We start from the raw sequence: 55757 nt of genomic DNA, 5'->3' as shown, positions 1-55757 counted from the left end.
ATCCGCCGAAATCCTAGAAACCGTACGCATGGTTGCCGACCAGAATTTCGACGTGCGCACGCTCACCATCGGCATCGACCTGCACGACTGCATCTCGCCCGATCTCGACACGCTCAACCAAAACATCTACAACAAAATCACCCGCGTGGGCAAAGACCTGGTCTCCACCGCGCAATTTTTGTCGGCCAAATACGGCGTGCCGATTGTCAACCAGCGCATTTCGGTTACACCCATCGCCCAAATCGCGGCGGCCACGGGTGCGGAAAGCTATGTTTCCATCGCCCAAACGCTGGATAAAGCCGCGAAAGCCATCGGCGTATCCTTTATCGGCGGCTTTTCCGCGCTGGTGCAAAAAGGCATGTCGCCTTCGGCGCAAACCCTAATCCGCTCGATACCCGAAGCGATGCGCACCACCGACATCGTGTGCAGCTCGGTCGCCATCGGCAGCACCCGCGCCGGCATCAATATGGACGCGGTGCGGCTGATGGGCGAAACCATCAAACACACCGCCGACACCACGCCCGAAGGCTTCGGCTGCGCCAAAATCGTGGTGTTTTGCAACGCGGTGGACGACAACCCGTTTATGGCCGGCGCGTTCCACGGCGCGGGCGAAGGCGATGTGATGCTCAACGTGGGCGTATCCGGCCCGGGCGTGGTTCAGGCTGCTTTGGAAAGCTGCCCGGCCGACGCGGATTTGACTGCCATCGCCGAAACGGTGAAAAAAACCGCCTTTAAAATCACCCGCGTGGGCGAACTCATCGGCCAGGAAGCGGCCAAGCGGCTCGGCATTCCCTTCGGCATTTTGGACTTGTCGCTCGCGCCCACGCCCGCCGTGGGCGATTCCGTCGCCCGCATTCTCGAAGCGATGGGCTTGTCCGTATGCGGCACGCACGGCACCACCGCCGCGCTCGCGCTGTTAAACGACGCGGTGAAAAAAGGCGGCATGATGGCCAGCAGCGCGGTGGGCGGCCTCTCCGGCGCGTTTATCCCCGTGTCCGAAGACGAAGGCATGATCGCCGCCGCCGAATCGGGCGCGCTCACGCTGGACAAACTCGAAGCCATGACCGCCGTCTGCTCCGTCGGCCTCGACATGGTCGCCGTACCCGGCCACACCAGCGCCGCCGCCATCAGCGGCATCATCGCCGACGAAGCCGCCATCGGCATGATCAACAGCAAAACCACCGCCGTGCGCATCATCCCCGTGCCCGGCAAAGACGTGGGCGAGTCAGTGGAATTTGGCGGTTTGCTCGGCTACGCCCCCATCATGCCGGTGAAAGACGGCTCGTGCGCAGTGTTCGTCAAACGTGGCGGGCGCATTCCCGCGCCGGTACAGAGTTTGAAAAACTGATTTTCAGATAGTCTTCCCCCGCAAGCGGGAAAGGGCACAAGGTTTCAGACGGCCTTTAAGGCCGTCTGAAAACAAAGCTCCCGACGGCAGCAAACCGCAGCCGCCCGCAAAGCCGTTTTCAGACGGCCTGAAATATAGTAAAAAGCCGCCCTTCCGAAACCCTCCGCGAAAGCCCGCGCCATGAACAGAATCACCGCCGCCTTTGGGCGCCTGAACGGCAAAAAAGCCCTTATCCCCTACATCACCGCCGGCGACCCCTCGCCCGCCGTCACACTCGAACTGATGCACAGCCTCGCCGCCGCCGGTGCGGACATCATCGAGCTGGGCGTACCCTTTTCCGACCCGATGGCCGACGGCCCGGTTATCCAGCGCGCCGCCGAACGCGCCCTTGCGCAGGGCGTGTCGCTCACCGGCGTGCTCGACATCGTGCGCCGCTTCCGCGAAAGCGACAAAAACACACCCGTCGTGCTGATGGGTTATCTCAACCCCGTGCACAAAATGGGTTACGACGAATTTGCCCGCGCCGCCGCCGAAGCGGGTGTCGACGGCGTGCTGACGGTAGACAGCCCCATCGAAACCGTTGCCCCCCTGCAAAGCGCGCTCAAAGCGCAAGGCATGGAAACCATCTTCCTCATCGCCCCCACCACCACCGAAGAGCGCGTGAAAGAAATCGCCAAACTGGCGGGCGGCTTCGTGTATTACGTTTCCCTCAAAGGCGTCACCGGCTCGGCCGCGCTCGACACCGCCGACGTCGCCGAAAAACTCGCCGTCCTGCGCCGCCACATCAGCCTGCCCGTCGGCGTCGGCTTCGGCATTTCCGACGCGCAAAGCGCGAAGCAGATTGCCGCCGTGGCCGACGCCGTTATCGTCGGCAGCCGCATCGTCAGGGAAATCGAAACCAACCCCGGCCGCGAAGCCGAAGCCGTCGGCGCTCTGGTGCGCGAACTGAACGCGGCGGTTAAGGCCGTCTGAACGGCCTTGCCTAACAGGGCGTCTTTGGCTACCATCCGCGCCTTTCCCCAACTGACAAACGGTCTTAAACAGGCCGTCTGAAACGGAGTCCACATGAGCTGGTTAGACAAAATCCTCCCGCCGAAAATCAAACGCGAAGGCAAAAGCGAATCGGCCGTGCCCGAAGGCCTGTGGCACAAATGCCCCGCCTGCGCCGCCACGGTGTACACCACCGATCTGGTGCAGAACGACAAAGTCTGCCCCAAATGCGGCCACCACAACGCCATGGGCGCGCGCGAGCGGCTGAACCTGCTGCTGGACGAAGAAGGCCGCGAGGAAATCGGCGCCGACGTGAAGCCCACCGACATCCTCAAATTCAAAGACAGCAAAAAATACCCCGAACGCCTCAGCGCCGCCAAAAAAACCACCGGCGAAGACGACGCGATAGTGGTGATGAAAGGCCGTCTGAACGGCCTGCCCGTTGTCGTTGCCGCCTTCGAATTCCGCTTTATCGGCGGCTCGATGGGCTCGGTTGTCGGCGAGCGCTTCGTTCAGGGCGTGCGCCGCGCCGCCGCCGACGGCTGCTCCTTTATCTGCGTGTCCGCATCGGGCGGGGCGCGTATGCAGGAAGGCCTAAACTCGCTGATGCAAATGACGAAAACCAGCGCCGCCCTGCACCTGCTCACAGAAAAAGGGCTGCCCTTCATCTCCGTGCTCACCGACCCGACCATGGGCGGCGTGTCGGCCAGCTTCGCCTTTTTGGGCGACATCGTGATGGCCGAACCGGGCGCGCTGATCGGTTTCGCCGGCCCGCGCGTTATCGAACAGACCGTGCGCGAAACCCTGCCCGAAGGCTTCCAGCGCGCCGAATTCCTGCTGGAAAAAGGCGCGATCGACCAAATCACCGACCGCCGCGAAATGAAGACGCGCTTGGCCGATCTCATCACCCTGCTGCGCCGTGAGCCCGCCGCCGCGTAAACGCGCCCGCCGCACGAAAAGGCCGTCTGAAAATTCTTTCAGACGGCCTTTTTCGCCACAGAGCGGTCTATTTGCAGCTTACACCGGCAATTTTGTCGTCGTTCAGCTTGATATTGCAGCGTGTCGCCCCCGCGCCGGAAATCACCACACCGTCGCCGGATTTCTTAATCACCAAAGGCTCTTTCACACCCATGGACACAGCCGTTCCGGCCAGATTCTCAGTGAGCTCGGCAGGCAGTCCGGCGGAGTTTTCCTGAATCTTGATTTCCTTGGCTGCCGCCTGTTGGCCGAAGGCCGCAACAGCAAACGCAAGCAGCAAAGCGGTTTTTTTGTTCATATCGATGTTTCCTTAAAAGCACCTGAAAAACACAGGCCGACGCAGGGTAAAGCAATTCTCCCGTAGGCGCAAGCACCGCCCGTCACACTTGCCCGTCAGCCCAACCCTGCCGCCGCCACATGCACCACATGAAAAAAAGGCCGTCTGAACAGGGATTTCCCCTTTCAGACGGCCTCTGCTGCCGTAGTAGGGTGTGTTGCGCAGCAACGCACGCGGTTTGGAGTTTTGCGGGGAAGCGTGCGGGTAAACAAAGGCCGTCTGAAACTTTCAGACGGCCTTCTTCCCGCAAAGCGGACATTCAAAACCCGTATTGCAGCTTGAAGGTGATTTCGTTGCGTTTGTAGCGGTTGACCCACGAGGTGCTGCGGTTGTCGGTGCGTTTCAGGCTGAGGACGGGGATGAAGCCGCGCAGGGCGGGGCGGTCGTATTTGAGGTCGATCTGGTAGGTGTGCTCCTTGTCTTTGCGCCGCGTGTCGAGCCAGGCATGGAAGTCCTGATAGGCGGTTTTGCGCCAAATGGTTTGGAATGTGGCTTCGATGCCCGAATCAAAGCGTTTGCTGATACCGCCGCGCAGGCCGTGGCGGCGGTAGGAATCGACTTTTTCGCGGCTGTTTTTGCGCAGGAAATCGTAGCCGCCAAAGAGCACCCAATCTTTCGGCAAAACGTACACGCCGGTGGCAAACAGCAACGATTGCGGGCCGTTGAAATGTTCGTAGCCGCTGCGGTAGCGGTCGTATTTGTGCTCTATCTGCACGCCCAGCGAGGCTTTGTCGGCAAAAGTGCGGTTGTAGGACGCGCTGACGCCCGCATTGCTGTCCTGCATTTTTCCGCCGACCCAGTCGTATTGGATTTGTGGGCCGATGCTGAATGAAGTGTCTTTGTTTTGAAAGCTGTATGCCGGACTGAGGCTGACGCTGTGTTCGGTGTAGTCGCGGTTTCCGGGGTAGATTTTGCCCAGCGCGTAGCCGGAAAACTGTATGCCGTGGTGGCCTTTGAGCGAGAGGCGGCGGCTGACGGCGGCTTCGTATGCCCACATGCGGCCGCTTAGCGCATCGGGGGTTTTCATCGGCAGCCATTCGCTGCGGCAGGTGAAATTGCCGTTGGCGTCCAAAATCGGCTGCCCGTTGGAATCGAAGCCGCAGCTTTGCTGTTCGCGCAGCATGGTGGCGGCGGAAGAGCGGTTCAGATTGCTGTCGTGTCCCAAGCCGACGGAGAGCGAGCCGCTCCATGCGTCGCGTTTGGAGAGCGCGTCGGAGAAGCCTTTGATTTTTTCGTTGACGGCGGGGCGTTCGGGAATATCGATGCTGCCGAACAATTCCGCCGACTCCCTGTTCTGCCGGTCGACAAACAGCAAACGCGCCAAATCGAGCTTGGCGCGGACAAACTGCGGATTGCGCGCATACAGCTCCCGATAGCGTGCCAGCGCGCCCGGCAAATCGTCGCGGAACACGGCCAGATTGGCTTCGGCAAACAGCACCATATCGGGATCGGCATCGGGCTGCGCCTTGTAGATTTCGAGCAGGCGCAGCGTTTCGGCTTCATTTTGCGCGTTCACCGCCTTCATCAGCGCGGTCGGCAGATTGTCGTCTTCCTGCGGCGCGGCTGCGCCGAAAGACAAATCACCCACCGTTTCCCCTTCCTGCCGCTGCTGCCGCTCTTCAATGCCGTATCGCAGTTGCAGGCGCGTGTCTTCGTTGTCGGCGCAGACGGGCAAGGACAACAGCAGCAGCGGAAGGAGAAACAGACAGTATTTCATGGGCTTTCCTGTGGTTTGGCGGGGAAACGGGGTTTTCAGACGGCCTCTGCCGCCGCAGTAGCAACTGCGTTCCCTCTCCCGCTCGCGGGGGAGGGCTAGCTTGTGCGGCTACAGAAATTTTTACGGGCTGCAGCGGCAAAAGCAGTTCTGCGAACTGCCACCCCCTCCCCAACCCTCCCCCGCGCTTGGAGCGCAGGAGAGGGAGTTGGGGACACGGGGAATTTTCGGTTTCAGACGGCCTTAGTCAGACGGAGGCCGTTCCCGCCTGCGCGGGAATGATATTTCTGAAAAGACGGGGGCAAAACAGCAGGCGGCCGACAAGGTTTTCAGACGGCCTCAAAGTGCAGCGGGCAGGAAAAACGCATTCCTGCCCGCTTATAATAATCTTTCATGTCAACTTTCAGCGGCACTCAAATTATTTCTTCGCACCACCGAAAGCGGCATTGAGTTTTTTGTTGTTGTCAAACTGGGCGATACCGGCCAAGCTTGCAGCGTTGTTGCCGAAGAAGTGGCCGTTGGTTGTGCCGTTTACCGAACCGTTGGCAATCGCGTTACCGGAGAACGAGGCATCGGAAGGTCTAATGTAGGCATTGATTCCCAAAGTTTTCAGATCCCCGGTCGCCCTGGTCAAAGTACCGGCCAGTGTTTTCCTGCCGAAGTCGGCTTTCAAATCACCCTGCAAGACGGCAGTATTCCACGCAACATGGTTGTTAATGCCCTTGACTGCATAAGTGGCCGTGCCGCTGGTAGGCATATTGGTGGTTCTGCCTGTACCGTTGTAGTACACGGAGCGGTTTGTACCTGCCGTTCCGTCGGCCGCACCTGCTTTCACATCCGCCCATTCGCCAAAATAGACATCGGAATTACCGATTTGGGCAAAAGACATACGACCCAAACCGGAATGGTCGGGCATGGGAATAAAATCCCAACCGCCACCTTTCATTTTGTACATGCGGGCGACGGTTACGCCGTTGCCGTCATTCTCAATGATGCCTTTTACTAGGTGTTTGACAAGTAGTTTGCTTGTCATGCCTTTGATTTTGGCAAAAGTGGCGGGCTTGTTGTTTGCCGTCCAGCCTTTTGCGTCATCATCATTGACCCTAATCGCTGCTTTGCCGTCTTTTTCGGCTATTTGAATAAAACGCTTACCGGAAGCATCAGTATTAGCTGCACCGGCAGAGGCAGCAAAAACGGATGAGGCGGCAAAAGCTGCACCAAGAGCAACAAGGGTTTTAATATGTTTCATAATATTCTCCAAATTAAAAAACAAAAAGAGGAAATACCTGCCGTTCCGGCCGATACTGCAAATACGTTAACAGAATCTTAAATTAAGAGCCGTTCCAAGCAAGGCAGATGCATCATATACTGAAATTCCTACCAATGAAACAGTAATTATTAGTATTCAAGTTTAAATATCGGTTTTTACAGTTCTGCCGTTTGAATCACCATTTCCCCGTAATGCCGATCCGCAGCGTGCGCCCCGGGGCGGGCATATAGGAGCGGCTGAACGGATCCATATAGTAGCGGTTGGTCAGATTGGTGCCGACGATTTCGGCGGTAATATGCTTGTTGATGCGGTAGCGGACATAAGCGTCAACCGTGGCCGTAGCCGCCCAGCGCATATTTTCTTGCGCGTCTCCCGCAATATACCGGCTCATGTCTTCACCGTAGCGTTCAAGCATTTCGCGCTGGAAGTCGCGCCATGAGTCGAGGCGGTTGGTATGTACCTTGTTAAACCAGTTGAAGCGTGTGCCGAGGTCGAGTTTGTTGTTCAGCAGGCGCGTGCCCAGCTCGGCGTTTACCGACCATTGCGGCTGCTGCATGGTGCGCAGATAGCCTGCGACATTCGCACCGCCGGGGAAGCAGTGCGGCACGCGCGTCAGAGACCCGCCGTTTTTGAGCTGTTGGCGGATGGCCCAGTCCTGCCAATGGTCTGAGAAGCCGTAGGCTTTGTCGCACACTTCGTTGCGGATGGCGCGGACGACGCCGAGGCTGCCGTAGAAGCGGCCGCTGTCGAAGCGGGCGGAGAGTTCCGCGCCGGTGCGGGTTTGTTTGTCGTATTGCTCGAATTCCAAGTCTTCGTTACGGTCGATGATGTTTTTGGTTACGTTGTGGAAATAGTTGATGCGGAAATCGGCGCGGCGCATTTTCGGAAACAGGCCGGTAAGGTCGTGGATATAGCCGATTTCCCAGTTTTGCGCCCGCTCCGGCCGCCACTGGTAGCCGAAGCGGGTTTCCAGAGCTGTGGCGTTTCTGGCGGCCAGCGGGATGCCGTAAGTGCCTTCAAACACGCTGGGATAGCGCAGAATCTGCGTATAGCGCAGGTAGGCGCGGGCGTGGTCGGTGAAATTCACCGTAGCGGAGAAGGCGGGCGCCCAGCCGCTGCCGCCCTGCTTGATGCCGCGCCGTTTTTCGGCTTCGGTCAGCGGTGTGCGGTAAAGCCCATCCGGACGGGAATTATCTTGCTGCAAATCATACTTGGGTACCATGCGCGGGCTGGCGGGGTCGTTGGGATCGTAGGCGGGGTTTTCCACCATTTGCCGCACTTCGGGCTGCAAGTTGGGATGGTTTTCGATATGCAGCTTGCCGTAGCGGTCTTTTTCCCAATTCCTTTGGATTTTTTCTTTCAGATAGGCCACGCCGTCTTTGATTTCGACGAGTTGGAAATCCCGTTCAATTTCCGGGGTAGTCCGGCTGCAATCGTTTATTTTAAGACATTCGTCATAGGCTTTTTGCGCTCTCAAATATCTTTCGTATTCGGCTTTGCCGGCAACCTGCGTGCCTCTGAAAACATACCCCCTGTTGGCTTGGATGATGCCGCCGTTGTCGAGGTATTTTTTCAGGCTGTCGTCCTGTAAGGTGAAATGGGTGTAGCGCGCGCCTGCGGTGAGGGTGAGCCAGCGGACGGGGTCGTAGCGGAAATTAAAGCCGAGATTGAACTCGCGCCGTCTGCCGTTACGCGGATAAGCCACTTGGTCGAGCCAGAGATTGGGATAGAGTTTGTTTTCCTTTTGTTCCCTGATATTGCCGTCGTCGAGAAAGAGATCGGAAAACTCGTTGTGCGTACGCAGTTTTTCGTTTTGGAAATCGCCCAGAACGGTAAGTTGCAGCTTGTCGGCAAGCTTCATGCGGTTGGAGAAGGTAAAACCGTTGCGGTTGTTGGTGGCATAAAGTGCCTGCCCCTGTTTGGTGGTGAAGCGGTTGTTGATGTTGGGCAGGCCGTCTTTGGGAAGGGGGCGGGCTCCGCCGCTGCCGCCGTATTTCCAGTAATAGTATTTCTCATTCCATTTTTCATCCGTCCACGCCACATCGCCGGGTACGCCGCCGGCAGAGTTGGTTTTCGAGCGGGTGCGCGTCGTCCAAATAGAAGCCTGCAAATCGATCCAGCGGCTGTTTTCCGGTTTCCATGTGTAGTCGAGGTTGTAGGCACGCTGCTTCACCCACGCCTGCGGCCATTCGGCGATTTTGTTCATTGCGGAATAATTGTTGCCCTGAAAGCCCATACCGCTGAATATGCGCGAGGGCATGATTTCGCCGAAGGTGGAATCGGTATGGCGGATGCCGAGTTTCAGACTTTGGTTGTCCGGCAGGCGGTAGGTGAATTTGCCCAGCCACGATTTGGTTTCCAACGAAGAATTGGCCACTTCGCCGCCCGGATTGTAGAACACGCCCATAATGGGCACGCTGGGTTTGAGCAGGCTGCCGCCCCATTGCTCAATCAGCCGTTTGATATTTTCTTCACTGTTGTTTTGGAAGTAGCCGTAACGTTCGCCGCCTTTTTTGCCCGAGAAATAATTGCCCTTTTTGCGGTAGGCATAGGCAATCATGGCATCGAAATTATCTTGTTTGGTGGCGGCGGCAATGCGGTAGGCGGTGTCTTTAAAGAATTTGTGTTTGCTGCCGAAACGGGGATCGAGGCGGTCGCTGTCGTCTAAAAACAAACGCCACATTCCCAATGCCGAATATTCGGGATTGGGCAGAGTGCGGTAATCGACATTGACGGCATATTTCGCACTGCGTGGGGAAATCGAGTTGTCGCTTGTTTCCATCTTGACCTCAAAGCCGTATTTCTGCCCCTCGGGCACGATGTCGTCGGCGTCTATGGTTTTAAGGGCAACCGAGCCGCCGATGCCGCTTTTCACTTCGCGGTTGAACGAGGGGCCTTTTTCGACATAAACGCTGCTGACGATATTGGGGTCGACGTAGTTGCGGTTGCTCGCGCCCGCCATGCCGCGCCAGACGGTAATCGCCTGCTCGGTGCCGTCGATGGTGACGGGAATGCGCCCCTGTCCCTGCACGCCGCGTACGTTGGGATCAAGCGCGCCGCTGTTGCGGGCGTCGCCGCTGTACACGCCGACCATGCCGCTAAAGAGGTCGGAGACGGTGTTGCCTTTGAAGGTTTCGACTTCTTCTTTGCCTTTGTAGAGGTTCACCACTTCGCGCGTGTAAACGCGGTCGCGGCCGGTTTGGTGTTTGTTTTTGTTGCCTTTGACGATAACGGTTTCGAGAGCGGAGGATTCTGCGGCGTCGGCGGCGGTGTTGTCGGCGAAGGCGGCAGGCGTGCCAAGTACGGCGATGCAGGCGGCGAGGGTTTTGAGACGGGTTTTATTCATGGCGGAAGTCCTTGCAGAATGATTCTGAAATTATGCAAATCAGTTTGATTTTTGTTTGAAGATTAGGATTATACATAATTTAACGCAGTGCAACAGAACAAAACGGTTTCGATAAAGCACGCGCGGCTGTTTGGCGCTTTTTGATGCGGGGAAGCCGTCTGAAAAAACACGGAAGGAAGACGGACAGATGTATTTACAAGTGTATGAGAGGCCGTCTGAAATATTGGTTTTCAGACGGCCTCTCTACGCCTTGCGCACCGCAGGCAGGGAAACCTGTTCGGCAGAACGGAAAGCGGGACGGGTTTGCCCGTCTCTCCGTCAAATCAGGTAAAGGAGGGAAGCGCAAAGGCCGTCTGAAAAGTCGGCGCGGGCGGTTTCCGTTACAATGCGGCCTTTTATTTTGCGGAGTTTAGCGATGGAACAATGCCCTATCTGCACGGCCGAAAACGAAGACGTGCTGTGGCAAAACGACAGGCTGCGGGTGATTGCGGTGCACGGCGAGGCCAATGCGCCGGCGTTCTGCCGCGTGATTTGGCACGATCATGTGGCGGAGATGACCGACCTTGCACCCGCCGAACGCAACGAACTGATGGCGGCCGTGTACCGCGTGGAAGCGGCGATGCGCGAGGTGTTCCGCCCGGCGAAAATCAATTTGGCGAGCCTGGGCAATGTCGTGCCACACCTGCATTGGCATGTGATTGCGCGTTTTGCCGCCGATGCGAATTTTCCCGCGCCGGTTTGGGCGGCGGCGCAGCGCGAAAGCGCCGTTGTGCTGCCCGAAGACTGGCCGCGGCAGGTGCGCGAACGGCTGGCACGCATTGAGGCCGTCTGAAACGCCGCGCCGTTGTTTTGCAAATCCGTTTTTTTTTGATGCCGTCTGAAAGGATAGAAAAATGACTTGGCAGATTTCACGCCGCAGCCTACTGCGCGGTTCGGCCGCCGCAGCGGGCGCTGGCTTGTTGCAGGCCTGCGCGGGTACGCCTGCGGGGCAGAACGCCGCGCAAATGCGGCCGCAGCCGCAGCCCAAACCCCGACAACCGAAAACATCAGGAAACAATGTGTTACGCATTATCGCTTCTTCGGGTTTCGCGCCCGAGCCCGCCCGCGCACAGGCGGGCATCAACCTGCTGCAATATGCGGGTTTCGCCGTTACCAACCAAGAAGCAGCCTTCCGCCGCTTCCAACGCTTCGCGGGCAGCGACGCCGAACGCATCGCCGACGTGCAGGACGTGGCAACAGGCCGCGCGGCCACGCCCAAGGTACTGATGGGCATGCGCGGCGGCTACGGCGCGCACCGCCTGCTGCCGCATATCGACTTCGCCTCGCTGGGCGCGAGAATGCGCGAACACGGCACGCTGTTTTTCGGTTTCAGCGACGTTTGCGCCCTGCAACTGGCGCTGCTGGCGCAGGGCGGCTGGCTGAGCTTCGCCGGCCCGATGGTGTACAGCGAGTTCGGCAAACCCGTGCCGAGCAGCTACACAATGGATTCGTTTATCCGCTGCACCACCAACCCCGGCTACACCGTATCCGTGCCCGCCATGCAGCGGCACGACCTGCACATAGAAGGCATGCTCTGGGGCGGTAATCTCAGTGTTCTGTCCGCACTGGCCGGCAGCCCCTATATGCCCGACATCAAAGGCGGCATCCTGTTTATCGAAGACGTGGGCGAGCAGCCCTACCGCATCGAGCGGATGCTGCAAACCCTGCTGCTGGCGGGCGTTTTGCAAAAACAGCAGGCCGTTGTATTGGGCGATTTCCGCATGGGCTCCATCCGCGACGTGTACGATAGCAGCTACGATTTGAGCGCCGTCACCGCCGCCGTTTCCCGCGCCGCGAAAATCCCCGTGCTCACCGGTTTTCCCTTCGGCCACATCGCCGACAAAACCACCTTCCCGCTCGGCGCGCACGCCCAAATCCGCAGCGACGGCAACGGCGGCTACACCGTCGCCTTCTCCGGCTACCCCACGCTGGACAAAAACAGCCTCAGCCTCGACAACCTGATGCCGCAAACCGCTTTTGATACCGGTATCACACAAAGCGTTATCGAAGAAAAAGCCGATTCGGAATAGCCTGAGGGCATTGTCCGAACGCCAAAGCGGCAGGGAAAACCCTGCCGCTTTTTTAAGGCCGTCTGAAAACAGCCTGTACCGTTTTTCGTCTTCCCGAACAAATCGCCGCAGCAGCGCAAAGTTTCCGCTATACTGCCACCGTTTCCAACAAAACGGGATAACTCAATGAAACAAATTGCCTTTTTACTCGCCACCACCGCCGCACTCTCCGCCTGCTCGGGCACAAACGGCACATCCCTCAGCCTCGGCATCGGCGGCTTCGGCCGCCACCTCGGCCTCGGCACATCGGTAAACATCCCCATCGGCGGCAAAACCGCCCTGCCCTACGCGGCCGATGCGGGAGAAAAAACCGTCGCCCACTTCTCCGCCGACGGCAAACCCGCCGACAGCCCAGTCAAAGGCGGCTACTACCGCCGGCTGATCGGCAAACGCGGCAGCGTCTATCTGGTGCAGGATTTTTACGCCGAAGACCAAAAACGCACCGACCCGATGGAACTCCCCCGCAGCGCCCTGTTTGACGCCGACGCCCATCCCGACAACGGCAGCCGCGCCGTCTATGCCCGCAGCGGCGAACTGCTGAACCAACAGGTTTACCGCAACAGCAAAGCCGTCGAAACAAAATAAGCCGCCGCATCTGCGGCAGACGCAAAACAGCCCGACTGAAAAGTCGGGCTGTTTTAATTTGGTGCCGGCGGCAGGATTCGAACTCGCGACCCCCTGATTACAAGTCAGGTGCTCTACCAACTGAGCTACACCGGCTGAAAGAAGCGTGCATTATCCGGCATCGGCCGCCCGCAGGCAAGCGTTTTCACGCAGGAAAAACGGGGTTTCATATCATCGCAATGTTTTTTCTATTAAAAAACCCGCTCCCGAAGCGCAGCGGCCACAGAGCGGCACGGCATTCGTCCGACAGGCACAAAGGCCGTCTGAAAAAAGCGGCAGCAGGCGGAGGAAATACCGCCGCACACCGTTTCAGACGGCCTTAGGAGTTGTTGGCAATCAGCCTTGCGGTGGACAAATCCGCGATAAAACAAGGCTTCGCCGAGTTGCCCACAAAAGCTGTGGGTAACTTTGTGGGTATTTTGTGGGCGGAAGCGGTTTTTGCCGTCGAATCGGGATTTTCCCTTAAACTGCATAAAAAATAGTCAATTATAAAATTTGTTTAAAATCAACTGATTAAATTATTCAAAGGCTTGTCAAGAGCGGAATTTAAAATTTCTTTACAGCCTGTCCCTTTTCAGACGGCCGTGTGGATAAACGGCGCTTTGCCCGCCTTTTCGGGCTTGACAAAACGGCGGATCGGCGTAAAACCCGCATCCGATTTGGATTTTACGGATACCGCCATGCCCTACCCTGCCGCCAGCTGCCATATTTTCTGCACCGTTATTGACAATTTCGGCGACATCGGCGTCAGCCTGCGGCTGGCGCGCATTCTGCAAAACGAACTATGCTGGCGCGTGACGCTGTGGACGGACGACGAAGCCGCGCTGCGCGCCCTATGCCCCGACCTGCCCGCGCTGCCCTGCGTTTACCGGGGAATGGAAATGCGTTTGTGGCGCGAAGGAGAAGATTTGCCGCAATGGCAGGGCGCGGACGTGGTAATCGAAACCTTCGGCTGCGAGCTGCCCGGGCGCGTCAGACAGGGCATACGGGCGCGTAAATCGTTGTGGCTGAACTGGGAATACCTGAGCGCGGAGGAATGGGCGGCGGCAATGCACGGCAAGCCCTCGCCGCAGGCCGACGGCACGGAAAAATTCTTCTGGCTGATGGGTTTCGACGAACGCAGCGGCGGCCTGCTGCGCGAACAGGACTACGCCGCCCCCGACGCGGCCGCCCTCGCCGCGTTCAGACGCTCTCTCGGTCTGACACCGAAAACCGCGCCCGAGTGGCTGCTGTTCGGCTACCACAGCCCCATTTGGGCAGACTGGCTGCATATGTGGCAGGCGGCGGGCGAACCAATCACCTTGCTGCTGGCGGGCACGCAGATTATCGACAGCCTGAAAGAAGCGGGCGCCCTGCCGCGCGACAGCCTGCCGCATGCAGGCAGCGTTTTTCAGACGGCCTGCGTTACGCTGGTGCGCCTGCCCTTCGTGCCGCAGGACGATTTCGACACGCTGCTGCACCTTGCAGACGGCCTGATCGTGCGCGGCGAAGACAGCTTCGTGCGCGCGCAGCTGTCGGGCAACCCGTTTTTCTGGCACATCTACCCGCAGGACGAAATGGCGCATTTGGACAAACTCGACGCCTTCTGGCGCCTGCCCTACCCGCTATTCCCCGCAGACACCGCCGCCGCCCACCGCGCCCTGTCGGACGAATTGAACGGCAGAGGCCGTCTGAACGACACCGAACGGCTGGCGCACTGGCGGCTTTTGGCCGGGCGCGACAGCGGCTGGACGCAGGCCGCCGAAGTCTGGCGGCAACGCCTGTTTGCCCAAGAAACAGCAGCGGAAAAACTGGCAAACTTCGTCAAACACCGCTAAAATGCGCCGCTTTGATTTTTAAACCTTTACAGAATTGGAAACAGCATGAAAACCGCACAAGAACTGCGCGCAGGCAACGTATTTATGGTCGGCAACGACCCGATGGTGGTACAGAAAACCGAATACATCAAAGGCGGCCGCTCCTCCGCCAAAGTGAGCATGAAGCTGAAAAACCTGCTCACCGGCGCGGCTTCCGAAACCATTTACAAAGCCGACGACAAATTCGACGTGGTCGTCCTCGCCCGCAAAAACTGCACTTACAGCTACTTCGCCGACCCGATGTATGTGTTTATGGACGACGAGTTCAACCAATACGAAATCGAAGCCGAAAACATCGGCGACGCGCTGAAATTCATCGTCGACGGCATGGAAGACGTGTGCGAAGTGACCTTCTACGAAGGCAACCCGATTTCCGTCGAGCTGCCCACCATCATCGTGCGCGAAGTGGAATACACCGAGCCTGCGGTCAAAGGCGACACTTCGGGCAAAGTGATGAAAACCGCACGTCTCGTCGGCGGCACCGAAATCCAGGTGATGTCCTACATCGAAAACGGCGACAAAGTGGAAATCGACACCCGCACCGGCGAATTCCGCAAACGCGCCTAAGCCGCTAGGCAAAACATTAAAAGGCCGTCTGAAAGTGTTTCAGACGGCCCTTCCCTTTTTCAGACGGCCTCCCGACTGCACGCCTGCGGCTGCGCCGCTGCGTCTTCCGAATGCCGTCCGACGCTGCTGCCACGGAGCGGATATTTTGGTTTGCTCCAAACAAACTGCAAAAGGCCGTCTGAAAACGTTTCAGACGGCCTTTTGTTTTGGTTAGGCACTTTCGGCAGGCAGGTTTTCCAGTGCCTGGTAAAAGCGTCCGATGCCTTCTTGGTCGGTGTGCGGCGAGGCGTAGCACGGCATGGCTAGGATGCGCCGGCGGTTTTCTTCCAGGCCGATTTGTCTCCGACAGCAATAAAGCATAAAGCCGTCTGAAAACCGTCTTGACTATTGTCAAGCTGCGTTTTCAGACGGCCTTATTCCTCCCCGTCCGCTTCGCCGCTGTCGGGCACGGGTTTGAACAGGCGGGCGGCCAGCAGGCCGAGTTCGTAGAGCAGCACCATGGGCCCGGCCATCAGCACCTGCGACAGGACGTCGGGCGGGGTAATGACGGCGGCGACGGCAAAGGCGCCGACGATAACGTAGGGCCGCGCGCCGCGCATTTGTTCCAGCGACACCACGCCCATGCGGTGCAGCAGGACGACGACGATGGGCACTTCAAAGGTTGCGCCGAAAGCGACGAACATGCCGAGCACGAAAGACAGGTATTTGTCGATGTCGGTGGCCATGCTCACGCCCTGCGGCGTGACGCCGGCAAGGAATTTGAACACGATGGGGAAAACGGCGAAATAGGCGAAGGCCATGCCGCAGGCGAAAAGGATGAGGCTGGAGAGCACCAGCGGCAGAATCAGGCGTTTTTCGCTGCGGTAGAGGGCGGGGGCGACAAACGCCCAGATTTGGTAGAGCGTGTGCGGCAGGGTGGCGAGGAAAGCGGTCATCAGCGCCACTTTCACCGGCACGAAAAACGGTGCGATCACGTCGGTGGCAATCATCTGCGAGCCCTGCGGCAGGGTGGCCATCAACGGTTGGGCGACGAAGGTGTAAAGCTGCTGGGCGAAGGGCACGGCGGCGAAGAAGGCGGCCAGGAGTGCCAGCATGATCCACATCAGGCGGCGGCGCAGCTCGATCAGGTGTTCCATCAGGGTTTGCGTCTGCGCGCTCATTGTCCTGCTCCTTTCAGACGGCCTCTTTGGCGGCGCACGCGCAACTGCGGCTGCGGGCGGTGGCGCGGGCGCAGGTCGCGGCGGCGGTTCATCGCCTGGCGGCGCAGGGTCACCATATGCACGGGCGCGGCGCAGTCGTAAAAAGCGCCGCCCGCATCAAGCGGACGGCCGTTGCCGTCGAGGCCGAAATCGGCGGGGGTACGCTGCGGCGGCAGACGCTCCCAAGCGGGCAGATCTTCGTCCGCTTCGGGGTTTTCAGACGGCCTGTCGCCGTATTGCGGGCTTTGCAGGCCGTCGCGCACTTCGCGCACCGCCGAGGCAAAATCCTCTTTCACTTCGGCCAGCTCGGCCTGTTCGATTTGGCGGTTGATTTCGCCCTTCATGTCGGCGGCGAAGCGTTGTAGCCTGCCCAGCCAGCGTCCGGCGGTGCGCGCCGCTTTCGGCAGACGTTCGGGCCCGAGGACGACGAGGGCGACGATGCCGGTGAGCAGCAGTTCGCTGAAACCGAGATCGAACATGGTTTAGGCGGATTTGTCGTTGTCGGCGGCGGACTTGGCGGCGGCTTCGTCCTTGCTTTCGCCGTCGGTGCCTTCGTTCAGTCCTTTTTTGAAGTCGTGCACCGCGCCGCCGAGGTCTTTGCCGACGTTGCGCAGTTTTTTCGTACCGAACACCAGCACGACGATGAGTAACAACAAGAGCCAGTGGCTGAGGCTGCTGAATCCGGGCATAAGTTTTTCCTTTTATATAACGTTTGGTTGGGGCTGTTCAGACGGCCTGTGCGGGCGTGCCCATGATATGGATGTGCAGGTGGAACACTTCCTGGCCGCCGCCGCGTCCGGTGTTGATCTGCGTTTTGAAGCCGTTGGAGAGGCCGTGTTCGGCGGCGATTTGCTGCACTTTCAGCATCATTCTGCCCAACAGGGCTTCGTGGCGGCTTTCGGCGTGTGCCAGCGAGTCGAAATGCTCTTTGGGAATCAGCAGCAGGTGCACGGGCGCGGCGGGGCGGATGTCTTTGAAACACAGGGTTTCTTCGTCTTCGTATACCACGGCGGCGGGGATTTGTTTGTCGGCGATTTTGCAGAAAATGCAGTCGGTCATATCGTTCTCCTGTCGGCAGGCGTTTTCAGACGGCCTGATGCCTGCGGCAAAGCGCGGATTGTAATACAAACGACAAAGGCCGTTGCGTCTAAATTAAGGATGAGGCCGTCTGAAACGGGCTTTCAGACGGCCTTTCGTACGGCGGGGCAAGCGGTTGGCCGCCAGATGCGGATGCGGCGGAGGCCGTCTGAAAAACAGCCCGTACCCCTTCGGGGCATAAACGCGGGAATGACGTTCCGAAACAGGCTTTCAGACGGCCTCATGCGTTCAGCTCGAACAGGACAGGACGGGCGGCGGGCTGCCTGCGGGCGGGGCTTCGGCGAAGTCGGCAAATTCGGGCTGTTCGTCGTAAGGATTGGCCAGACAGCGGCGCAGGCGTTCGATGGGGGCGAAGTCGCCCGCTTCTGCCGCCTCGACGGCCTGTTGCGCCAAATGGTTGCGCAGGATGTAGAGCGGGTTGGCGCGGTTCATGCGCACGGCGCGTTCGTCGCGGCGACTGTTTTCCGCACGCAGGCGCTGGCGGTAGCGGCCGATCCACAGGGCAAGGTCGGGCGGCAGGCTGCCGCCGCATAGGCTCAGCAGCTCTGCGGGCACGGGGTCGGCGTGTGCTTCGGTCAGCAGGGACAGGCGGCGGAAGAAGAGTGTGAAATCTATGCCTTTGCCGTGCAGGGCGGCGAAGAGGTCTTCGGCCAAGGCGGCATCGCCTGCGTGTTCGGTTTGCAGGCCGAGTTTGCGCCGCATTACGGCGAGATAGGCCGTCTGAAAGTGCTGCGGCCATTGCTGCGCCAGGGCATCGGCTTCGTTTTCGCTGCCTGCGAGCAGCGGGGCGAAGCAGGCGGCCAAGGCGGCAACGTTCCAGTGAGCGGCGTAGGGCTGGGCGTGGTAGGCGTAGCGTCCGGCTTTGTCGGAGCGGTTGGCGACGTGGCGGCGGTCGTAGGCGTCGAGGAAGGCGAAGGGGCCGTAGTCGATGGTGAGGCCGAGGGCGGACATATTGTCGGTGTTCATCACGCCGTGGCAGAAGCCGACGCCCTGCCAGGCGGCGATAAGGCCGGCGGTGCGGCGGATAACGGCGTCGAGCAGGGCGGCGTAGGGGCTCGCGGCGGCGGCGCAGTCGGGGTAGTGGCGGCGGATGAGGTAGTCGGCGAGTTGTTGCAGTCCTTCGCTGCGGCCGGTGTAAAACAGGTATTCGAAATGGCCGAAGCGCAGAAAGTCGGGGGCGAGGCGGGTGAGGACGGCGGCGTTTTCCTGCTGTTCGCGGTAGACGGGGTCGGCGCTGGCGCACAGGGCGAGGGCGCGGGTGGTGGGGATGCCGAGGCCGTGCATGGCTTCGGAGCACAGGTATTCGCGCACGCTCGAGCGCAACACGGCGCGGCCGTCGGCAAAGCGGGAATACGGGGTTTTGCCCGCGCCTTTGAGCTGCCACTGCCAGAGGCGGCCGTGGCGGTCGGTGGCTTCGCCGATCAGCAGGGCGCGGCCGTCGCCGAGTTTGGAGGTGTAGACGCCGAACTGGTGGCCTGCGTAGGCGGTGGCGACGGGCGGCGGGGCATAGCCGTCGGCGCTACCCGACAGGTAGGCGAGGTTGGCGGCTGTCTGAAAACCCTGCGCCGTCAGGCCGAAATCGGCCAGCAGGTCGGGATTGGCGGCCACCCAATAGGGCTCGTTCAACGGCTCGGGACGCACGGCGGCATACATCACGTCGGGCAGTTCGGCCAGCGGCAGGGGGCGCAGCGGCAGGGTGTGGGACATGGGTTTTCCTTTTGGCGGGGAGGTTGAGGCCGTCTGAAAAGGCTGCGGTGGTGCTTTCAGACGGCCTCCATTCAGGCAAACAACACAGCAATACCGCCCGCAATCAGCGCAAGCTGCACCGCGCCTTTGAGCAGAGCCGTGCGGCTGACGAAGTTATAGTGAAACAAAATAGGAAAGATACAAGGCAGCAAGCCGAAGACAGTATGAGTAATACGGCAAGGCGCAGCAACGCCGTAGATTTTCTATTTTGTTTCACTTATAGATAAACAGCGTGCCCGTCAGCGCCAACATCAGAATAATCTGCCAACCCTGCCAACGGTTCAGATGCTGCGCTTCGCTGAAACAGGTATGCAGGTGCAGCATGAAAACGGTGCAGACCAGCAAAATGAGACCATTTTGTTTTTCTTTCTGTTGTTTAAAGGATTCCGTGTGCAGCCTTTAAGGCCGTCTGAAAACAGAAAAAGGGATTTCAGACGGCCTCAAAGCCCAGTGGCTTTTAAAACAAATGCCCCAGCTTCTCGGCCTTGGTTTGCAGATAACGCTCGTTTTCCGCATTTTCGCCCACATGCAGCGGCACGCGTTCGGCAACGTCGATGCCCGCTTCGCGCAGCGTACTCACCTTGTCGGGATTATTGGTTAAAAGGCGCACACCCTTGATGCCCAGATGGGCGAAAATCTGTTGGGCGAGACGGAAATCGCGGGCGTCGACGGGCAGGCCGAGGGCAAGGTTGGCCTCCACCGTGTCCATGCCCTGATCCTGCAAACGGTAGGCGCGGATTTTGTTGATCAGGCCGATGCCGCGCCCTTCCTGCCGCAGGTAGGCGATGCAGCCGCGCCCTTCACGCTGCACGGCCTGCATGGCCGCCTGCAGCTGCGGCCCGCAGTCGCATTTGCGCGAAAACAGCGCGTCGCCAGTCAGGCATTCGGAGTGCACGCGCGCCAGAACGGGCAGGCCGTCTGAAACGTCGCCCATCGTCAGCGCCACATGTTCTTGGCCGTTTTCATCTTCAAAACCGTGCATGGTGAACACGCCCCACTCCGTCGGCAGGCGGCACGAGGCGACAAATGCCAGCTTAGCCATGGCCGTCCTCCTGTGCTTCGTCTTCGCCCGCCAGCCGCCGCAAAGGTTCGGCCAGCGCCAGCGCCAGGCCGACCCATGCCGTTTGCGCCGCCGCGTCGAAAGCGTTTTTCTCCGCCGCTTCGACATAAACCACGCCCAAAACCATGCCGTTTTCCAGCGTGACGGGCAACGCCATCTGGCTGCCCGAACCGGCATGCGCCGCGCCGCGCAGCTCGTCAAATTCCAGCCATCGCGCCACGTCGTCGGCCAGATTCAGCCAGCCGCTCTGCGCCGAACGGCTCGCCAGATGCCGCCAGCCGGTTTCCTCGTCCAGCAGCAGCAGCCCTTCCGCCGCCTCGCCGCGTTGCGCCAAACCCAGCAGCACGCCCGCTTCCCGCAGCCGCAGATACACCGCCGCCGAACGCGCGCCCGAGCGCTCCCAAGCGGAATCGAGCGCCATAAACACCTGTTTCAACAGTTTTTCCGTCTCTTCATCCTGCGGCAGATAGTCCGACGGCACCACACCGCCGACACCGCCCCACAACACGGAGCGGTCGATCTCCGCCTGCCCCATTGCCACCACCGCCTGCGCCGCCAGATGCGCCATATGCACCTCGTCAGCAGAAAGCCGCAAACCCTGCGTTTGCAGGTAATCCCGAACCAATGTGTCCGACATCGTCCGACCTTTCTCGTCAATCAACATCATATAAAAAGTAAAAAGGCCGTCTGAAACCGTTCAGACGGCCTGTAGCGAATGCCCGCCAATATAATCCGTTTTGCCGTATTTTCAAGCCGCCGCCCGCTATGGCCGCGATTGCCGCCCTTGCAAAAAACCGCTGTTTCCGTATAATCCGCGCTTTCGTTCCGCGCGGACGTGGCGAAATTGGTAGACGCACCAGATTTAGGTTCTGGCGCCGAGAGGTGTGAGAGTTCGAGTCTCTCCGTCCGCACCAACATACAAAAACAGCCCAACTTTTCGGGCTGTTTTTTTACGTCTAATACCGTCTAACGCCGTAAACCAAACGCCCGATAATCAGCGTTCGAACGGGCTAACTGTTTGCCGCGCCGCGCCGGTTTTGGAAACCCGGCAGCTGCCAATGGAAGCGGTAGGCCGTCAGCCGCAGCAGGCAGCCGCCGATAAAAAGCGCGTTGATCGTCAATACGTTAATCCAGCCTGCTTTGGAAAGCAGATACACCAGTATGCCGATAACGATGGCAACGCTGCCGTAAAGGTCAGAGCGCAGAATCATCGGCACTTTGTTCACCAGAATATCGCGCGCGATGCCGCCGCCGACGGCGGTAACGAACGCCAATACCACCACGCCGAACAGGTTCAAATGCAGCGCCACGCCGACCTGTGCGCCGGTAATGCTGAACGCGGCCAAACCGATGGCATCGGCCACGATAAACGCAGCGGTCAATACGGCGCGTTGGCGGCGCTCAATATGAAACAGCCAGGCAGCAGCCAGCGTGGCAAACACCACAATCAGCGCGTCGGTGCGCAAAAACACCTGCGGAATATGGCCGACCAGCGCGTCGCGCATCATGCCGCCGCCCACGGCGGTCAAGAGCGCGGTAATCACAACGCCGAGTACGTCGAGCCGCTTGCCGTAGCCGACGAGGTAGCCCGAAATGGCAAAAGCGGCGGTGCCGGTGATATTGATAAGGTCGGTAGGGGTCATGGTTTTGTGTGTGCGGGACGGGTTAGGGATGGACGGGAGGCCGTCTGAAAGGCACTCGGCATCTTTCAGACGGCCTTTGTTTTCAGACGGCCTTTTCGTCGGCCTGATTGTTTTGAGGCCGTCTGAAAAACGCCTGTATTTCGGTCTCAATTTGATCGAGCATTTGATAGCGTTTGCGGTACATCGAACGTTTTTTGCTGTCGATTTCGTCCATTTCTTTGCGCTGCGGCGCGGCGGGCAGGTGCCAGTAGCCGTCGCCGCCCAATATTGCGCCGCTTTCCTGCCAGAAGTGGTCGTAGTTCATTTTGACGCGTTTTTTCAGTTTCCAGCGCAGTTTGACTTGGTGGTCGTGGGCAATGCCCAAAGCAGGCAGGCCAAGTGCGGCGGCGAGGTATTGCAGGACGGAAGTTATGAGTCCCTGCGGGCGCAGGCCGTGCAGCTGCTTGGTGAGGCGGCGCACGGTGTCTTTGCCTTCTTCGCCCGCCGGCCCCTGCACCGACGCGGCCAGCAGCCCTTCGGGCAGCAGGGAAAACGTGGCGTTATAGAGGCGGCTGCCTGCGCCGTCGGTAAGCGTGACCGCCCAAAAACCTTCGTCGGCGCAGATGCCGTTGCGGTTGAGCACCAGCAAAAGGCCGTCTGAAATGCGGGCAAGCGGAACGGCGGTGGCGATATCGTCGAGCTTGTCCAGCATGGGTTTGGGAAACAGGCGGCAGGCGGCGGCGATGTCGTGCCGCATGGCCGCCAGCCGATCATCGGCACGAAAACGCTTGTCGATAAAGGCGTGCACCAGCGGGTAAGCGTCTTGCGGGCGCTTGGCAAACAATGCCTGATAGTCGGGACGGCTGTTGACAAAGGCTTCCAGCGCGCGGATTTGGCGGCGGTGCAGCAACACGCGCAGGGCAAATTTCAAATGCTGGTCGCGAAACTTGGGCGCGAAGTTGTACACGGCGCGGTAGTCGGGGAAGGTGAAAACTTTGGACATGGTGGGATTGGGGATTATGGGAGGCCGTCTGAAAGTTTCAGACGGCCTTCGGGTTATGGTTATTCGTGGGGAAGACCCAGCCATTTGAGGGGAATCTCGTTAAACAGATAATGGCAGTTCATGCTGTGGATATAGTCAAGTGTATCTTTATATTTTTCTTGTTTGAACCAATCGCTCAATACATAAACATACTCAACTCTCCAGCCTAAACCATGTACTAATTTGGTATATTGCTTCCTTTTGAAATCACAAGTCTGTAATTTTTCGTCAACAGAACCTTCTACTTGTTGGAACTTGATTTCAATAATAAATAGCGTATCACGCACAATAACAAACAGCGCATTGTCAGGCTCTAGGCGTTTGGATAAATGCTTTTGCCAATCGATGTTATATGGCTCTTGTTCCAAGAAACGATACAGCTCCCTTTTCTTAAAACAGTAAGCGAGCTTTTCATTATTAAACCAGATTTCGTATCCGGTTTTATTTTTGGACTCCTTTAGAGAGTAGCCGTCAATTTGTTCAAACAGTCTTTTGATGTCCGTACGTTGTTCAAAATGCAAACCTGTCGTGGTATTGCCGCCACCTTTGCCACCTTTAATCATTTTCTAACCTCTTCTTAGCCAATTCAAAAAACGCTTCTTCTTTCTCACACCCGCAAAACCTGCGCCCGTGTTTCAATGCCGCAACGCCTGTCGTGCCGCTGCCTGCAAACGGGTCAAATATCAAATCGCCGATGTTTGAGGCAGCCTGAATGCAGCGTTCGAGCAGGGCAAGCGGTTTTTGTGTCGGGTGTTTGCCGTGTGCCTTCTCCGCCTTGTTCGGTGGGGCTATTTGCCAAACCGATTTCATTTGTTTGCCGCCGTTTTGCGTTTTCATGGTTTCGTAATGAAAGGTGTGCTTTGCTTTTTTGCTTTTCTTTGCCCACAACAGCGTTTCGGTGGAATGGGTGAAAAAACGGCAGGACAGGTTCGGCGGCGGGTTGGGCTTTTCCCATGTGATGTTGTTCAAAATATGGTAGCCGATGCTCTGCATCAGGTAGCCGATCAGGTAAATGTTGTGCTGCGTGCCGCATACCCAGATTGTGCCGTCTGGATTAAGCAGGGCGTAGCACAACCTGAGCCATTGTTCGTAAAACTCCATATCGGCGGCCATGCCCTGCGATTTGTCCCAGCCGCCTTTGTTTACGGAAACCATCTGCCCGTTTTGGCAGGTAAAGCCGTTGTTGGAAAGGAAATACGGCGGGTCGGCGAAAATCATGTCAAAGCAACCGTTTGGGTGCTTGTCTAAAATTTTGCGCATCACGGTTAACGCGTCTTCGTGATACAGAACAAGGCCGTCTGAAACGTGTTTTTTCAGGCTGCTTTGATAGGGCGCGGCGGCTTCGGCCAACAGGTTTTTATTCATAAACGGCCAAAATCTCGCCGACTTTCTGCCTGCTGCTGCCTTTGGCGGCGATGTTGCGTTGCACTTCGATGGTTTCCAAGCGGGCGTTGCGGTAAAGCTCGCGGGTAAACGGCGTATCGTGATTAGAAATCAGCACGCCTTGCGATTGTTTGGCTGCGCGTTCGGCGGCGGTGGCAAGGCGGCGTTGGTCGTCGGCGTTGAAACCGTTTTGCACGTAGGCGGTAAACGAAGCGGTTTCGCTTAACGGCACATAGGGCGGATCGCAGTAAATAAGGTCGTCTGAACCTGCCGACGCCAAGGCCGTCTGAAAATCTCCGCACACCAATTCAATGCGGTCGGCCTTTTGCAAAAATCCTTGCATTTCTGCTTCAGGAAAATAGGGAGCTTTGTATTTGCCAAAGGGTACGTTAAATCCGCCTTTGCTGTTGTAGCGGCACAGGCCGTTAAAGGCGTGGCGGTTGAGATAGACAAACAGCGCGGCGCGTTCGGTTCTGTCGCGGCTTTGGTTGAATTGTTCGCGCAATTGGTAATAACGGCTACTTTCGTTGTTTTCTGTGGTGAAAAACGAGCGGGCGTAGCCGATAAATTCCTGCTTTTGCTCTTTTAAGGTTTGAAACAGGCCGATAAGGTCGGCGTTGGTATCGTTTAAAAGATAAGCGTCAAATTCTAAAACCAAAGAAACGGCGGCCGAGCCCGCAAACGGCTCTATCAGTCGTTTGCGGGTTCGGCTTGGCAGATGGGTTTCGATGAAACGGGCGAGCTTGTATTTGCTGCCCGCCCATTTGAGAAAGGGTTTGGACATTGGGTTTTCAGGCTGCCTTAAAGATGTCGGATACAAGTATCCGACCTACGCTCTAAGGCCGTCTGAAAGCCTGTCAGATACTTTTCAGACGGCCTTTTGCTTACGCTTTTACAGCTTCGGCGCTTTGCTGTGCCAGTCGCTTGCCAATTGGATTTGGTGGGCGGCGTTGAGCAGGCGGGCTTCGGAAAAGTGGTTACCAATAAGCTGTACGCCGATGGGCAGGCCGTTGCGGCAGAAGCCGGCGGGCAGGCTGAGGGCGGGCAGGCCGGCGAGGTTGACGGCGATGGTGTAGATGTCGGAAAGATAGGCTTTCAAGGGGTCGCCGCCGTGTTGGCCGATTTGCGGGGCGGAGCTGGGGGCGGTGGGGCCTAAGATAAGGTCGCATCCGGCAAAGGCCGTCTGAAAGTCGTTGGCGACGAGGCGGCGCAGTTTTTGCGCTTTGATGTAGTAGGCGTCGTAGTAGCCGTGGCTCAGTACATAAGTGCCGATCATGATGCGGCGTTTGACTTCGCTGCCGAAGCCTTCGGCGCGGGTGTTGGCGTACATTTCTTCGAGATTGGCAAACTCGGCTGCGCGGTGGCCGTAGCGCACGCCGTCGTAGCGCGACAGGTTGGTGCTGGCTTCGGCGGAGGCGAGGACGTAATAGGCGGGGATGGACAGGGCGGTTTGCGGCAGGGACACTTCTACCGTTTCCGCGCCCATGCCGCGCAGCAGGTCGATGGTGTTTTGCAGGGCGGTTTTGACGTCTGCTTCGCAGCCGTCGCCGAAGTATTCTTTGGGCAGGCCGATTTTCAGGCCTTTGAGCGGGCGGTTTAGGTCGCGGGTGTAGTCTTCTTTTTCGCGTTCGAGGCTGGTGGAGTCGCGCTCATCAAAGCCTGCCATGGCGTTGAGCAGGATGGCGCAGTCTTCGGCGGTTTGCGCCATCGGGCCGGCTTGGTCGAGGCTGGAGGCGTAGGCAATCATGCCGAAGCGGGAAACGGTGCCGTAGGTGGGTTTCAAGCCTGTAATACCGCAATGGGAGGCAGGCTGGCGGATGGAACCGCCGGTATCCGAACCGAGGCTGGCGGGGGCGAGGCGGGCGGCAATCACGGCTGCCGAGCCGCCGGACGAGCCGCCGGGCACATGGGCGGTATTCCACGGGTTTTTGGCCGCGCCGTAGTAGGAATTTTCGTTGGCCGAACCCATGGCAAATTCGTCCATATTGGTGCGGCCGAGCGTTACCATGCCTTGGTCGAGCAGGTTTTGTACGACGGTGGCGGTGTAGGGCGAGACGAAGTTGTCGAGCATTTTGCTGGCACAGGCGCTGCGCCAGCCGGTTTGGCAGAAGATGTCTTTATAGGCAACGGGCACGCCGGTGAGCGCGGTGGCTTCTCCGGCGGCAATGCGCGCATCGGCGGCGCGGGCTTCGGCGAGGGTTTTTTCTTCGTCAAGCGTGATGTAGCCGTTGATGGCGGCATTGCGCGCGGCGATGGCTTTGAGGTATTCGGTGGCCAGTTCGACGGCGGAGATTTGTTTGGACTGTAATAATTCGGAGGCTTGTTTGAGGGTGTAGGGGGTCATGTTTTTTCCGGGAAATGCGGTTCAGACGGCCTGCAATCTGTGTTGCTGAAAAACAATGGAAACAGGGTGCGCCAAGCGGATGTGATGTTTTCAGACGGCCTTCAAGTCAGGCATGAGGCCGTCTGAACGCTTATTCTTCGATAACCTGCGGCACGATGTAGAGACGGTTTCGCACCTCGGGCGCACAGGTTTGGTATTCGGCGGCGCGGTCGGTTTCGGTAACTTTGTCGTCGCGCAGGCGCAGGGCGAGATCGTGCGGGTGGGTCATGGGTTCGATGCCTTCGGTATCGACGGCCTGCATTTTTCCAACCAGATCGAAGATGCCGTTCAGATCGCCGAGCATCTGCTGTTTTTCGTTTTCGTCCAGACTCAGCCGCGACAGGCGGGCGATTTTCTCTACATCGGACAGGCTCAGGGACATGAAAATTTCCTTAAAGATAATTAGCAATATTGACAATTTAGGGTATCATAGCGCGCTTTCCGCCAAGCGGCGCGGATTATAACCGAAACGCGCTGCCGGAATAACTAATTTCCCCCGCTCAGACGGCCTCCCCGCAAGATGCTGTTTACAACCCGCTTCACAAACCAAATGTAAACAGCCGCCGGATTCAGGCCGTCTGAAAACGTATCGACACCCTCCGTTTACCATTGCAGGAATCCCTATGTTTCCCCGTTTCATCACCCGTTATTTCTCCAACGATCTGGCCATCGACCTGGGCACGGCCAACACGCTGATCTACACCAAAGGCAAAGGCATTGTTCTGGATGAGCCTTCCGTGGTGGCGATGCAGATCGATCCGAACACCGGCCGCAGCGCGGTACTGGCAGTCGGCACGGACGCGAAAAAAATGCTTGGCCGCACACCCGGCAGCATCCAAGCCATCCGTCCGATGAAAGACGGCGTGATCGCCGACTTTACCGTCACCGAAAAAATGCTCAAACACTTCATCAAAAAAGTTACGCACAGCCGCTTTGCCGCCACGCCGCGCATCGTTATCTGCGTGCCCTGCGGTTCGACCCAGGTGGAGCGCAAAGCCATCCGCGACTCGGCCGAAGCGGCGGGCGCATCGGCGGTTTATCTGATCGAAGAACCGATGGCCGCAGCCATCGGCGCCGGTCTGCCCATCGAAGAGCCGACCGGTTCGATGGTGGTGGACATCGGCGGCGGCACCACCGAAGTGGGCGTAATGTCACTCTCCGGCGTGGTGTACTCGCACTCGGTGCGCGTCGGCGGCGACGCTTTCGATGAAGCCATCATCAATTATGTGCGCCGCAACTACGGCATGTTAATCGGCGAGGCCACCGCCGAAAGCATCAAAAAAGACATCGGCACGGCCTTCCCCGGCATGGAAGTGAAAGAAATCGAAGTCAAAGGCCACAACGTCGCCGAAGGCATCCCCCGCTCTTTCACCATCTCCTCCAACGAAGTGCTCGAAGCGATTACCGAGCCGGTCAACCAAATCGTCCAATCGGTAAAAACCGCTTTGGAACAAACCCCGCCCGAGCTGGGTGCCGACATTGCCGAGCGCGGCCTGGTACTCACCGGCGGCGGCGCGCTGCTCAAAGGTTTGGACAGGCTGCTGGCCGAAGAGACCGGCCTGCCGGTGATGATTGCCGAAGACCCGCTCACCTGCGTCGCCCGCGGCACCGGCCGCGCCCTCGATCTGGTAGGCCGTCTGAATTCCATCTTCGTCGCCAATCCCTAAACCTCAACAGCGCCCGGTGCCATGTCCAAATCCCTGAGCTTCACACGCAACCGCAACCACCCCGTCAACCGGCTGGTTATCCTGTCGATTGCCAGCGTTGCGCTGATGGTTTTGGACAGCCGCTACGCCGCCGTGCAGCAGCTCAAATCCTATCTTTCCACCGCGCTCAAACCCTTGCAGTGGCTGGCCGACAAACCGGTCGAACTGTACGAATACGGCAGCACTTTCCTGCACTCGCAGCAGTCGCTGATTGCCGCCAACAGCCGCCTGCAAACGGAAAACATGCGCCTGGTCGCCCTGCTGCGGCAAAGCGGCGCCGAACGGCGCGAGCTGGCGGAGCTTAGACGGATCAACGGCCTGAAAAACGCCGCATTGGAAAACGGTACGGCGGCGGAAGTGGTGTCCAACGGCAAAAACCCGCTTGCCGACAAGCTGGTTATCAACAAAGGCAGCAGCGACGGTTTGCAGGCGGGCGATGCGGTGGTCGACCAAAACGGCCTGATCGGCCAGCTCACCGCCGTGCACCCGTTCGGTGCCGAACTGACCCTGCTCACCCACGCCCAATCGGTCGTTCCCGTCACAGTCGAGCGTACCGGCGTACGCAGCCTGGTCTACGGCGACGGCAACCGTGTTTCCCTGCGCTATTTTCCCGTTGACGCCGATTTGCAGGCGGGCGACCTTCTGGTCACCTCCGGCCTTGATTCCGTTTATCCGGCCGGCATTCCCGTAGCCAAAGTGGAAAGCGCCGAGCGCTCCTCAGGCACACCCTATTACCGCGCTGCGCTGTCCGTTCCCGCCGCCGTGCGCAGCAGCAAATACGTACTGGTTCTGCCGCAAACCGAGCCCCTGAGTGTTCAGACGGCCTCCGAAGCGGCGGCATCCGCCCCCCGCCCATGACCGATTTCGACGATTTCTACAACCGGATTCCCAAACGCCTGATCGGCGCGACCTTTGCCGTCTCGCTCTTGTTTGACCTGATTCCCTTTCCCGCACACCTCTCCTTCTGGCTGCCGGAAGCTACCGCCCTTACCCTGCTCTACTGGGCGCTCAACCGCCCGCAGTCCGTCGGCATCGTCACCGCCTTCGTCTGCGGCCTGCTGATCGACATCGGTATCGCTGCGCCACTCGGCCGCCACGCGCTGGCCTACATCCTGATGGTGTTCTTCATCCAGAAATACCAGCGCTTCATCGTCCTGCAAAGCTATGCCTTCCAGTCCGTCGCCGTGCTGCTGGCACTGGCGGGCAGCCACATCGTCCTCATCCTCCTGCATCTGATTGCCGACCACCGCCTCACCGGCCTACCCGGCCTGCTCGCCCCCGTCGTCGGCGCACTGGCCTGGCCGATGCTCAACAAACTGATGCTGGCACTTCTGCATTTCTCCCGCCGCCGATGAAGACCTTCCGCCCCTATCCCGCCGCCCGCAACGATGCCGCCGCCGTACAGCGCGACTTCCGCATCCGCCTGTTCGCCGCATTCGCCTTCATCGTGCTGCTTTTCGGCGCGCTGGCGGCGCGTTTTGCCTATCTGCAGGTGCAAAAACACGGCGAATTCACCGCCCAGGCCGCCTCCAACCGCATCTCCCTGATTCCCACCCCGCCGATACGCGGCGAAATCGTCGACGCCAACGGCGTGGTGCTGGCGCACAACTATCCCGCCTACTCGCTGGAAATTGTCCCCAACCGCATCGAAGGCAAACTCGACGACACCGTGGCCGTCTTAAAAACCATGGCCGACATCAGCGAAACCGACCTCAAACGCTTCAAAAAATTCCGCAGCGAATTCCGTTCCTACGAAAAAATCCCGCTGAAACTCAAACTCACCCCCGACGAAGCCTCGCGCATCGCCGCCCGCCTCTACAGCCTGCCGGGCGTCGAAATCAACGCCCGCACCTTCCGCGAATACCCCTACGGCGAACAGACCGCCCACTTTATCGGCTACATCGGCCGCATCAGCGACAAAGACCAAAGCCGTCTGAACGAAGAAAAACTCAGCTCCCTCTACCGCGGCAGCACCCATATCGGCAAATCCGGTCTGGAAAGCTACTACGAACGCCAGCTTCTCGGCATGCCCGGCTACCGCGAAGTGGAAAAAGACGCCTACGGCAACATCATCCGCACCATCAAAACCGTGCCGCCGCAAAACGGCCAGACGCTGAAACTAGCGATGGACATCCGCCTGCAGCAGGAAGCCGTGCGCCTGATGAGGGGCAAACGCGGCGCGATTGCCGCCATCGACCCGCAGACCGGCGGCGTGCTCGCCTTCGTCTCCAACCCCTCCTTCGATCCCAACCTATTTATCGACGGCATCGACAGCGACAACTGGAAAGCCCTCAACGAAAACTGGCAAAAACCCCTGATCAACCGCGTCACCCAGGGCCTCTACCCGCCCGGCTCCACCTTCAAACCCTTTATGGGCATGGCGCTTTTGGAAAGCGGCAAAATCGGCCAAAACACCGTCGTTCCCGCCCCCGGCTCGTGGAGCATACCCGGCACCAAACACCAGTTCCGCGACTCCGTACGCAGCGGCCACGGTTCAGCCAACCTGATGAAAGCGATACAGGTTTCCTCCGACACCTTCTTCTACCGCCTCGGCTTCGAGCTGGGCATCGAAAAAGCCCACCCCTACCTGTCCCAGTTCGGCCTCGGCCAACAGACCGGCATCGACCTGCCGCACGAATACAGAGGCGTGCTGCCCTCGCCGGAATGGAAAGAAAAACGCTTCGCCAAACTCCCCCCCGCGCGGCGCAAATGGAACGTCGCCGAAATGGTGCCCATCAGCATCGGCCAGGGCTACAACGCCTACACCCCCCTGCAAATGGCGCACGCTACCGCCACCCTTGCCAACAACGGCACGGTATACCGCCCCCACCTCGTCAAAGAACTGCTCGACCACAACAAACAGCAAATCACCCTCATCGACCCCAAACCCGTCCGCACCCTGCCCTTCAAACAGGCCCACTTCAACTACATCAAAGCCGCCATGGCCAAAGTGCTGCAACCGGGCGGCACCGCCCGCAAAGTCGGCGCGGGGCTCAAATACAGCATGGGCGGCAAAACCGGCACCGCCCAAGTCGTGCAGATCGCCCAAGGCAAATCCTACAACGCCGCCGCGCTGGCCGTACAACACCGCGACCACGCCTGGTTCATCGCCTTCGCCCCGCTGGACAAACCCAAAATCGCCATCGCCGTCATCCTCGAAAACGGCGGCTGGGGCGCGAATGCCGCCCCCCTCGCCCGCGCCCTGTCCGACTACTACCTGCTCACCCTCAAAGCGGGCGCCGACCGCGACATCCCCGTCGACAACAGCAGCCGCACCCTGGCCGACAACCCGCTCCTCACCGGCAGCGGCGCGGCCAAAAGGCCGTCTGAACACCCCGTTACCCGCGCCTTTCAGACGGCCTCACCGCCCGAACAAAGCGCGTCCGCCCCCCTTTCAGACGGCCTTCCCGCCTCCGCCCCGGAAACCGCGCCATGAACCAGAACCCGAACGAAAACATCCTGCAAAAAGCCAAACGCCTCATCTGGCAGCCCATCGACCCCTGGCTTTTTTACGCCATGCTCGTCATCTACATCATGAGCCTCTTCCTGCTCTACTCTGCCGACGGACAGGACGTCGGCCGCCTCGAAAGCAAAACCCTGCACACCGTCATCGGCTTCGCCCTCATCTGGCTCGTCGCCCGCACCAAACCGCAAACCCTCGCCAAATTCGCCCCGCCCGCCTACCTTCTCGGCGTGCTCATGCTTTTGGGCGTCCACTTCTTCGGCGTCACCGTCAACGGCTCGACCCGCTGGCTCAACCTCGGCATCCGCATCCAGCCCTCCGAAATCATGAAAATCGCCCTGCCCATGATGGTTGCCTGGTATCTGCAACGCAACGCCGGCAACCTGCGCTGGCACCACCACCTCACCGCCCTTATCATCGTCATCGTCCCCGTCTTCCTCATCTTGAAACAGCCCGACCTGGGCACCGCCACCCTCATCATGGCCTCCGGCGTCTTCGTCATCTTCTTCGCCGGCCTGCCGTGGAAAGTCATCCTCGCCGCCGGCATCGCCGCCGTCGCCGCCCTGCCCCTGATGTGGAACTACGTCATGCACGACTACCAGAAAACCCGCGTCCTCACCCTGCTCGACCCCACCAAAGACCCGCTGGGCGACGGCTACCACATCATCCAATCCATGATCGCCATCGGCTCGGGCGGCGTGTGGGGCAAAGGCTGGCTCAACGGCACGCAAACCCACCTCGACTACATCCCCGAATCCACCACCGACTTCATCTTCGCCGTATACGGCGAAGAATTCGGCCTTATCGGCAACCTCCTGCTCCTGGCCGTCTACCTCATCATCCTCGCCCGCGGCCTCTACATCGCCGCGCAAGCCCCCAACCTCTACAGCCGCACCCTCGCCGGCGCCCTCACCATGACCTTCTTCTGCTACGCCTTCGTCAACATGGGCATGGTCAGCGGTATCCTCCCCGTCGTCGGCGTCCCCCTCCCCCTCGTCAGCTACGGCGGCACCGCCACCCTCTCCATCATGACCATCCTCGCCCTCCTGATGGGCATCGCCAACCAGAAAAAAGACAAAAAGGCCGTCTGAAACCCTTTCAGACGGCCTCCGAAGCGGAAAACACAACCATGGACAGACAACGGCAGCAAGACGAAGAACACCAAGCCTACCTGCTGTGCCGCGGGCAAAACGCCGCGCAGCTTGCCGGCCTGATTGCCGACCCCGCCACCGGCCGTACCCTCCGCTACGCCGCCGCCCGCGCCCTGCAACACCTCCCCTACGCGCAAATCGAAGATACCGTATACCGGCTGCTGGACGGCCAATACGCCAAAACCAGAGCCGCCGCCGTTTTCGTCACCGGCCAAATGCAAACCGCCCTGACACCGGCGCAAACCGGCAAAATCGGCGGCACTCTCGCCGCCATCCTGCAAAGCGGCGAAAAAACCACCGTCAAAGCCGAAAGCCTGATTGCCCTGGCCCATCTGTTCGGAAGGCAGACCCTTGCTCCGTCCGACTACGCCCGCTTTGAAAACACCGTCCGCCCATACTTTGCCGCCCTCGCCGCCGCCCTTATTTTTGCTTTGATCTTTGTCTCCGCCTATCTGCCGAAGCGGCCGTACATCGAAAGTTTCCTGCTCAAACAACTGGCCGCAGGCACGCGCGGCAAGGCATCATGGGCATTGTTCGCCATTGCCGAACGCGGCTACCGCTCCGACGCAATCCGCGCCTGCCTGCACGAAAAACTGTCCGGCCTCGGCAAAAATTCTGATTTCCGCCACGAAATCCTCGACTATCTGGCGCAAAACGGTTAGCAAAACAAGCACTAACCGCGTTTTCAGACGGCCTCCGCCGACAGGCCGTCTGAAAACCCGTTTGGCGTTTTCGACACGGCTGCCGCCAAAACGCCGATTACCGACACAGCCGAAACCGTCCCTCCGAAAAAGGAAAAACCATCGTGAAACCCGCCCTTTCCGTCCTACTGTCCGCCCTCCTCTGCACCGCCTGCGCCACAAGCGGCAGGCCGTCTGAAAACGCCACCATAGAAGTCTACCGCTCCGACGAATCCCGCCAATGCCAAGGCGGCGGTATAGACACACGGCAAATGCGCCGCCTGCTCGAGGGCATCCCCGTATACGCCGAGCGCAAAGACCAAATGCAGGGCGTCGCCTTCCCCGCAGTCTGCGGCGGCGCAACCGGCAGCATCAACGTCTACACCATCCCCGCCGCCGAACGCGGCCGCGCCGAACAACTCGGCTTCACTGCCATGCCGCAGCGGGCGGATTGAAACGGCAGACCGCCCGCCCGCACCCGCCAAACGCAAAAAGGCCGTCTGAAAGCGCAGCTTCAACGCAGTTAAAAGGCTGCCTGAGCCCTTTTCAGACGGCCTCTTGCCCCCGCCTCCGCTATAATGCCGCCCGTTTTTTTTCACTGACCGAAGGCCGTCTGAAATGACCCAAAACGCAAACAACCTCTGCTGGATAGACATGGAAATGACCGGGCTGAACCCGGAAACCGACCGCATCATCGAAGTCGCCGTCATCATCACCGACAGCGATTTGAACGTCTTGGCACAATCCGAAGTCTACGCCGTCCACCAAAGCGACGAAATTCTCGACGCCATGGACGAATGGAACACCGCCACCCACGGCCGCACCGGCCTCACCGAGCGCGTGCGCCAGTCGCACCTCACCGAAGCCGAAGTCGAACAAAAGCTGCTCGGCTTCATCGCCGAGTGGATACCCGAAAAAGCCTCGCCCATGTGCGGCAATTCCGTCCACCAAGACCGCCGCTTCATGCAGAAATACATGCCGCGCCTCGAAGCCTGGTTCCACTACCGCAACCTCGACGTCTCTACCCTCAAAGAGCTGGCCAAACGCTGGCATCCCACCCTTGCCAAAGGCGTGGTCAAACGCGGCTCGCACAAAGCGTTGGACGACATTCTCGAAAGCATCGAAGAAATGCGCTACTACCGCGACCATTTCTTAAAACTGCCGACGCAGGATTGAGGCCGTCTGAAAGCGCAGCTTCAACGCAATAAAAAGGCCGTCTGAAAGCCCTGTTTCATGCTTTCAGACGGCCTTTTGCCGCCTTTTCTTATTACTTTATCATAATTATTTTGGGGGTATGAAACGTAAACGGCGCGCAGTGTAACCCAAACGGGTAAACGACGAAACGGGAGGCCGTCTGCCGCTGAGGCCGTCTGAAAACCCCCCGCGTGCTTTTTCAGACGGCCTCAGCCCGCCCCGCCGCCGCCGCCAAAGCGTGTACAATCCTCCGCCATGAAAAACGAAGCCAACTGTTTCCATTGCGGCGAGCCCGTGCCCGAGGGTCTGCATCTGAACATTGCCTACGAAGGGCAGGAGCATCCCGCCTGCTGCGCGGGCTGCCAGGCCGTGGCGCAAAGCATTATCGACGCGGGTTTGGGCAATTATTACCGCCGGCGCACCGCCGATGCGGAGCAGGCCGCGCTGCCGCCGCCCGATATGCTGGCGCAGCTTAAACTGTACGATCTGCCCGACGTGCAGCGCGATTTCGTTGCCGCCGTATCGGAAAACGGGCGCGAGGCGGTGTTGATGCTCGACGGCGTGACCTGCGCCGCCTGCGTGTGGCTGATCGAGCAGCGGCTGTTGCGGCTGGACGGCGTGTTGTCGGCGGAACTCAATTACAGCACGCTCAAAGCGCGGGTGCGTTGGGACGAGGGGCGCACGAAGCTGTCGGACATCCTGCTGGCGGTGCGGCAGACGGGTTACGCCGCCCTGCCCTACGACGCGCGCAAGTCCGAGGAGGCGGCGCAGAAGTCGCGCAAAAAGGCCATCGTGCGGCTGGCGGTGGCAGGCATGTGCATGATGCAGACGATGATGTTCGCCCTGCCGACCTATCTTTACGACGACATCGAGCCGCAGTTTCTCACCATCCTGCACTGGGGCGGCTTCCTGATGGTGCTGCCCGTGATTTTCTATGCCGCCGTGCCGTTTTACCGAGGCTGCCTGCGCGACATCAAAAACCGCCGCGCGGGCATGGACACGCCGATTGCGCTGTCTGTCTGGCTGGCCTTCGGCGCGGGCGTGTACGCGCTGCTCTCCAACGCCGGACAGGGCATGTATTTCGAAGGGCTGGCGATGCTGGTGTTCCTGCTGTCGCTGGGACGGTTTATGGAACAGAGTGCGCGGCAGAAGGCGGGCGACGCGGCCGAGCGGCTGGTGAAACTCGTGCCCGCCTTCTGCCATGTGCTGCCCGACTATCCCCGCAGCGAGCGCAGCGAAGAAGCGGCGGTGGCGCGGCTGGCGGCGGGCGACGTGCTGCTGGTGAAGGCGGGCGAAGTCATTCCCGCCGACGGCACGGTGCTCTCAGGCGAGAGCGAGGCCGACGAAGCCATGCTCACCGGCGAGAACCTGCCCGTCGCCAAACGCGCGGGCGACAAGGTCACGGCGGGCACGCTCAACGCCGCAAGCCCGCTGATTGTCCGCGCCGACAGCGTCGGCGGCGACACCCGCCTGTCGCACATCGCCCGCCTGCTCGACAAAACCCTGTCGCAAAAACCGCGCCTCGCCCTGTTGGCCGACCGCTACGCCTCACGCTTTGTCGGCGGCATGATTGTGTTCGCCCTGCCCGTGTTCCTTTTCTGGTGGTGGCACGCGGACATCCATCAGGCACTGTGGATTACCGTGTCGCTGCTGGTTATCACCTGCCCCTGCGCCCTGTCACTGGCCACGCCCACCGCGCTGGCCGCCAGCACCGGCAAACTCGCCGCCGAAGGCGTGCTCGTCGCGGGCGGCAGCGCATTGGAAACGCTGGCCGCCGCCACCGACGCCGTGTTCGACAAAACGGGCACGCTCACTGCAGGCCGTCTGAAAATCGAAAAAACCGTCTTGACCGGCAGCCTGAGCGAAGAGCAAGCCCTGCACATCGCCCAAGTGCTCGAAGCGCAGTCGGAACACCCGATCGCCCGCGCCTTTAACGACCTGCCGCTTCCGCAAGACCTCCCCGACCTCGCGCCGCAGGAGCGTGCCAACCGCGTCGGCCACGGCGTCAGCGCCAATCTCACCGTCAACGGCGAACGCGGCCTGTGGGCATTGGGCAAACCCGAATTTGTCGGCGAAACAGCGGGACAGAGGCCGCCTGAAACCGACGATCCCGCCCTGCAAGGCACGCTTATCGCGCTGGGCAGCCGCCACGGCTTCCAAGCCCTGTTCCTGCTGGCCGACCAAAGCAAAGACAGCGTGCCGCAAACCGCCGCCGAGCTGCGCAGCCTCGGCCTGAAACTGCACATCCTCAGCGGCGACCGCCAAGCCGCCGTCGCCGCGCTGGCCGACAGCCTCCACGCCAACGCCTTCCGCGCCGAAGCCGCGCCCGAAGACAAACCCGCCTACGTTAAAACCCTGCAACGGCAGGGCGGCGTGGTGCTGATGGTGGGCGACGGCATCAACGACGCCCCCGTCCTCGCCGCCGCCGACGTTTCCGCCGCCGTGTCGGGCGGTGCTGACGTCACCCGCGCGGGCGCCGACATCGTGCTGCTCAACGACGACATGTCCGTCATCCCCACCGCCGTGCGCCAGGCAAGACGCACCGCCGCCGTTATCCGGCAAAACCTGTGGTGGGCGAGTGTGTACAACCTCATCGCCGTGCCGCTGGCCGCCGCCGGCTTCGTCACCCCCTGGCTCGCCGCCCTAGGCATGAGCCTCAGCTCACTTCTAGTGCTCGCCAACGCCCTGCGGCTTCGTAAGGCCGTCTGAAAGCGGGGCAACGGCCTTTTCAGACGGCCTCTGCCAAGCAACACAAAGGCCGTCTGAAAACCGAAAACACAAGCGCAAACCCGAAAAGGAAAAAACATGAACGACTTCGAACGCATCTACCGCGACTGGCACGAACACGCTAAAAACCGCGACACGGAAAAACTCATCGCCCTCTATGCCGACGACGCCGTTCTCGAAAGCCCGCTCGTTCCCGCCATCATGAACCGCGACAGCGGCATCCTGCGCGGCAAAAGCGAAATCCTCGCCTTCCTCGAAGAAGGCACGCGCCGCCGCCCGAACGAACTCGTGCGCTGGTACCGCGAAGACGGCCGCTTCTTCACCGGCGGCGACACCCTGATTTGGGAATACCCGCACCAAACGCCCGACGGCGGCCAAGTAGATATCCTCGAACTGATGCAGCTTTCAGACGGCCTCATCGCCCGCCACCGCATCTACTGGGGCTGGTTCGGCACACAAATGCTGATTGCCGGCCGCCCCCATCCAAACGCCGGACAAAAGGCCGTCTGAAAGCGAAGCTTCAACGAAGTTAAAACCTTTCAGACGGCCTCCCCGCAAAGTGGGCACAAGCTCAAACCCTTCCCAAACCGCAAGGAATGCACATGAAGAAACGCCTTCTCCTCCTGATTATGCTGTCCGCCGCAGGCAGCGCCTTTGCCCTGCTTCCCCCGCCGCAAAGCGAAATCGCCTGCCCCGTCGGCGGCGAAGAATTTTGGGCGACGATGCACGACAGCGCGCCCGAATACCAAATCTGCCCCGGCAACAAACTGGTGTTCAAAACCGCCAAATACGGCAAATTCACCAAACAAGAGCTGGCGCACTACGAAAAAATCATCAACAGCAAAGCCTACCGCAACCTGCCCGCGCACACCGAAAACGCCCACCGCATAGCCGCCTTTGCCGAACTGTCGGGCGAATACAGCCCCGCCGCCGTCGGTTGGCTCTATTTCCGTGCCGCTAACGGCAAATACCCCGGCGAACCCTACTCCCGTGCCGAACTCAAACGGCTCCACCGCAAAGCCCTGTCCCACCTGAACAAAGCCCTGCGCGAACCGGGCAGCCCCCAAGACAAACAGTCCGCCCGCTACGCCCTAGCCGGTATCTACCGCATCAGCGGCGATTTCACCCGCGCCGAATCGGTATTGCGCACCCTATTGCAGGACAACCTTGACCCGAACGACCGCAAAGATGCCGAATACGTTTTGGAGTCTGTGCGCCTCAAAGACAGCGGCCACATCCTCCCCCGCTTCCACCGCCCGGCCATGCCCTGAAACACAAGGAGAACACCATGAACACAGTCACCCACCAACCCGAACAGCACCGTTTCACCCTCACCATCGACGGCACCGAAGCCGGCCACATCGCCTACCGCGAGCACAACGGCGGCTGGGACGTATACCACACCGAAGTCTCGCCCGATTTCCAAGGGCGCGGGCTGGCAAAAATACTGGTAGACGCGCTGATGGCGCACGCCGCCGGACACAACATCCCACTCACCGCCAGCTGCCCCTACGCCGCCCGCTTTATCGGCTGAGCGGCATTACGCCGCCCTTTGCGGAACAAACGGTTTACAAACTTGAAATACGGTAGCATTAACGCTTAAAATACCGCCCCTTAACAACAGCCGTCGTCGCCAAAACGGCGGCCGCACGCCGCAAACCACATTTTTCCCTCATGAAACCCATCCCGTCGAATCTGGAAAAACTCGCCCGCAAGCGGCGCGTTTTGCTTTTGCAGGGGCCGGTCGGCCCCTTCTTCCGCCGTTTGGCCGACTGGCTGGAAACCCGCGGCGCGCGCGTATTCAAAATCAACTTCAACGGCGGCGACGAAGCCTATTATCCCGCCGCAGAGGGCGTCAGCGCCTACCGCGGCACGCCCGAAGCCTTCGCGGAATTTCTCGCCCCGTTTCTCAAAGAACACAAAATCGACGCCGTCGTCTGCTTCGGCGACAACCGCCTCTACCACGTTATTGCCAAAGAAATTTGCGTGGCGGCGCGCGTGTCCTTCTGGGCGTTTGAGGAAGGCTATTTCCGCCCGCACTTCGTCACCCTCGAAGAAGGCGGCGTCAACGCCCATTCGCCGCTGCCGCGCGAGGGTTCTTTCTTTCTCAAAGCGCAGCGCAAACTCGCCGTACAGCAATACCGCCCGCCCGCCCCCGTGCCCGACGGTTTCCGGCCGCGCGCCAAACGCGCCATGTGGTACTACGCCGCCGCCAACCTCTTCAGCAGCCGCTACCCCGCCTACCGCCACCACCGAGCCTTCGGCCTGCCGCACTACATCGGCCTGTGGCTGCGCTCGGGCATCCGCCGCGCGGGCTACGCACTTTTCGACCACCGCTTTGCCGCCCAAACGGCCAAAGGCCGCTTCGGCCGCTTCTTCATCGTCCCCCTGCAAGTGTTCAACGACAGCCAAGTGCACGTCCACAGCGACTTTGCCTCCGTGCGCGACTTCCTGCTGCACGTTCTCGAATCTTTCGCCGCCCACGCCCCGTCCGACACCACGCTCATCATCAAACACCACCCGATGGACAGGGGCTTCACCGACTACAGCCGCGACATCGCCGCCTTCGCCGCCCGCCATCCCGACCTGAAACGGCGCATTTATTATGTCCACGACGTGCCGCTGCCCGTCTTCCTGCGCCACGGCGCGGGCATGGTCACGCTCAACAGCACCAGCGGCCTCTCCGCCCTCATCCACAACATGCCCGTCAAACTGCTCGGCCGCGCCCACTACGACATCCCCGGCCTCACCTCGCGCCAGCCGCTGGCCGAGTTCTGGCAAAACCCGCAGCCGCCCGACCGCGAACTCTTCACCGCCTACCGCCTGTACCATATCAACGTCACACAGATTAACGGCAGCTTCTACAGCCGCGTCAACCTGCCCGACACCCTGCCCCGCCGCCGCAAAAAATAAGCGCCCGGGTTCTTTGCACGCGGCAGACAGGCGTAACGCCAAACCCGCAGAGGCCGTCTGAAAGCGCAGTTCCGGCGCAGCCGAAACACCGACCGCCCTTTCAGACAGCCTCTTGCCAGCCACGCCCGCGCGGGAAGGCCGGGATGGCACTGTGCCGCTGCGGCGACTTTTGCAAGACATCTGAATGCGGAGCGTGAGTAACAAAATGGAGGCTAAAAATTCCCTACAAGCCTTATCCTATAAGGCTTTAAAGGGGTCCAAAGGCTTTGAATACAAAAAATGCCCTTTTTGCGGCTCAAAACAAATCAAAAAGAACGGCTGCCGAAACGCCAGACAATGCTACAAATGCCACACCTGCGACAGACAACTTAGCGGCAACAAGCGGCTCAATCCCCAAGCGCTATTTTGATTGCCATCATGGTATGCAGGATGGAAATAAGATTATGTTTATTAAAGATTATCTATCAGTTAAAGATGGCTGATAGCCTCCATTTTGTCCTATATGCCGAGCCAAACAAACGCCTTGCAAATCCATCTGTTACAATGCCGCCCTTTTTTTACCGACCAAAACCCGATTCCGCCATGACCGCCGTATCCGCCCGCCAAATCGACCGCCTGCTGCCGCAAACCCAATGCCGCGAATGCGGCTACGACGGCTGCCTGCCCTATGCCGAAGCGCTGGTGGCGGGCGAAGCGGCGGTGAACCTATGCGCGCCGGGCGGCGAAACGGTGATGCTCGACATCGCCCGACTGCTCGGCAAACCGCCACTCGCCCCCACCAAAACGCAAGCCCCCGCGCTGGCCTGGATAGACGAGTCCGCCTGCATCGGCTGCACCGCCTGCATCCGCGCCTGCCCCGTCGACGCCATCATGGGCGCATCCAAACTCATGCACACCGTTATCGCCGAAGAATGCACCGGCTGCGGCCTGTGCGTTGCCCCCTGTCCCGTCGACTGCATCCACATGAGGCCGTCTGAAAACCCGTCTGCCGACACCTTCCTGCCGCAGGCGCGCTCCCTGTCCGACAACGAAACCGACCCGCGCTTTGCCGCCGCCGCCCACGCCCGCGCCCGCTGGCAGAACCGCGAAACACGCAAAGCGCGCGAAGCCGCCGAAAAAGCGGCGCAGCGCAGCGCCCGCGAAACCGCCGCCCGCCGCGCCGCCCAACCCGCCATCAACCCCGCCGACCTCATCGCGCAGGCCATGGCGCGCGCCAACGCGCAACAGGCGCAGCGCAGCACCCCCGCCAACCGCGACCGTTTCAAAGCGCAGCAGTTGCAGGCCGCCCAAGAAAAAGCCGCCCTGCGCCGCTACCGCCGCAACGCGCAATACGGCAGCCCCGAGGAAAAAGCCGCCGCCCTCGAATGGCTGCGGCGGCACAAAGAAACACAGGAACAGGAAAACGAGGCTTGACCACCCGTTCGTCGGATAAGCGAAAGGCCGTCTGAAAACCCCGATTGCGGGTTTTCAGACGGCCTTTTCGCAGCAGTCACGGGGTTGCTTGCCAACACACCCTACTGTTTGCGTTTGGCCTTTTCGATGTCTTGCAGATACGGGTCGGCCTCGCTCCTGCCCTGCTCCAATGCTTTACGCAGCCAGTATTCGGCCTGTTGCCAATCCTTCGGCAGGGTCAGGAAACCGTTTTTGTAGGCCAAGCCCAAAATCAGGCGGCTGTCGGCGTCGCCCGCTTCGGCGGCGTCGCGTAGCAGTTCGGCGGCTCTGGCATCGTCTTTTTCCACACCCTCGCCCGCCACACTCATGGCGGCGAGTTTTTTCTTGGCGCGCACATAGCCGTGCCGCGATGCTTTGTCCAGCCAGTAGGCGGCCTGTTTCGGGTCTTTGGGCAGGATGTTGCCGCGCAGGTACATAAAGCCCAATTCGTGCTGCGCCAGCACGGAGAACGACGTTTCCTGTTCGGCGGCTTTGCGCAGCCATTCGACCGCCTGCGCGTCGTCTTTGGCAACGCCGTCGCCCGCGCGGTAGGCAACGGCAAGGTTGTATTGCGCGTCGGCGCGTCCCTGCTCGGCGGCTTTGCGGTACCACTTGACGGCCTGCGCCATGTCTTTGGGCACGCCTTTGCCCTGGCGGTAGCGCAGCGCCAGATCGTATTGGGCCTGCGCCTGTCCCAGCTGCGCCGCTTTTTCCAGCCAGTAAACGGCTTTGCCGTCGTCTTTTTCGACAACGAATCCGTCGCGGTAGGCGGTGCTGAGCAGCCGCGCGGCGCGGACGTCGCCCTTCTCGGCGGCACGGGTCAGCCATTTGACGGCCTCTTCTTTGTCCTGCTTCACGCCGCTGCCTGTCAGGTAGCGGCCGCCCAGCACGGTTTGCGCCAGAGTGTCTCCCTGTTCCGCAGTCTGTGTCAGCAACTCGATGCCGCGTTTTTCGTCCTTGTCGACGCCCTCGCCCAAAGAATAGCGCACGGACAAAGCCCTCAGCGCGCGGACGTGTCCCTGTGCGGCGGCCTTTTCATACCACTGCGCCGCCTGTTTCTGATCCGGTTTCACGCCTGTGCCCTTCGCGTAAATCACGCCGATGTTGTATTGGGCGGTGGCGTTGTTTTGCGCGGCGGCTTTTTTGTACCATTTGAGCGATTCGGCTAGGTTTTGCGCCACGCCGCGTCCCGCTCCGTACATAAAGCCCAAATTGTTCTGCGCTATTGTGTTGCCCTGTTTGGCGGCTTTTTCATACCAGGCGAAGGCCTGTTTGTCGTCCTGCGCCACACCCTTGCCGTCAAAATAAAGCGTGCCGAGGGCGGACTGCGACAAGGCATCTCCCTGTTCTGCGGCTTTGCGGTACCAAAGGGCGGCCTGCGCCTCATCCCGCTCCACGCCTTTGCCTTCTTCGTAGGCTGCGCCCATATTCCGCTGCGACACGGCATAGCCTTTTTCGGCGGCACGGCGTATCCATTTTGTGCCTTCGGCAAAGTCTTTGGCGAGGCCGCCTCGTCCTTCGTGATACATCACGCCGAGGTTGTTCATGCCGCGAAGGCTGCCGTTTTCGGCGGCTTTTTTGTCCCAAAACAGTGCTTTTTGTTCGTCTTTTTCCACGCCGCGCCCGAGGTAGTAGGCTTTGCCCAGCAGCGCCTGCGCTTCGGCGTCGCCCGCTTCGGCCAGCGGCAGCAGCGCTTTTACGGCTGCGTCGCCGCGTCCGGCGTTAATGTCGGCTTCAGCCTGTTTCAGACGGCCTTCTTCGCTGCCCGCCTTCGTTTGCGGCGGCGGCAGATGTGCGGCGGCAGGCAGGGCGGCAGAGAGGAAAACGGCGGCTATCAGGGCGGATATCGGTTTTTTCATATCGGGTGTTCCTTATCAAGGTGCAAAATTAACAAACGGCCAACCTTAAAAGGCCGTCTGAAAACCGGTTTTCGGTTTTTCAGACGGCCTTTCGTATGCCCGGCTTACTGGGCGGCTTCTTTTGCTTCGGAAGCGGCTTCTTTTGCATCGTCAGCAGCTTCTTTGGCATCTGCTGCGGCTTCTTTGGCATCTTCGGCCGCTTCGGAAGCTGCTTCGGCTTTATCTTCCTCAGTTTGTACGGCTTCGCCTTTCAGGCCTTTCAGGGATTCCTGGCAGTAGGCTTCCTGCTGGTCGGCCGGCAGGTTTTTCATCGCTTCCATGCCTGTTGCAAAAGTTTTTTTCGCATCTTCGCGCTGCGCTTCGGGCAGACCCTGCAACATATCGTTAAACGCTTTTTCATATTGCGCGCAGGCAGATCCGCCCTCGGCGGCAGGCGCCGCGCCGGATGCGGCGTTGTCGGACGAATTGCCGCCGCAGGCAGCCAGGGCGAATGCGGTAATCAGCAAGGTGGGAAGGGAAATTGCTTTCATGCTTGTCTCTCTTTTATGTTTGATTAATGGGAGGACGTATTGTTAAGGCATTTTCCCGCAGCGTCAAGTTTTGTCATATTTTCGCGCTGCGCCGCCCTTTTCAGACGGCCTTTTTGCCGTTTCTCACCCCGCCCCTGCTATGCCTTATAATCGCGCCCTGTTTTTTCCACCGGAAACGCCCGCTATGAAATGGCTCAAACGCAGTAAAACCCTTTGGCAGACCATCCGCCGCTACGGCCTGGCCGATTTGATTGCCCCGCTGGCGCGGGAAGGCTGGCAGCGCCGCCTGCTGCGCCTGCTGCCCAAAGCCGGGTTGGCGCAGGACGAGCCTTTACCGGTGCGCCTGCGGCTGGCTTTGGAGAGCTTGGGGCCGGTGTTCGTCAAATTCGGCCAGGTGCTCTCTACCCGTCCCGACCTGATTCCGCACGCCTACGCGGTGGAGCTCGCCAAATTGCAGGACAAAGTGCCGCCGTTTGATGCCGAACTGTCGCGACGCCAGATTGAAAAGGCTTTGGGCAGGCCGGTGAACGAAATTTACGCCGAATTTGCAACCGTGCCCGTCGCCAGCGCGTCGGTGGCGCAGGTGCACAGGGCGCGGCTTTACAGCGGCGAAGAAGTGGCGGTAAAAGTGCTGCGGCCGGGCATTTTGCCGGTTATCGAACAGGATTTGGCGCTGCTGCGTTTCTGCGCCGGCTGGGCGGAACGGCTCTTTGCCGACGGCAAACGCCTGCGCCCGCGCGAAGTGGTGGACGAGTTCGACAAATACCTGCACGACGAACTCGACCTGATGCGCGAGGCGGCCAACGCCAGCCAGCTCGGGCGCAATTTCAAAGACAGCGCCATGCTTATCGTGCCCAAAGTGTTTTACGACTACTGCGCGCGCGAAGTATTGACCATCGAATGGATGGACGGCACGCCCGTATCCGACATTGCCGCGCTCAAAGCGCAAGGCATCGACTTGCACAAACTCGCCGATTACGGCGTGGAAATCTTCTTCACCCAAGTGTTCCGCGACGGCTTTTTCCATGCCGACATGCACCCAGGCAATATTCTTGTGGCCGCCGACAACCGCTATATCGCGCTGGATTTCGGCATCGTCGGCACGCTTACCGACTACGACAAACGCTATCTGGCCATCAACTTTCTCGCCTTTTTCAACCGTGACTACCACCGCGTCGCCACCGCCCACATCGAATCGGGCTGGGTGCCGCCCGAAACCCGCGCCGAAGAGCTCGAAGCGGCCGTGCGCTCGGTGTGCGAACCGATTTTCAACAAACCCATTTCGCAAATCTCATTCGGCCTCGTGCTGATGCGCCTGTTTGAAGTCAGCCGCCGCTTCCACGTCGAAATCCAGCCGCAGCTTGTCTTGCTGCAAAAAACCCTGCTCAATATCGAAGGACTCGGCCGCCAACTCGACCCCGATTTGGATTTGTGGAAAACCGCCAAACCCTTCCTCAGCAAATGGATGAACGAACAAATCGGCCCCAAAGCCCTGTGGCGCAACCTGAAAAACGAAGCCCCCGACTGGGCGCAAATCCTGCCCGCCCTGCCGCGCAAAGTCGCCGCGCTGGTGGACGAAAACCGCCAAAAAGAAATGCGCGACGCCTACCTGCATCTGGTGAAAATCCAACACCGCCAAAGCCTATGGCTCGCCGCCATCGCTATTGCGCTGCTGCTGATGCTGCTGTTCAAATAAACGCAGGCCGTCTGAAAGCATTCAGACGGCCTCCTGCCGACATTAAAAAGGAAAGCGCATGACATTTGCCGTCGTCCACAGCCGCGCCCTCGAAGGTATGAACGCCCCGCCCGTGGAAGTGGAAACCCATCTGGCCAACGGCCTGCCGCAATTCAACATCGTCGGCCTGCCCGACACCGAAGTGAAGGAAAGCCGCGACCGCGTGCGCGCCGCCCTTATCCAAAGCGGCTTCGAGTTTCCCGCCAAAAAAATCACCGTCAACCTCGCCCCCGCCGACCTGCCCAAAGAATCCGGCCGCTTCGACCTGCCCATCGCCCTCGGCATCCTCGCCGCCTCCGGCCAGATTTCCGCCGAAAAACTGCCCGCCTACGAATTTGCCGGCGAACTCGCCCTCTCAGGCCTGCTGCGGCCGATACGCGGCGGACTGGCCATGGCCTGGCAGGCCAAACAGGCGCGCCGCGCCTTCGTCATGCCGTCTGAAAACGCCGCCCAGGCCGCCGTGATGCAGGGCGTGGAAGCCTACGGCGCCGACAGCCTCGCCGCCGTTGCCGCCCACCTCAACGGCATCGAACCCCTGCCCCGCGCCGAAACGCCGCCGCAGAGGCCGTCTGAAAACGAAAACCTGCCCGACCTGCGCGACGTCAAAGGCCAGCACACCGCCCGCCTCGCCCTCGAAATCGCCGCCGCAGGCGGACACAGCCTGCTGATGATGGGCCCGCCCGGCACCGGCAAATCCATGCTCGCCCAACGCCTGCCCTCCATCCTGCCGCCGCTCACCGACGACGAACTGATAGAAGTGTGGACGGTGCAGTCCCTGCTGCCGCACCACACGCAAACCCCCGGCCGCAGCCGTCCCTACAAAAGCCCGCACCACTCCGCCAGCGCCGTCGCCCTCGTCGGCGGCGGCTCAGACCCCCGCCCCGGCGAAATCTCGCTGGCGCACAAAGGCGTGCTGTTTCTCGACGAATTGCCCGAGTTCGACCGCAAAGTGCTCGAAGCCCTGCGCGAACCCCTCGAAAGCGGCGAAATCCACATCTCCCGCGCCGCCCGCCAGGCCGTCTTTCCCGCCGACTTCCAACTTATCGCCGCCATGAACCCCTGCCCCTGCGGCTACCACGGCCACCCGTCCAAACCCTGCCGCTGCACGCCCGACGCCGTGCGCCGCTACCGCGACAAAATCTCCGGCCCCCTTATCGACCGCATCGACCTCGTTATCGAAGTACCCGCCCTGCCCGCCGCCGAACTCGTCAGTGCCAAAGCGGGCGAACCCAGCGCGGCCGTTTTAGAACGCGTCCTCGCCGCCCGCGAACAGCAGACAAAGCGGCAGGGCAAACTCAACAATGCCCTATCCCCCACCGAAATCGACGAAGCCGCCGACATCTCCGCCGAAGCCAAAGAAACCCTGGGCGCGCTGCTGGAAAAACTCTCCCTCTCCGCCCGCAGCTTCCACCGCATCCTGCGCACCGCCCGCACCATCGCCGACCTCGCGGGCGACACCGAAGTGGCGCGCGGCCACGTCCTGCGCGCCGCCGGCTTCCGCCGCTCCATGTAAACGGCGGTGGAAGGCCGTCTGAAAGCGCGGCTTCACCGAAGACAAAACAAGCGCAACAGGCCGTCTGAATATTTGCTAGAATACGCCGCCTTTTCCCGGCAAACAGGCCGCCGCCCCTTTTCAGACGGCCTCTCCCACATCAATAAAGGTAGTTGCAATCAATGAAAACAGAGAAACCCTACGGTAAAGGCTTTACCGGCTTCATCATCGGCCTGCTGCTGGCCACCGTCATCATCGGCAGCTTGGTTTACATACTCGAAACCAGCCGCAAACGCGATTTCAAAGACCCCGTGGTGGAAAAAGAACTCCCCCCGCCCGAAATCCTCACACCGAAAAAACCGGCCGAACCCGCGCCGCCGCCCCAACCCGAACACCAACCCGCTTCCGAACCGCAGAACATCAGCACGGGCGAACCCAAAGAAACCCCGTCTTCCGAACCCAAAGCCCAAGACGACAACGAACCCTCCGACATTATCGGCATCCCCGACGCACTGCCGCCGCACAAAACCGAAGCCGACAAAGAAAAGCCCAAAGCCGAACGCAAAAAAACCGACAAACCGCAGGCCAAGCCCACGCCCGAGCAGATTCTCAACGGCAAAGCAGGCCGAGACCAGGCCAAAACCGACCGCGAAGCCGAACGCAAAAAAGCGCAAGACGCCCTGAGCGGCCGCACTGGCAAAACCGAAACGCCAAGCAGCGCCGGCGGCAAAAGCCGCATCATCGTACAGGCAGGCTCCTACGGCAGCCGCGACAAAGCCGAAGTGCAGCGCGCCAAACTCGCCGCAGTCGGCGTCGACGCCCACATCGCCGAAGCCACGGTTCAAGGCAAAACCATGTACCGCGTGCAAACCGCCCCCCTTGCCGCCGATGCCGCCGCACTCACCCGCCAAACCCTGCAACAGAAAGGCATAGACAGCTTCGCCCGTCCCGCCCGCTAACCCTCCACCGACACACAAGGAAACCGACATCATGAAACTGCAACACACCCTCCTCGCCGCCGCCCTCAGCCTCGGCCTGGCCGCCGCCCACGCCGAAATCAAGGAAGGCACCGACTACGCCGTCTTGGCCAAACCCCTGCCGCAGCAACAGAAAGACAAAATCGAAGTGGCCGAATTCTTCGGCTACTTCTGCGTCCACTGCTTCCACCTCGAACCCGTTTTGCAGAAACACAGCAAAAAATGGAGCAGCGACACCTACATCCGCCCCATCCACGTCGTTTGGCAGCCAGAAATGGAAGGCATGGCGCGCATCGCCGCCGCCGTCAACAGCAGCGGCATGAAATACCAAGCCAACCTGCCCGTGTTCAAAGCCATCTACGAGCAGCGGCTCAACCTGTCCGACCCCGCCACCTTCAAACAATGGGCGGCCGCGCAAACATCCTTCGACGGCGCCAAACTTACCGCCGCCTACGACTCCTTCGGCAACCAGGCGCAAGCCAAACAAATGGCCGAGCTGACCGAACAAATGGGCATCAACGGCACGCCCACCTTCATCGTCGGCGGCAAATACCGCGTTATCTTCACCGGCACCGACTGGGACGTCTCGATGAAAAAAGTGGAAGAAATCATCGACAAAGTCCGCCAAGAACGCGGCATGAAAGCCCCCGCCCCGCAGGCCGCCGCCCGCAGCAAAGGCGCGGCGCTGGCCAAAGCGGCCAACAAATAAAGCCGCCGCCCGCAGCAAAGAGGCCGTCTGAAAACCCGTTTGCGGTTTTCAGACGGCCTTTTGCATGGCATGAAGGGACACCGCTTTCAGACGGGCGGCAGTTTCAGCCAACTGCCAAACAACCCGCTCCTCTTTTTCCCACAGCGCCGTTAAGGCCGTCTGAAACCCTCGGCCGACAGAGTTCCCTATCACGCTTGCCGAAAGTGCTGTGTTGTACAGGGCGGAGACATAAGTCGCTGAGGAAACTGTGCAGGGCGGCAAGTTTGGCGGTTTCAGACGGCCTTTGACGCTTTCAGGCTGCTTTCGAGAGCATCGTAGCAGCATTCCCACAGCGGCACTTCGTCAGCGGAAACGTTTCCTGCCAGCAGCGCGGTTTCAAGGGCGGCGTGGAAAGCGGTGCGGGTGGCGGGGTTTTCAAACCATTGCGCAAAGGCTTGGTTGAAAACGGCGGGGTCTTGGCGGCGGCCGGCGGGCAGGTAGAAATCCTGCCGCCATTTTTTGCTGCCGACGGGCAGCGCCGTCCACGTTTCGACAAAGTCGGCCAGCGCGGGCAGGCGGTCGGCGTGCTGCGTCCAGATGTCGAGCAGTTCGGCGGTGATGTCCAAATCGGCGTAGTGGAACATGACGAGTGCGGCGGCGGGGTTGCCGTAGTCGGGTGCGGCGGTGAGTTGTCGCACAAACCAGGCGCGGGCGAAGCGGTGCATAAAGTCCAGCTCGGCAGCCGACCACACTTCGGACAGATCGCAGCGGAGTTTGTCGAGCTGCATTTCTTCCAAGCTGCGGATGTCTTCACCGCGCACGATGGCTTCGAGAATGCGTGGCAGAAAGTGTTTCATGTCGCGAGCAGTAGCAGCTTCGTCGTCCAATGGGACGCTGCCGAGGTAGGCCTGCAGATAGTCTTCGGGAATGTCGCGCAGGGGAAAGCGTAGCAGTTCGCGCTGGAAGTCTGCGGGCGAGCAGCATTCGCAGGTGCAAATCGCCAGCGGGAAACCGGCGCGGCAGGGGGCGAACAGGCGGTAGGCTTCTTCGATTAGGGTGGTGAGTTGGTCAACGGCGGGCATGGCGGGCTTTCGGGTGTTTTGGGTTGGGGCTTAGGCTGCTTGTGCGGTTTGGCAGGCAGCCTGAAATGTATCGGCTACTGCATTCCCTCTCCCGCTTGCGGGGTGTACAGAGCGGGAGAGGGGACAACGTAGCGTATGCGCCACACGACACACGTAATTTAAGGCCGTCTGAAACCCAAATCCGGGGCTTTCAGACGGCCTTTTTGCTTCGGCAAACCGCGTTTACCGCGCCAGCGCTTCGAGGCGCAAATCCAAGTTTTCCGCCCGCACTTTAAACAGCAGGTCGATATTCGGGTGCTTGCCGGGGTTGGCTTGGGCGTCGGCGGTGTGTTCGGCGAACAACTCCAGCCCGCGCGCGGCGGCTGCGCCGTTCAGGCGGCCGGAAAATTCCTGCGCCAGCGCGTTGTAGAGTTTGAGCGAACCGAGCTTGCCGGGGGCGGCGGGAATGTGGTGAAGGATGTTGCCTGCCGCGTCGAGGACGTTCAGACCCGAAAGGCGGGCGATGTCGGGCATGGCGGCGAGATTGTCTTGAAAACTCATGGGGTTTCCTTTTTTGCATCGGGTTGGGAAAACGGAATGCTTATTTCGTACCGAAAATCTTGTCGCCCGCGTCGCCCAGGCCGGGGATGATGTAGCCGTTTTCGTTGAGGTGGCTGTCGAGGGCGGCGGTGTAGATGGTGACGTCGGGGTGGGCGTCGTTCACCAGTTTCACGCCTTCAGGCGCGGCGACGAGGACGAGGGCTTTGATGTTGGTGCAGCCTTTGCTTTTGAGCAGGTCGATGGTCGCCACCATCGAGCCCCCGGTGGCCAGCATGGGGTCGATAATCAGCGCGGGTCGCTCGTTCATTTTGCTGACGAATTTTTCAAAATAGGACACGGGTTTGAGCGTTTCTTCGTCGCGCTGCAGGCCGACGACGCTGATTTTGGCGGTGGGAATCAAGTCGAGCACGCCGTCGAGCATACCCAAACCGGCGCGCAGGATGGGCACGACGGTGATCGTTTTGCCCTTGATGCGCTCGCCTTCGATTTCGCCGCACCAGCCTTGCAGGGTGTAGGTTTCGGTGGCGAAATCGCGGCTGGCTTCGTAGGCGAGCAGGCGCGCCAGCTCGTTGGTGAGCGTGCGGAATTTGTAGGTGCTGCAATCGGCCTCGCGCATCAGCGTGAGTTTGTGGCGGACGAGGGGGTGGTCGATGATACGGATGTTCACGGTCGGGACTCCAAATAGGGTTGGCAAAACGGCGCGGATTATAGGGCAGCGGGCAATTTCTGTCTTGACGGAAATTTGCAAAAATCCAATAATGCGCGCCATGAAACTGAATCCAACCACGCAGAAATTCGTGCTCCACTGGGGCGAAATGGGCTCCAAATGGGGCGTCAACCGTACCGTGGCGCAAATCCACGCGCTGCTCTACATCATCGGTCGGCCGATGAACGCCGAAGAAATCAGCGAAACCCTCACCGTCGCCCGCTCCAACGTCAGCAACAGCATCAAAGAGCTGCAAAGCCTGAAACTGGTGCAGACCGTCCACCAGCTCGGCGACCGCCGCGACTATTTCACCACTTCCGACGACGTGTGGGTGCTGGTGAAAACCATCGTCGAGCAGCGCCAGCAGCGCGAAATCGAACCCACCCTGCACTTTCTCAACGAGCTGATATCCACACCCGAATTCGCGCAGGAAAACGAGCAGGTGCAAAAACGCATCCGCGACACGCAGGAATTTATGGACATCGCCACCGGCTGGACGCGCGAGATGATCAAACTTCCCGCCGGCACGCTGGCGCAGGTGCTCAAACTCGGCGCGAAAATCCAGCGTTTTCTCGGCCGCAAAGACTGACGCAAAACCGAAAGAACAGGCCGTTCCCGCCTACGTGGGAACGGCCTCATCGCCCTTTGCCTTATAATGCCGCCTTTTCCCACCGAACGAGCCCCGCCATGTCCCGCATAGCCGCCCTGCCCGACCACCTCGTCAACCAGATTGCCGCCGGTGAAGTGGTCGAACGTCCCGCCGCCGCCCTGAAAGAAATCATCGAAAACAGCCTCGACGCGGGCGCGACGGCCATCGAAGCGGAGGCCGGTGCGGGCGGCGTGAAGCTGCTGCGCGTCACCGACAACGGCGCGGGCATCCACCCCGACGACCTGCCGCTTGCCCTGTCGCGCCACGCCACCAGCAAAATCGCCAGCCTCGGCGATCTGCAACACGTTGCCAGCATGGGTTTTCGCGGCGAAGGGCTGGCCAGCATCGCCTCCGTCAGCCGCCTCACCCTCACCAGCCGCCAGAGCGGCCAAAGCCACGCCTGTCAGATCCGCGCCGAAGACGGTGCACTCTCCGCCGTTACCGCCGCCGCCCACCCCGAGGGCACCACGGTGGAAGCGGCCGACCTCTTCTTCAACACCCCCGCCCGCCGCAAATTCCTCAAATCCGACGCCACCGAAAACGCCCACTGCGCCGCCGTTGTCGAACGCCTCGCCCTCGCCAACCCCGCCGTCGCCTTCACCTTCAAACGCGACGGCAAAACCCTGTTCTCCTACCCGCCGCAAAGCCTCGAAGAGCGCATCGCCGCCGTGCTCGGCGCCGATTTTCAGACGGCCTCCCTGCCCGTATCCGCCGCCGCAGGCGGCATGAGCCTGCGCGGCCTGATTGCCAAACCCACCTTCGCCAAAGGCAAAAGCGCGCAGCAATACTGCTTCGTCAACCGCCGCTTCGTGCGCGACAAAGTCATGCTGCACGCCGTCAAACAGGCCTACCGCGACGTGCTGCACCACGCCCTCACCCCCGCCTTCGTCCTCTTTCTCGAATTGCCGCCCGAAGCCGTCGACGTCAACGTCCACCCCGCCAAAACCGAAATCCGCTTCCGCGACAGCGCCGCCGTCCACCAATTCATTTTCCACAGCCTCGACAAAGTGCTGGCCGATACCCGCGCCGACCGCACCGAAAGCGTCGGCAACGCCGGCGCCGTGCTGCACCAAATCATGGGCGTCTCCGACAGGCCGTCTGAAACCACGTCTGAAAACCCGTCCGCCGCTGTTTCAGACGGCCTCCACACCCCGCCCGCGCCTTCCGGCAAAAGCGCGCCCGCCGCCTACACCCCCGCCGCCCGCGTGCCGCAGCAGCGCAGCCTCAGCCTCAACGAAAGCCGCCGCGCCCTCGACACCTACGCCGAACTCTACCGCAAGAGCCCGCAAGACGACCGCGAACTGGCCGAACTCGAACAGCAGCGCTTCGGCAGGCCGTCTGAAACCCCCGCGCCGCCCGCGCCTGCCGACAGCGTTTCAGACGGCCTCCCCGAACACCCACTCGGCTTCGCTATTGCCCAGCTGCTCGACATTTACATCCTCGCCCAAGCCACCGACAGCCTGCTGCTGATAGACATGCACGCCGCCGCCGAGCGCGTGAATTACGAAAAGATGAAACGCCAGCGCGACGCGCAAGGCCGTCTGAACAGCCAGCCGCTGCTCATCCCCGTTTCCTTTGCCGCCACCCGCGAAGAAACCGCCGCCCTCGCCGACCACGGCGACGACTTGCGCGCCTTCGGCCTCGACCTCTCCGCCATCGGCGAAAACCGCATCGCCGTGCGCGCCGTGCCGCAAATGCTCGGCAAATCCGACATCGAAAGCCTCGCCCGCGACATGCTGCGCGAGTTCGCCCAAGTCGGCGCCTCGCAGGCCGTCGAAGTCTGCGAAAACCGCATTCTCGCCACCATGTCCTGCCACGGCTCTGTCCGCGCCGGCCGCCGCCTCACCCTGCCCGAGATGAACGCCCTGCTGCGCGACATGGAAAACACCCCGCGCAGCAACCAGTGCAACCACGGCCGCCCCACTTGGGTGAAACTGACGCTGAAAGACCTCGACGCTCTGTTTCTGCGCGGACAATGAAGCCGCGCCCGCTTTGATGGGAATGACGTTTCCGCAAGCCGTTAAAAGGCCGTCTGAAACCGTAAAACGGGTTTTCAGACGGCCTTTCATACCGTCCTACTCCGCCACACTCGCCGCCACCAGCTTCACCACCAGCGGCCGCACCGCCAGCAAGCTGGCGAAGGCGACCGGCCAGGTAATTAGATAGGCTTTGGCGAGGCGCAGCGCATAGCCCGCGTCCAGACCGGTGTTCAGCGCGACCAGCACGCCGCTGACGATTAGCACCATGATTGCCGAGGCGTAAAAGGAAAAGAGCACGCCCGCGTATTTCTTTGGCAGTTTTTTCATGATTGGTTCCTGTGTATCGGGGAACGGCAGTTTAGTTTGTGCGCAGGGCGCTTAAAATACGAAAAATCGCCGACCGCCGACGATTCACGCACAAACAACGAAAGTATCGCCATGACCGACTGGGACGACTTGCACCACTTTGCCGTACTCGTAGAAAAACAAACCCTGACCGCTGCTGCCGAAGCGCTTGGCGTGCAGCACAGCACCGTCTCGCGTCGCATCGCGCGGTTGGAAGCGACGCTTGGCCTGCGCCTGTTTGACCGCATTGGCCGCCGTTACCTGTTAAGCGAAGACGGCGCGCGCATTTACGCGCAGGCGCAGGACATCGCCGTCGGCATGAACACCCTGCTGCGCACCGCGCGCGAGCAGCGCGAGGAAATGGCGGAAGTCGTCATTTCCGCGCCACCGCTGGTCGCCAAGGGGCTGCTGATGCCGCACTTTGCCGCCTTCGCCCGCCGCCATGCCAACATCCGTCTTGTCTTGCAAAGCGACGCACAAATCAGCAACCTGCACGCGCGCCAGGCGGATATTGCGCTGCGCATCGTCCGCCCGACGCAAAACGACCTAGTCGTCCGTCGCCTGCGCCCCATCCGTTACCGCTTCTACGCCCGCGCCGCCTACCTGAAAAACCGCCCGCGCGACGAGCAGGCCTTTCTCTGCCTGAACATCGCCGGTGCGCATGGCTTGTGGCAGGCAGAACAACTCGCCGGGCGCAAAATCATCCTCGCCTGCAACGATTTCGACCTCATCAAGGCGGGCATCTCCGCCGAAACCGGCATCGGCCTCTTGCCCGATTTCTACGTCCGCGCAGAAGACGGCTTTGTGCAGGTTGGGCTGTATGACGCGGCGACAAAGGAAGAGTTTGCCGCCGATATCTATCTGGTGATGCACGAAGACCTGCGCCGCTCGGCAAAAATCCGCGCGGTGGCGGATTTTTTGGGCGAAGTGTTGGCGGAATAAAGCTGTCTGAAACCTATTCCTTCCCACCTGCAGGAGGTCTGGGGGCTTGAGGTTTGAACGGCATTTATACGGCGGACAAGCGCTTCTGCGAACCGCCACCCCCTCCCCAACCCTCCCCCGCGCAAGCTGTACAGACCGGACACATAGGTAACACCTGTGCGGGGACATGGGTAACAGTTTTTCGGGCAGTTTAACAGAAGTCGTTCAGGTCAATCCGGCCGAGGCGGTAGAAGCAGAAATAGACTTCGTACACACCGTCTTCGCTTGGTACCGGACGGCAGGCTACGGTTTGTCCGA

Annotated in this window: 56 protein-coding genes and 2 tRNA genes (1 of these 58 running past the window's edge); 32 read left to right on the top strand and 26 right to left on the bottom strand. The window is 60.2% G+C overall.

Features of this window, described 5'->3' with window-relative positions; translation table 11 throughout:
• From ACLD9W_RS01075 to accD, 3 genes are all read left to right on the top strand, one after another.
• Window positions 1-1348, top strand: the 3' portion of a protein-coding gene (locus tag ACLD9W_RS01075; RefSeq protein WP_410840292.1) for a PFL family protein. It extends 17 nt beyond the left edge of the window; the window shows 1348 of its 1365 coding nt (coding positions 18-1365); its start codon lies beyond the left edge, outside the window; the stop codon is at window positions 1346-1348.
• A gap of 180 nt (window positions 1349-1528) precedes the next feature.
• On the top strand, window positions 1529-2320 hold the full coding sequence (trpA, locus tag ACLD9W_RS01070) for a tryptophan synthase subunit alpha (protein ID WP_410840291.1): 792 nt from the start codon (window positions 1529-1531) through the stop codon (window positions 2318-2320).
• A 93-nt stretch (window positions 2321-2413) separates the two neighbouring features.
• Window positions 2414-3277: an acetyl-CoA carboxylase, carboxyltransferase subunit beta gene (gene accD / locus ACLD9W_RS01065; RefSeq protein ID WP_410840290.1), complete on the top strand. Its 864-nt coding sequence runs from the start codon at window positions 2414-2416 to the stop codon at window positions 3275-3277.
• Window positions 3278-3344: 67 nt separating this feature from the next.
• Here the strand turns inward: accD and ACLD9W_RS01060 are convergent, their stop codons facing one another.
• The 4 genes from ACLD9W_RS01060 to ACLD9W_RS01045 form a co-directional block, all read right to left on the bottom strand.
• A complete protein-coding gene (locus tag ACLD9W_RS01060) occupies window positions 3345-3614 on the bottom strand; it encodes a hypothetical protein (RefSeq protein ID WP_410840289.1) in 270 nt (89 codons plus the stop codon).
• Window positions 3615-3912: 298 nt separating this feature from the next.
• Window positions 3913-5370, bottom strand: coding sequence for a surface lipoprotein assembly modifier (locus ACLD9W_RS01055; RefSeq protein WP_410840288.1), 1458 nt, complete (start codon window positions 5368-5370; stop codon window positions 3913-3915).
• Between the two features lie 415 nt (window positions 5371-5785).
• A complete protein-coding gene (locus ACLD9W_RS01050) occupies window positions 5786-6616 on the bottom strand; it encodes a Slam-dependent surface lipoprotein (protein WP_410840287.1) in 831 nt (276 codons plus the stop codon).
• A gap of 196 nt (window positions 6617-6812) precedes the next feature.
• Window positions 6813-9983, bottom strand: a complete 3171-nt coding sequence (locus ACLD9W_RS01045; RefSeq protein WP_410840286.1) for a TonB-dependent receptor domain-containing protein — start codon at window positions 9981-9983, stop codon at window positions 6813-6815.
• Window positions 9984-10398: 415 nt separating this feature from the next.
• On the opposite strand from ACLD9W_RS01045, the gene ACLD9W_RS01040 reads away from it, so the two are divergent.
• From ACLD9W_RS01040 to ACLD9W_RS01030, 3 genes are all read left to right on the top strand, one after another.
• Window positions 10399-10815, top strand: coding sequence for an HIT family protein (locus ACLD9W_RS01040; RefSeq protein WP_009426723.1), 417 nt, complete (start codon window positions 10399-10401; stop codon window positions 10813-10815).
• Between the two features lie 61 nt (window positions 10816-10876).
• Window positions 10877-12052 carry an LD-carboxypeptidase gene (locus tag ACLD9W_RS01035; protein ID WP_410840285.1) on the top strand — a complete coding sequence of 392 codons (1176 nt, stop codon included), beginning with the start codon at window positions 10877-10879 and terminating at the stop codon, window positions 12050-12052.
• Window positions 12053-12217: 165 nt separating this feature from the next.
• Complete coding sequence (locus ACLD9W_RS01030; RefSeq protein WP_410840284.1) at window positions 12218-12676, top strand: NemA protein; 459 nt, start codon at window positions 12218-12220, stop codon at window positions 12674-12676.
• Window positions 12677-12735: 59 nt separating this feature from the next.
• On the opposite strand, the gene ACLD9W_RS01025 is transcribed toward ACLD9W_RS01030, so the two are convergent.
• A tRNA-Thr gene (locus ACLD9W_RS01025) sits at window positions 12736-12811 on the bottom strand.
• Between the two features lie 233 nt (window positions 12812-13044).
• On the opposite strand from ACLD9W_RS01025, the gene ACLD9W_RS01020 reads away from it, so the two are divergent.
• The 3 genes from ACLD9W_RS01020 to efp all read left to right on the top strand — a co-directional run bounded on the left by ACLD9W_RS01020 (window position 13045) and on the right by efp (window position 15138).
• Complete coding sequence (locus ACLD9W_RS01020) at window positions 13045-13197, top strand: hypothetical protein (RefSeq protein ID WP_410840283.1); 153 nt, start codon at window positions 13045-13047, stop codon at window positions 13195-13197.
• Between the two features lie 198 nt (window positions 13198-13395).
• The gene (gene earP / locus ACLD9W_RS01015) at window positions 13396-14532 is read left to right on the top strand and encodes an elongation factor P maturation arginine rhamnosyltransferase EarP (RefSeq protein ID WP_410840282.1); all 1137 of its coding nucleotides are present in this window, start codon (window positions 13396-13398) and stop codon (window positions 14530-14532) included.
• Window positions 14533-14577: 45 nt separating this feature from the next.
• Window positions 14578-15138 carry an elongation factor P gene (gene efp / locus ACLD9W_RS01010; RefSeq protein ID WP_007342735.1) on the top strand — a complete coding sequence of 187 codons (561 nt, stop codon included), beginning with the start codon at window positions 14578-14580 and terminating at the stop codon, window positions 15136-15138.
• 210 nt (window positions 15139-15348) lie between these two features.
• Here the strand turns inward: efp and ACLD9W_RS01005 are convergent, their stop codons facing one another.
• The 8 genes from ACLD9W_RS01005 to ACLD9W_RS00970 all read right to left on the bottom strand — a co-directional run bounded on the left by ACLD9W_RS01005 (window position 15349) and on the right by ACLD9W_RS00970 (window position 20878).
• On the bottom strand, window positions 15349-15498 hold the full coding sequence (locus ACLD9W_RS01005) for a hypothetical protein (RefSeq protein WP_410840281.1): 150 nt from the start codon (window positions 15496-15498) through the stop codon (window positions 15349-15351).
• A 53-nt stretch (window positions 15499-15551) separates the two neighbouring features.
• Window positions 15552-16298 (bottom strand): twin-arginine translocase subunit TatC, encoded by a 747-nt coding sequence (gene tatC, locus ACLD9W_RS01000; RefSeq protein WP_410840280.1) that lies wholly within the window; start codon window positions 16296-16298, stop codon window positions 15552-15554.
• Window positions 16295-16816 (bottom strand): Sec-independent protein translocase protein TatB, encoded by a 522-nt coding sequence (gene tatB, locus ACLD9W_RS00995; RefSeq protein ID WP_410840279.1) that lies wholly within the window; start codon window positions 16814-16816, stop codon window positions 16295-16297. The genes tatC and tatB overlap by 4 nt, the downstream gene beginning before the upstream one ends.
• Before the next feature lie 3 nt (window positions 16817-16819).
• Window positions 16820-17026, bottom strand: coding sequence for a Sec-independent protein translocase subunit TatA (tatA, locus tag ACLD9W_RS00990; protein ID WP_410840278.1), 207 nt, complete (start codon window positions 17024-17026; stop codon window positions 16820-16822).
• Window positions 17027-17063: 37 nt separating this feature from the next.
• On the bottom strand, window positions 17064-17396 hold the full coding sequence (locus ACLD9W_RS00985) for a histidine triad nucleotide-binding protein (protein WP_410840358.1): 333 nt from the start codon (window positions 17394-17396) through the stop codon (window positions 17064-17066).
• A gap of 267 nt (window positions 17397-17663) precedes the next feature.
• On the bottom strand, window positions 17664-19142 hold the full coding sequence (locus tag ACLD9W_RS00980) for a protein adenylyltransferase SelO (protein WP_410840277.1): 1479 nt from the start codon (window positions 19140-19142) through the stop codon (window positions 17664-17666).
• 496 nt (window positions 19143-19638) lie between these two features.
• The gene (gene ribA / locus ACLD9W_RS00975; RefSeq protein ID WP_410840276.1) at window positions 19639-20223 is read right to left on the bottom strand and encodes a GTP cyclohydrolase II; all 585 of its coding nucleotides are present in this window, start codon (window positions 20221-20223) and stop codon (window positions 19639-19641) included.
• Window positions 20216-20878, bottom strand: coding sequence for a GAF domain-containing protein (locus ACLD9W_RS00970; RefSeq protein WP_410840275.1), 663 nt, complete (start codon window positions 20876-20878; stop codon window positions 20216-20218). The genes ribA and ACLD9W_RS00970 overlap by 8 nt, the downstream gene beginning before the upstream one ends.
• A gap of 192 nt (window positions 20879-21070) precedes the next feature.
• Between ACLD9W_RS00970 and ACLD9W_RS00965 the strand changes: the two genes are divergently transcribed.
• A tRNA-Leu gene (locus ACLD9W_RS00965) sits at window positions 21071-21155 on the top strand.
• A gap of 96 nt (window positions 21156-21251) precedes the next feature.
• Here the strand turns inward: ACLD9W_RS00965 and ACLD9W_RS00960 are convergent.
• The 7 genes from ACLD9W_RS00960 to gatC form a co-directional block, all read right to left on the bottom strand.
• Complete coding sequence (locus ACLD9W_RS00960; protein WP_410840274.1) at window positions 21252-21884, bottom strand: trimeric intracellular cation channel family protein; 633 nt, start codon at window positions 21882-21884, stop codon at window positions 21252-21254.
• A gap of 82 nt (window positions 21885-21966) precedes the next feature.
• The gene (locus ACLD9W_RS00955; RefSeq protein ID WP_410840273.1) at window positions 21967-22866 is read right to left on the bottom strand and encodes a VirK/YbjX family protein; all 900 of its coding nucleotides are present in this window, start codon (window positions 22864-22866) and stop codon (window positions 21967-21969) included.
• 59 nt (window positions 22867-22925) lie between these two features.
• Window positions 22926-23468 carry a PD-(D/E)XK nuclease superfamily protein gene (locus ACLD9W_RS00950; RefSeq protein ID WP_410840272.1) on the bottom strand — a complete coding sequence of 181 codons (543 nt, stop codon included), beginning with the start codon at window positions 23466-23468 and terminating at the stop codon, window positions 22926-22928.
• Window positions 23461-24270, bottom strand: coding sequence for a DNA-methyltransferase (locus ACLD9W_RS00945; protein ID WP_410840271.1), 810 nt, complete (start codon window positions 24268-24270; stop codon window positions 23461-23463). Before ACLD9W_RS00945 ends, ACLD9W_RS00950 begins: the two co-directional genes overlap by 8 nt.
• Window positions 24263-25072, bottom strand: coding sequence for a Dam family site-specific DNA-(adenine-N6)-methyltransferase (locus ACLD9W_RS00940; RefSeq protein ID WP_410840270.1), 810 nt, complete (start codon window positions 25070-25072; stop codon window positions 24263-24265). Before ACLD9W_RS00940 ends, ACLD9W_RS00945 begins: the two co-directional genes overlap by 8 nt.
• A 108-nt stretch (window positions 25073-25180) precedes the next feature.
• Window positions 25181-26632, bottom strand: a complete 1452-nt coding sequence (gene gatA / locus ACLD9W_RS00935) for an Asp-tRNA(Asn)/Glu-tRNA(Gln) amidotransferase subunit GatA (protein WP_410840269.1) — start codon at window positions 26630-26632, stop codon at window positions 25181-25183.
• Between the two features lie 130 nt (window positions 26633-26762).
• Complete coding sequence (gene gatC, locus ACLD9W_RS00930; RefSeq protein WP_410840268.1) at window positions 26763-27053, bottom strand: Asp-tRNA(Asn)/Glu-tRNA(Gln) amidotransferase subunit GatC; 291 nt, start codon at window positions 27051-27053, stop codon at window positions 26763-26765.
• A 241-nt stretch (window positions 27054-27294) separates the two neighbouring features.
• Between gatC and ACLD9W_RS00925 the strand changes: the two genes are divergently transcribed.
• The 15 genes from ACLD9W_RS00925 to ACLD9W_RS00855 all read left to right on the top strand — a co-directional run bounded on the left by ACLD9W_RS00925 (window position 27295) and on the right by ACLD9W_RS00855 (window position 41918).
• Window positions 27295-28338, top strand: a complete 1044-nt coding sequence (locus ACLD9W_RS00925) for a rod shape-determining protein (protein ID WP_094031100.1) — start codon at window positions 27295-27297, stop codon at window positions 28336-28338.
• Window positions 28339-28359: 21 nt separating this feature from the next.
• Window positions 28360-29235, top strand: a complete 876-nt coding sequence (gene mreC / locus ACLD9W_RS00920) for a rod shape-determining protein MreC (protein ID WP_410840267.1) — start codon at window positions 28360-28362, stop codon at window positions 29233-29235.
• A complete protein-coding gene (mreD, locus tag ACLD9W_RS00915; RefSeq protein WP_009425328.1) occupies window positions 29232-29732 on the top strand; it encodes a rod shape-determining protein MreD in 501 nt (166 codons plus the stop codon). The genes mreC and mreD overlap by 4 nt, the downstream gene beginning before the upstream one ends.
• Window positions 29729-31813: a penicillin-binding protein 2 gene (gene mrdA, locus ACLD9W_RS00910; protein WP_410840266.1), complete on the top strand. Its 2085-nt coding sequence runs from the start codon at window positions 29729-29731 to the stop codon at window positions 31811-31813. Before mreD ends, mrdA begins: the two co-directional genes overlap by 4 nt.
• Window positions 31810-32931, top strand: a complete 1122-nt coding sequence (gene rodA, locus ACLD9W_RS00905; protein ID WP_410840265.1) for a rod shape-determining protein RodA — start codon at window positions 31810-31812, stop codon at window positions 32929-32931. The genes mrdA and rodA overlap by 4 nt, the downstream gene beginning before the upstream one ends.
• Window positions 32932-32969: 38 nt before the next feature.
• Complete coding sequence (locus ACLD9W_RS00900) at window positions 32970-33653, top strand: hypothetical protein (RefSeq protein WP_410840264.1); 684 nt, start codon at window positions 32970-32972, stop codon at window positions 33651-33653.
• Window positions 33654-33796: 143 nt separating this feature from the next.
• Entirely contained in the window at window positions 33797-34126 is a 330-nt protein-coding gene (locus ACLD9W_RS00895) for a hypothetical protein (protein ID WP_410840263.1), read from the top strand.
• Between the two features lie 163 nt (window positions 34127-34289).
• Complete coding sequence (gene orn / locus ACLD9W_RS00890; RefSeq protein WP_410840262.1) at window positions 34290-34847, top strand: oligoribonuclease; 558 nt, start codon at window positions 34290-34292, stop codon at window positions 34845-34847.
• 273 nt (window positions 34848-35120) lie between these two features.
• A complete protein-coding gene (locus ACLD9W_RS00885; protein WP_410840261.1) occupies window positions 35121-37574 on the top strand; it encodes a heavy metal translocating P-type ATPase in 2454 nt (817 codons plus the stop codon).
• 96 nt (window positions 37575-37670) lie between these two features.
• Window positions 37671-38102, top strand: a complete 432-nt coding sequence (locus tag ACLD9W_RS00880) for a nuclear transport factor 2 family protein (RefSeq protein WP_395429007.1) — start codon at window positions 37671-37673, stop codon at window positions 38100-38102.
• 92 nt (window positions 38103-38194) lie between these two features.
• The gene (locus tag ACLD9W_RS00875; protein WP_410840260.1) at window positions 38195-38863 is read left to right on the top strand and encodes a hypothetical protein; all 669 of its coding nucleotides are present in this window, start codon (window positions 38195-38197) and stop codon (window positions 38861-38863) included.
• Between the two features lie 17 nt (window positions 38864-38880).
• Window positions 38881-39126 carry a GNAT family N-acetyltransferase gene (locus ACLD9W_RS00870; RefSeq protein WP_009426752.1) on the top strand — a complete coding sequence of 82 codons (246 nt, stop codon included), beginning with the start codon at window positions 38881-38883 and terminating at the stop codon, window positions 39124-39126.
• A gap of 140 nt (window positions 39127-39266) precedes the next feature.
• Window positions 39267-40505 (top strand): capsule biosynthesis protein, encoded by a 1239-nt coding sequence (locus ACLD9W_RS00865; protein ID WP_009426750.1) that lies wholly within the window; start codon window positions 39267-39269, stop codon window positions 40503-40505.
• Window positions 40506-40771: 266 nt separating this feature from the next.
• Window positions 40772-40987 carry a hypothetical protein gene (locus ACLD9W_RS00860; protein ID WP_410840259.1) on the top strand — a complete coding sequence of 72 codons (216 nt, stop codon included), beginning with the start codon at window positions 40772-40774 and terminating at the stop codon, window positions 40985-40987.
• Between the two features lie 100 nt (window positions 40988-41087).
• Window positions 41088-41918, top strand: coding sequence for an RnfABCDGE type electron transport complex subunit B (locus ACLD9W_RS00855; protein WP_410840258.1), 831 nt, complete (start codon window positions 41088-41090; stop codon window positions 41916-41918).
• A 101-nt stretch (window positions 41919-42019) separates the two neighbouring features.
• On the opposite strand, the gene ACLD9W_RS00850 is transcribed toward ACLD9W_RS00855, so the two are convergent.
• Window positions 42020-43795: a tetratricopeptide repeat protein gene (locus ACLD9W_RS00850; protein ID WP_410840257.1), complete on the bottom strand. Its 1776-nt coding sequence runs from the start codon at window positions 43793-43795 to the stop codon at window positions 42020-42022.
• 104 nt (window positions 43796-43899) lie between these two features.
• Window positions 43900-44325, bottom strand: a complete 426-nt coding sequence (locus ACLD9W_RS00845; protein ID WP_410840256.1) for a DUF5339 family protein — start codon at window positions 44323-44325, stop codon at window positions 43900-43902.
• 184 nt (window positions 44326-44509) lie between these two features.
• On the opposite strand from ACLD9W_RS00845, the gene ubiB reads away from it, so the two are divergent.
• The 4 genes from ubiB (at window position 44510) to ACLD9W_RS00825 (ending at window position 49238) form a co-directional block, all read left to right on the top strand.
• Window positions 44510-46021: a ubiquinone biosynthesis regulatory protein kinase UbiB gene (gene ubiB, locus ACLD9W_RS00840; protein ID WP_410840255.1), complete on the top strand. Its 1512-nt coding sequence runs from the start codon at window positions 44510-44512 to the stop codon at window positions 46019-46021.
• Between the two features lie 58 nt (window positions 46022-46079).
• Window positions 46080-47573 carry a YifB family Mg chelatase-like AAA ATPase gene (locus tag ACLD9W_RS00835; RefSeq protein ID WP_410840254.1) on the top strand — a complete coding sequence of 498 codons (1494 nt, stop codon included), beginning with the start codon at window positions 46080-46082 and terminating at the stop codon, window positions 47571-47573.
• A gap of 161 nt (window positions 47574-47734) precedes the next feature.
• The gene (locus ACLD9W_RS00830) at window positions 47735-48511 is read left to right on the top strand and encodes an SPOR domain-containing protein (RefSeq protein WP_410840253.1); all 777 of its coding nucleotides are present in this window, start codon (window positions 47735-47737) and stop codon (window positions 48509-48511) included.
• 31 nt (window positions 48512-48542) lie between these two features.
• Window positions 48543-49238 carry a thiol:disulfide interchange protein DsbA/DsbL gene (locus ACLD9W_RS00825; protein WP_410840252.1) on the top strand — a complete coding sequence of 232 codons (696 nt, stop codon included), beginning with the start codon at window positions 48543-48545 and terminating at the stop codon, window positions 49236-49238.
• 272 nt (window positions 49239-49510) lie between these two features.
• Here ACLD9W_RS00825 and ACLD9W_RS00820 read toward each other — a convergent pair whose 3' ends face one another.
• The 3 genes from ACLD9W_RS00820 to upp form a co-directional block, all read right to left on the bottom strand.
• Window positions 49511-50299 (bottom strand): hypothetical protein, encoded by a 789-nt coding sequence (locus tag ACLD9W_RS00820; protein ID WP_410840251.1) that lies wholly within the window; start codon window positions 50297-50299, stop codon window positions 49511-49513.
• Window positions 50300-50521: 222 nt separating this feature from the next.
• Entirely contained in the window at window positions 50522-50839 is a 318-nt protein-coding gene (locus ACLD9W_RS00815; protein WP_410840250.1) for a DUF2322 family protein, read from the bottom strand.
• 40 nt (window positions 50840-50879) lie between these two features.
• Window positions 50880-51455 (bottom strand): uracil phosphoribosyltransferase, encoded by a 576-nt coding sequence (gene upp, locus ACLD9W_RS00810; RefSeq protein ID WP_410840357.1) that lies wholly within the window; start codon window positions 51453-51455, stop codon window positions 50880-50882.
• Window positions 51456-51606: 151 nt separating this feature from the next.
• On the opposite strand from upp, the gene ACLD9W_RS00805 reads away from it, so the two are divergent.
• A complete protein-coding gene (locus tag ACLD9W_RS00805) occupies window positions 51607-52134 on the top strand; it encodes a GbsR/MarR family transcriptional regulator (RefSeq protein ID WP_410840249.1) in 528 nt (175 codons plus the stop codon).
• A 98-nt stretch (window positions 52135-52232) separates the two neighbouring features.
• The gene (mutL, locus tag ACLD9W_RS00800) at window positions 52233-54173 is read left to right on the top strand and encodes a DNA mismatch repair endonuclease MutL (protein WP_410840248.1); all 1941 of its coding nucleotides are present in this window, start codon (window positions 52233-52235) and stop codon (window positions 54171-54173) included.
• Between the two features lie 96 nt (window positions 54174-54269).
• Here mutL and ACLD9W_RS00795 read toward each other — a convergent pair whose 3' ends face one another.
• Window positions 54270-54500: a DUF2798 domain-containing protein gene (locus ACLD9W_RS00795; RefSeq protein ID WP_410840247.1), complete on the bottom strand. Its 231-nt coding sequence runs from the start codon at window positions 54498-54500 to the stop codon at window positions 54270-54272.
• Window positions 54501-54611: 111 nt separating this feature from the next.
• Here ACLD9W_RS00795 and ACLD9W_RS00790 point away from each other — a divergent pair, with 111 nt between their 5' ends.
• Window positions 54612-55460 (top strand): LysR family transcriptional regulator, encoded by an 849-nt coding sequence (locus ACLD9W_RS00790; protein ID WP_410840246.1) that lies wholly within the window; start codon window positions 54612-54614, stop codon window positions 55458-55460.
• The last annotated feature ends 297 nt before the right edge of the window (window positions 55461-55757 follow it).

Origin of the sequence: Neisseria sp. WLZKY-1, assembly GCF_046546535.1 — a bacterium.
Taxonomy (GTDB): Bacteria; Pseudomonadota; Gammaproteobacteria; order Burkholderiales; family Neisseriaceae; genus Neisseria.
Note: the sequence above shows the minus strand (reverse complement) of the source record. Positions and strands in the feature narration are given on the sequence as shown.

Bases quoted from the DNA above. Each gene is read 5' to 3' on its own strand.
- trpA (WP_410840291.1), top strand. From the start codon at position 1,529: ATGAACAGAATCACCGCCGCCTTTGGGCGCCTGAACGGCAAAAAAGCC.
- accD (WP_410840290.1), top strand. From the start codon at position 2,414: ATGAGCTGGTTAGACAAAATCCTCCCGCCGAAAATCAAACGCGAAGGC.
- ACLD9W_RS01060 (WP_410840289.1), bottom strand. From the start codon at position 3,614: ATGAACAAAAAAACCGCTTTGCTGCTTGCGTTTGCTGTTGCGGCCTTC.
- ACLD9W_RS01055 (WP_410840288.1), bottom strand. From the start codon at position 5,370: ATGAAATACTGTCTGTTTCTCCTTCCGCTGCTGCTGTTGTCCTTGCCC.
- ACLD9W_RS01050 (WP_410840287.1), bottom strand. From the start codon at position 6,616: ATGAAACATATTAAAACCCTTGTTGCTCTTGGTGCAGCTTTTGCCGCC.
- ACLD9W_RS01045 (WP_410840286.1), bottom strand. From the start codon at position 9,983: ATGAATAAAACCCGTCTCAAAACCCTCGCCGCCTGCATCGCCGTACTT.
- ACLD9W_RS01040 (WP_009426723.1), top strand. From the start codon at position 10,399: ATGGAACAATGCCCTATCTGCACGGCCGAAAACGAAGACGTGCTGTGG.
- ACLD9W_RS01035 (WP_410840285.1), top strand. From the start codon at position 10,877: ATGACTTGGCAGATTTCACGCCGCAGCCTACTGCGCGGTTCGGCCGCC.
- ACLD9W_RS01030 (WP_410840284.1), top strand. From the start codon at position 12,218: ATGAAACAAATTGCCTTTTTACTCGCCACCACCGCCGCACTCTCCGCC.
- earP (WP_410840282.1), top strand. From the start codon at position 13,396: ATGCCCTACCCTGCCGCCAGCTGCCATATTTTCTGCACCGTTATTGAC.
- efp (WP_007342735.1), top strand. From the start codon at position 14,578: ATGAAAACCGCACAAGAACTGCGCGCAGGCAACGTATTTATGGTCGGC.
- ACLD9W_RS01005 (WP_410840281.1), bottom strand. From the start codon at position 15,498: ATGCTTTATTGCTGTCGGAGACAAATCGGCCTGGAAGAAAACCGCCGG.
- tatC (WP_410840280.1), bottom strand. From the start codon at position 16,298: ATGAGCGCGCAGACGCAAACCCTGATGGAACACCTGATCGAGCTGCGC.
- tatB (WP_410840279.1), bottom strand. From the start codon at position 16,816: ATGTTCGATCTCGGTTTCAGCGAACTGCTGCTCACCGGCATCGTCGCC.
- tatA (WP_410840278.1), bottom strand. From the start codon at position 17,026: ATGCCCGGATTCAGCAGCCTCAGCCACTGGCTCTTGTTGTTACTCATC.
- ACLD9W_RS00985 (WP_410840358.1), bottom strand. From the start codon at position 17,396: ATGACCGACTGCATTTTCTGCAAAATCGCCGACAAACAAATCCCCGCC.
- ACLD9W_RS00980 (WP_410840277.1), bottom strand. From the start codon at position 19,142: ATGTCCCACACCCTGCCGCTGCGCCCCCTGCCGCTGGCCGAACTGCCC.
- ribA (WP_410840276.1), bottom strand. From the start codon at position 20,223: ATGGCTAAGCTGGCATTTGTCGCCTCGTGCCGCCTGCCGACGGAGTGG.
- ACLD9W_RS00970 (WP_410840275.1), bottom strand. From the start codon at position 20,878: ATGTCGGACACATTGGTTCGGGATTACCTGCAAACGCAGGGTTTGCGG.
- ACLD9W_RS00960 (WP_410840274.1), bottom strand. From the start codon at position 21,884: ATGACCCCTACCGACCTTATCAATATCACCGGCACCGCCGCTTTTGCC.
- ACLD9W_RS00955 (WP_410840273.1), bottom strand. From the start codon at position 22,866: ATGTCCAAAGTTTTCACCTTCCCCGACTACCGCGCCGTGTACAACTTC.
- ACLD9W_RS00950 (WP_410840272.1), bottom strand. From the start codon at position 23,468: ATGATTAAAGGTGGCAAAGGTGGCGGCAATACCACGACAGGTTTGCAT.
- ACLD9W_RS00945 (WP_410840271.1), bottom strand. From the start codon at position 24,270: ATGAATAAAAACCTGTTGGCCGAAGCCGCCGCGCCCTATCAAAGCAGC.
- ACLD9W_RS00940 (WP_410840270.1), bottom strand. From the start codon at position 25,072: ATGTCCAAACCCTTTCTCAAATGGGCGGGCAGCAAATACAAGCTCGCC.
- gatA (WP_410840269.1), bottom strand. From the start codon at position 26,632: ATGACCCCCTACACCCTCAAACAAGCCTCCGAATTATTACAGTCCAAA.
- gatC (WP_410840268.1), bottom strand. From the start codon at position 27,053: ATGTCCCTGAGCCTGTCCGATGTAGAGAAAATCGCCCGCCTGTCGCGG.
- ACLD9W_RS00925 (WP_094031100.1), top strand. From the start codon at position 27,295: ATGTTTCCCCGTTTCATCACCCGTTATTTCTCCAACGATCTGGCCATC.
- mreC (WP_410840267.1), top strand. From the start codon at position 28,360: ATGTCCAAATCCCTGAGCTTCACACGCAACCGCAACCACCCCGTCAAC.
- mreD (WP_009425328.1), top strand. From the start codon at position 29,232: ATGACCGATTTCGACGATTTCTACAACCGGATTCCCAAACGCCTGATC.
- mrdA (WP_410840266.1), top strand. From the start codon at position 29,729: ATGAAGACCTTCCGCCCCTATCCCGCCGCCCGCAACGATGCCGCCGCC.
- rodA (WP_410840265.1), top strand. From the start codon at position 31,810: ATGAACCAGAACCCGAACGAAAACATCCTGCAAAAAGCCAAACGCCTC.
- ACLD9W_RS00900 (WP_410840264.1), top strand. From the start codon at position 32,970: ATGGACAGACAACGGCAGCAAGACGAAGAACACCAAGCCTACCTGCTG.
- orn (WP_410840262.1), top strand. From the start codon at position 34,290: ATGACCCAAAACGCAAACAACCTCTGCTGGATAGACATGGAAATGACC.
- ACLD9W_RS00885 (WP_410840261.1), top strand. From the start codon at position 35,121: ATGAAAAACGAAGCCAACTGTTTCCATTGCGGCGAGCCCGTGCCCGAG.
- ACLD9W_RS00880 (WP_395429007.1), top strand. From the start codon at position 37,671: ATGAACGACTTCGAACGCATCTACCGCGACTGGCACGAACACGCTAAA.
- ACLD9W_RS00875 (WP_410840260.1), top strand. From the start codon at position 38,195: ATGAAGAAACGCCTTCTCCTCCTGATTATGCTGTCCGCCGCAGGCAGC.
- ACLD9W_RS00870 (WP_009426752.1), top strand. From the start codon at position 38,881: ATGAACACAGTCACCCACCAACCCGAACAGCACCGTTTCACCCTCACC.
- ACLD9W_RS00865 (WP_009426750.1), top strand. From the start codon at position 39,267: ATGAAACCCATCCCGTCGAATCTGGAAAAACTCGCCCGCAAGCGGCGC.
- ACLD9W_RS00855 (WP_410840258.1), top strand. From the start codon at position 41,088: ATGACCGCCGTATCCGCCCGCCAAATCGACCGCCTGCTGCCGCAAACC.
- ACLD9W_RS00850 (WP_410840257.1), bottom strand. From the start codon at position 43,795: ATGAAAAAACCGATATCCGCCCTGATAGCCGCCGTTTTCCTCTCTGCC.
- ACLD9W_RS00845 (WP_410840256.1), bottom strand. From the start codon at position 44,325: ATGAAAGCAATTTCCCTTCCCACCTTGCTGATTACCGCATTCGCCCTG.
- ubiB (WP_410840255.1), top strand. From the start codon at position 44,510: ATGAAATGGCTCAAACGCAGTAAAACCCTTTGGCAGACCATCCGCCGC.
- ACLD9W_RS00835 (WP_410840254.1), top strand. From the start codon at position 46,080: ATGACATTTGCCGTCGTCCACAGCCGCGCCCTCGAAGGTATGAACGCC.
- ACLD9W_RS00830 (WP_410840253.1), top strand. From the start codon at position 47,735: ATGAAAACAGAGAAACCCTACGGTAAAGGCTTTACCGGCTTCATCATC.
- ACLD9W_RS00825 (WP_410840252.1), top strand. From the start codon at position 48,543: ATGAAACTGCAACACACCCTCCTCGCCGCCGCCCTCAGCCTCGGCCTG.
- ACLD9W_RS00820 (WP_410840251.1), bottom strand. From the start codon at position 50,299: ATGCCCGCCGTTGACCAACTCACCACCCTAATCGAAGAAGCCTACCGC.
- ACLD9W_RS00815 (WP_410840250.1), bottom strand. From the start codon at position 50,839: ATGAGTTTTCAAGACAATCTCGCCGCCATGCCCGACATCGCCCGCCTT.
- upp (WP_410840357.1), bottom strand. From the start codon at position 51,455: ATGCGCGAGGCCGATTGCAGCACCTACAAATTCCGCACGCTCACCAAC.
- ACLD9W_RS00805 (WP_410840249.1), top strand. From the start codon at position 51,607: ATGAAACTGAATCCAACCACGCAGAAATTCGTGCTCCACTGGGGCGAA.
- mutL (WP_410840248.1), top strand. From the start codon at position 52,233: ATGTCCCGCATAGCCGCCCTGCCCGACCACCTCGTCAACCAGATTGCC.
- ACLD9W_RS00795 (WP_410840247.1), bottom strand. From the start codon at position 54,500: ATGAAAAAACTGCCAAAGAAATACGCGGGCGTGCTCTTTTCCTTTTAC.
- ACLD9W_RS00790 (WP_410840246.1), top strand. From the start codon at position 54,612: ATGACCGACTGGGACGACTTGCACCACTTTGCCGTACTCGTAGAAAAA.